Annotated in this window: 61 protein-coding genes and 1 pseudogene (1 of these 62 cut by a window edge); 26 read left to right on the forward strand and 36 right to left on the reverse strand. The window is 52.9% G+C overall.

The genetic code is table 11. The features are described 5' to 3' along the window. The 3 genes in view from INF61_RS05115 to INF61_RS05125 are tightly spaced (at most 2 nt apart) and all read right to left on the reverse strand, a layout consistent with a single transcriptional unit that may run on beyond the window. Positions 1-1,278, reverse strand: the 5' portion of a protein-coding gene (locus INF61_RS05115) for an FUSC family protein (RefSeq protein ID WP_193547601.1). Its footprint begins 756 nt before the window's first position; only the first 1,278 of its 2,034 coding nucleotides appear in the window; it begins with the start codon at positions 1,276-1,278; its stop codon lies beyond the left edge, outside the window. After that, positions 1,278-2,138 (reverse strand): HlyD family secretion protein, encoded by an 861-nt coding sequence (locus tag INF61_RS05120; RefSeq protein ID WP_026094311.1) that lies wholly within the window; start codon positions 2,136-2,138, stop codon positions 1,278-1,280. The genes INF61_RS05115 and INF61_RS05120 overlap by 1 nt, the downstream gene beginning before the upstream one ends. 2 nt (positions 2,139-2,140) lie before the next feature. Then, on the reverse strand, positions 2,141-2,377 hold the full coding sequence (locus INF61_RS05125; RefSeq protein ID WP_003857607.1) for a DUF1656 domain-containing protein: 237 nt from the start codon (positions 2,375-2,377) through the stop codon (positions 2,141-2,143). Positions 2,378-2,564: 187 nt separating this feature from the next. On the opposite strand from INF61_RS05125, the gene slyA reads away from it, so the two are divergent. Further along, the gene (gene slyA / locus INF61_RS05130) at positions 2,565-3,005 is read left to right on the forward strand and encodes a transcriptional regulator SlyA (protein ID WP_006808997.1); all 441 of its coding nucleotides are present in this window, start codon (positions 2,565-2,567) and stop codon (positions 3,003-3,005) included. 35 nt (positions 3,006-3,040) lie between these two features. Here slyA and INF61_RS05135 read toward each other — a convergent pair whose 3' ends face one another. Both INF61_RS05135 and slyB read right to left on the reverse strand, forming a co-directional pair. Continuing rightward, positions 3,041-4,405, reverse strand: a complete 1,365-nt coding sequence (locus INF61_RS05135) for a GGDEF domain-containing protein (protein WP_023303565.1) — start codon at positions 4,403-4,405, stop codon at positions 3,041-3,043. A gap of 192 nt (positions 4,406-4,597) precedes the next feature. Next, a complete protein-coding gene (gene slyB, locus INF61_RS05140) occupies positions 4,598-5,065 on the reverse strand; it encodes an outer membrane lipoprotein SlyB (RefSeq protein ID WP_003857604.1) in 468 nt (155 codons plus the stop codon). Positions 5,066-5,320: 255 nt separating this feature from the next. Between slyB and anmK the strand changes: the two genes are divergently transcribed. The 5 genes from anmK (at position 5,321) to pdxY (ending at position 9,903) form a co-directional block, all read left to right on the forward strand. Then, positions 5,321-6,445 carry an anhydro-N-acetylmuramic acid kinase gene (gene anmK / locus INF61_RS05145; RefSeq protein WP_022650944.1) on the forward strand — a complete coding sequence of 375 codons (1,125 nt, stop codon included), beginning with the start codon at positions 5,321-5,323 and terminating at the stop codon, positions 6,443-6,445. 93 nt (positions 6,446-6,538) lie between these two features. Continuing rightward, positions 6,539-6,862: a C-type lysozyme inhibitor gene (mliC, locus tag INF61_RS05150; protein ID WP_015570672.1), complete on the forward strand. Its 324-nt coding sequence runs from the start codon at positions 6,539-6,541 to the stop codon at positions 6,860-6,862. A 57-nt stretch (positions 6,863-6,919) separates the two neighbouring features. Further along, the gene (pdxH, locus tag INF61_RS05155; protein WP_003857601.1) at positions 6,920-7,576 is read left to right on the forward strand and encodes a pyridoxamine 5'-phosphate oxidase; all 657 of its coding nucleotides are present in this window, start codon (positions 6,920-6,922) and stop codon (positions 7,574-7,576) included. Between the two features lie 125 nt (positions 7,577-7,701). Continuing rightward, on the forward strand, positions 7,702-8,976 hold the full coding sequence (gene tyrS, locus INF61_RS05160) for a tyrosine--tRNA ligase (RefSeq protein WP_017384594.1): 1,275 nt from the start codon (positions 7,702-7,704) through the stop codon (positions 8,974-8,976). Positions 8,977-9,042: 66 nt separating this feature from the next. After that, positions 9,043-9,903 carry a pyridoxal kinase PdxY gene (gene pdxY / locus INF61_RS05165; protein ID WP_015570669.1) on the forward strand — a complete coding sequence of 287 codons (861 nt, stop codon included), beginning with the start codon at positions 9,043-9,045 and terminating at the stop codon, positions 9,901-9,903. A gap of 90 nt (positions 9,904-9,993) precedes the next feature. Here the strand turns inward: pdxY and gstA are convergent, their stop codons facing one another. The 12 genes from gstA to blr all read right to left on the reverse strand — a co-directional run bounded on the left by gstA (position 9,994) and on the right by blr (position 20,178). Continuing rightward, positions 9,994-10,599 (reverse strand): glutathione transferase GstA, encoded by a 606-nt coding sequence (gene gstA / locus INF61_RS05170; RefSeq protein ID WP_193547568.1) that lies wholly within the window; start codon positions 10,597-10,599, stop codon positions 9,994-9,996. A 105-nt stretch (positions 10,600-10,704) separates the two neighbouring features. Beyond that, positions 10,705-12,213: a dipeptide/tripeptide permease DtpA gene (dtpA, locus tag INF61_RS05175; protein ID WP_003857596.1), complete on the reverse strand. Its 1,509-nt coding sequence runs from the start codon at positions 12,211-12,213 to the stop codon at positions 10,705-10,707. Between the two features lie 613 nt (positions 12,214-12,826). Next, the gene (gene nth, locus INF61_RS05180) at positions 12,827-13,462 is read right to left on the reverse strand and encodes an endonuclease III (protein ID WP_193547569.1); all 636 of its coding nucleotides are present in this window, start codon (positions 13,460-13,462) and stop codon (positions 12,827-12,829) included. Then, the gene (locus INF61_RS05185) at positions 13,459-14,145 is read right to left on the reverse strand and encodes an electron transport complex subunit E (RefSeq protein ID WP_003857592.1); all 687 of its coding nucleotides are present in this window, start codon (positions 14,143-14,145) and stop codon (positions 13,459-13,461) included. Before INF61_RS05185 ends, nth begins: the two co-directional genes overlap by 4 nt. Before the next feature lie 2 nt (positions 14,146-14,147). Continuing rightward, a complete protein-coding gene (gene rsxG / locus INF61_RS05190) occupies positions 14,148-14,768 on the reverse strand; it encodes an electron transport complex subunit RsxG (RefSeq protein WP_193547570.1) in 621 nt (206 codons plus the stop codon). A 10-nt stretch (positions 14,769-14,778) separates the two neighbouring features. Further along, positions 14,779-15,831, reverse strand: a complete 1,053-nt coding sequence (rsxD, locus tag INF61_RS05195; protein ID WP_015570666.1) for an electron transport complex subunit RsxD — start codon at positions 15,829-15,831, stop codon at positions 14,779-14,781. Beyond that, positions 15,832-17,853 (reverse strand): electron transport complex subunit RsxC, encoded by a 2,022-nt coding sequence (gene rsxC, locus INF61_RS05200; RefSeq protein WP_015570665.1) that lies wholly within the window; start codon positions 17,851-17,853, stop codon positions 15,832-15,834. Beyond that, complete coding sequence (gene rsxB, locus INF61_RS05205; protein WP_015570664.1) at positions 17,846-18,424, reverse strand: electron transport complex subunit RsxB; 579 nt, start codon at positions 18,422-18,424, stop codon at positions 17,846-17,848. The genes rsxC and rsxB overlap by 8 nt, the downstream gene beginning before the upstream one ends. Beyond that, positions 18,424-19,005 carry an electron transport complex subunit RsxA gene (gene rsxA / locus INF61_RS05210; RefSeq protein ID WP_000133206.1) on the reverse strand — a complete coding sequence of 194 codons (582 nt, stop codon included), beginning with the start codon at positions 19,003-19,005 and terminating at the stop codon, positions 18,424-18,426. The genes rsxB and rsxA overlap by 1 nt, the downstream gene beginning before the upstream one ends. A 76-nt stretch (positions 19,006-19,081) precedes the next feature. Beyond that, positions 19,082-19,522, reverse strand: coding sequence for a DUF2569 domain-containing protein (locus tag INF61_RS05215; protein WP_015570663.1), 441 nt, complete (start codon positions 19,520-19,522; stop codon positions 19,082-19,084). A gap of 85 nt (positions 19,523-19,607) precedes the next feature. After that, positions 19,608-19,823, reverse strand: a complete 216-nt coding sequence (gene ydgT, locus INF61_RS05220; RefSeq protein WP_000217941.1) for a transcription modulator YdgT — start codon at positions 19,821-19,823, stop codon at positions 19,608-19,610. Positions 19,824-20,052: 229 nt separating this feature from the next. Further along, positions 20,053-20,178 (reverse strand): division septum protein Blr, encoded by a 126-nt coding sequence (gene blr / locus INF61_RS05225; protein WP_151884424.1) that lies wholly within the window; start codon positions 20,176-20,178, stop codon positions 20,053-20,055. A gap of 239 nt (positions 20,179-20,417) precedes the next feature. On the opposite strand from blr, the gene INF61_RS05230 reads away from it, so the two are divergent. Further along, positions 20,418-21,458, forward strand: coding sequence for an oxidoreductase (locus INF61_RS05230; RefSeq protein WP_193547571.1), 1,041 nt, complete (start codon positions 20,418-20,420; stop codon positions 21,456-21,458). 56 nt (positions 21,459-21,514) lie between these two features. On the opposite strand, the gene add is transcribed toward INF61_RS05230, so the two are convergent. The 3 genes from add to malX form a co-directional block, all read right to left on the reverse strand. Then, positions 21,515-22,513 (reverse strand): adenosine deaminase, encoded by a 999-nt coding sequence (gene add / locus INF61_RS05235; protein WP_193547572.1) that lies wholly within the window; start codon positions 22,511-22,513, stop codon positions 21,515-21,517. Positions 22,514-22,609: 96 nt separating this feature from the next. Next, a complete protein-coding gene (locus INF61_RS05240; RefSeq protein WP_193547573.1) occupies positions 22,610-23,782 on the reverse strand; it encodes a MalY/PatB family protein in 1,173 nt (390 codons plus the stop codon). A gap of 49 nt (positions 23,783-23,831) precedes the next feature. Continuing rightward, entirely contained in the window at positions 23,832-25,424 is a 1,593-nt protein-coding gene (malX, locus tag INF61_RS05245) for a maltose/glucose-specific PTS transporter subunit IIBC (RefSeq protein ID WP_023324552.1), read from the reverse strand. Positions 25,425-25,603: 179 nt separating this feature from the next. Here malX and INF61_RS05250 point away from each other — a divergent pair, with 179 nt between their 5' ends. Continuing rightward, positions 25,604-26,632, forward strand: a complete 1,029-nt coding sequence (locus tag INF61_RS05250; RefSeq protein ID WP_193041999.1) for a Mal regulon transcriptional regulator MalI — start codon at positions 25,604-25,606, stop codon at positions 26,630-26,632. A 101-nt stretch (positions 26,633-26,733) separates the two neighbouring features. Here INF61_RS05250 and INF61_RS05255 read toward each other — a convergent pair whose 3' ends face one another. Beyond that, a complete protein-coding gene (locus INF61_RS05255; RefSeq protein ID WP_193547574.1) occupies positions 26,734-28,260 on the reverse strand; it encodes a YdgA family protein in 1,527 nt (508 codons plus the stop codon). 99 nt (positions 28,261-28,359) lie between these two features. After that, a complete protein-coding gene (gene manA / locus INF61_RS05260) occupies positions 28,360-29,535 on the reverse strand; it encodes a mannose-6-phosphate isomerase (RefSeq protein ID WP_032670035.1) in 1,176 nt (391 codons plus the stop codon). A 199-nt stretch (positions 29,536-29,734) separates the two neighbouring features. Here manA and fumA point away from each other — a divergent pair, with 199 nt between their 5' ends. Further along, positions 29,735-31,381, forward strand: coding sequence for a class I fumarate hydratase FumA (gene fumA, locus INF61_RS05265; RefSeq protein ID WP_193547575.1), 1,647 nt, complete (start codon positions 29,735-29,737; stop codon positions 31,379-31,381). A 182-nt stretch (positions 31,382-31,563) separates the two neighbouring features. Continuing rightward, entirely contained in the window at positions 31,564-32,958 is a 1,395-nt protein-coding gene (fumC, locus tag INF61_RS05270) for a class II fumarate hydratase (RefSeq protein WP_017693543.1), read from the forward strand. On the opposite strand, the gene tus is transcribed toward fumC, so the two are convergent. From tus to INF61_RS05325, 12 genes and pseudogenes are all read right to left on the reverse strand, one after another. Beyond that, positions 32,959-33,888, reverse strand: coding sequence for a DNA replication terminus site-binding protein (gene tus, locus INF61_RS05275; protein ID WP_023296464.1), 930 nt, complete (start codon positions 33,886-33,888; stop codon positions 32,959-32,961). A 74-nt stretch (positions 33,889-33,962) separates the two neighbouring features. Next, positions 33,963-35,261 carry a two-component system sensor histidine kinase RstB gene (gene rstB, locus INF61_RS05280; protein WP_047365630.1) on the reverse strand — a complete coding sequence of 433 codons (1,299 nt, stop codon included), beginning with the start codon at positions 35,259-35,261 and terminating at the stop codon, positions 33,963-33,965. A gap of 29 nt (positions 35,262-35,290) precedes the next feature. Next, complete coding sequence (locus tag INF61_RS05285) at positions 35,291-36,571, reverse strand: site-specific integrase (protein ID WP_193547576.1); 1,281 nt, start codon at positions 36,569-36,571, stop codon at positions 35,291-35,293. After that, positions 36,571-36,786 (reverse strand): excisionase family protein, encoded by a 216-nt coding sequence (xisR, locus tag INF61_RS05290; protein WP_047647992.1) that lies wholly within the window; start codon positions 36,784-36,786, stop codon positions 36,571-36,573. Before xisR ends, INF61_RS05285 begins: the two co-directional genes overlap by 1 nt. Positions 36,787-36,850: 64 nt before the next feature. After that, positions 36,851-37,093, reverse strand: a complete 243-nt coding sequence (locus tag INF61_RS05295; RefSeq protein ID WP_020882485.1) for a DUF4060 family protein — start codon at positions 37,091-37,093, stop codon at positions 36,851-36,853. A 38-nt stretch (positions 37,094-37,131) separates the two neighbouring features. Further along, positions 37,132-38,217, reverse strand: a complete 1,086-nt coding sequence (locus tag INF61_RS05300) for a RecT family recombinase (protein WP_193547577.1) — start codon at positions 38,215-38,217, stop codon at positions 37,132-37,134. Positions 38,218-38,226: 9 nt separating this feature from the next. Then, complete coding sequence (locus INF61_RS05305) at positions 38,227-41,364, reverse strand: RecE family exodeoxyribonuclease (RefSeq protein ID WP_193547578.1); 3,138 nt, start codon at positions 41,362-41,364, stop codon at positions 38,227-38,229. A gap of 140 nt (positions 41,365-41,504) precedes the next feature. After that, positions 41,505-41,669, reverse strand: a complete 165-nt coding sequence (locus tag INF61_RS05310; RefSeq protein WP_023296471.1) for a YdaE family protein — start codon at positions 41,667-41,669, stop codon at positions 41,505-41,507. Then, a pseudogene (locus tag INF61_RS22815) lies at positions 41,662-41,814 on the reverse strand (hypothetical protein); the annotation flags it as partial. The pseudogene INF61_RS22815 and the gene INF61_RS05310, both read right to left, overlap by 8 nt. A 416-nt stretch (positions 41,815-42,230) precedes the next feature. Next, positions 42,231-42,404 (reverse strand): hypothetical protein, encoded by a 174-nt coding sequence (locus tag INF61_RS05315; protein ID WP_023296472.1) that lies wholly within the window; start codon positions 42,402-42,404, stop codon positions 42,231-42,233. Between the two features lie 35 nt (positions 42,405-42,439). Then, the gene (locus INF61_RS05320; protein ID WP_023296473.1) at positions 42,440-43,324 is read right to left on the reverse strand and encodes a hypothetical protein; all 885 of its coding nucleotides are present in this window, start codon (positions 43,322-43,324) and stop codon (positions 42,440-42,442) included. Positions 43,325-43,496: 172 nt separating this feature from the next. Then, positions 43,497-43,877 carry a helix-turn-helix domain-containing protein gene (locus tag INF61_RS05325; protein WP_032682300.1) on the reverse strand — a complete coding sequence of 127 codons (381 nt, stop codon included), beginning with the start codon at positions 43,875-43,877 and terminating at the stop codon, positions 43,497-43,499. 98 nt (positions 43,878-43,975) lie between these two features. Here INF61_RS05325 and INF61_RS05330 point away from each other — a divergent pair, with 98 nt between their 5' ends. The 4 genes from INF61_RS05330 (at position 43,976) to INF61_RS05345 (ending at position 46,439) form a co-directional block, all read left to right on the forward strand. After that, the gene (locus tag INF61_RS05330; RefSeq protein WP_071788679.1) at positions 43,976-44,194 is read left to right on the forward strand and encodes a Cro/CI family transcriptional regulator; all 219 of its coding nucleotides are present in this window, start codon (positions 43,976-43,978) and stop codon (positions 44,192-44,194) included. Between the two features lie 2 nt (positions 44,195-44,196). Next, positions 44,197-44,748, forward strand: a complete 552-nt coding sequence (locus INF61_RS05335; protein WP_193547579.1) for a toxin YdaT family protein — start codon at positions 44,197-44,199, stop codon at positions 44,746-44,748. A gap of 84 nt (positions 44,749-44,832) precedes the next feature. After that, entirely contained in the window at positions 44,833-45,750 is a 918-nt protein-coding gene (locus INF61_RS05340) for a replication protein (protein ID WP_193547580.1), read from the forward strand. Then, complete coding sequence (locus INF61_RS05345) at positions 45,747-46,439, forward strand: replication protein P (protein WP_193547581.1); 693 nt, start codon at positions 45,747-45,749, stop codon at positions 46,437-46,439. Before INF61_RS05340 ends, INF61_RS05345 begins: the two co-directional genes overlap by 4 nt. Before the next feature lie 88 nt (positions 46,440-46,527). On the opposite strand, the gene INF61_RS05350 is transcribed toward INF61_RS05345, so the two are convergent. Both INF61_RS05350 and INF61_RS05355 read right to left on the reverse strand, forming a co-directional pair. Then, positions 46,528-46,932, reverse strand: a complete 405-nt coding sequence (locus INF61_RS05350; RefSeq protein WP_227413438.1) for an ASCH domain-containing protein — start codon at positions 46,930-46,932, stop codon at positions 46,528-46,530. 302 nt (positions 46,933-47,234) lie between these two features. Next, positions 47,235-48,416, reverse strand: a complete 1,182-nt coding sequence (locus tag INF61_RS05355) for a diguanylate phosphodiesterase (protein WP_193547582.1) — start codon at positions 48,414-48,416, stop codon at positions 47,235-47,237. 488 nt (positions 48,417-48,904) lie between these two features. Here INF61_RS05355 and INF61_RS05360 point away from each other — a divergent pair, with 488 nt between their 5' ends. The 12 genes from INF61_RS05360 (at position 48,905) to INF61_RS23025 (ending at position 55,187) form a co-directional block, all read left to right on the forward strand. Next, complete coding sequence (locus INF61_RS05360; protein WP_023324738.1) at positions 48,905-49,354, forward strand: VOC family protein; 450 nt, start codon at positions 48,905-48,907, stop codon at positions 49,352-49,354. Between the two features lie 365 nt (positions 49,355-49,719). Further along, positions 49,720-49,944: a DinI family protein gene (locus INF61_RS05365; RefSeq protein ID WP_193547583.1), complete on the forward strand. Its 225-nt coding sequence runs from the start codon at positions 49,720-49,722 to the stop codon at positions 49,942-49,944. Between the two features lie 389 nt (positions 49,945-50,333). Beyond that, positions 50,334-50,936 (forward strand): DUF1367 family protein, encoded by a 603-nt coding sequence (locus tag INF61_RS05370; protein WP_069595775.1) that lies wholly within the window; start codon positions 50,334-50,336, stop codon positions 50,934-50,936. Continuing rightward, entirely contained in the window at positions 50,936-51,142 is a 207-nt protein-coding gene (locus tag INF61_RS22825; protein WP_227413439.1) for a hypothetical protein, read from the forward strand. The genes INF61_RS05370 and INF61_RS22825 overlap by 1 nt, the downstream gene beginning before the upstream one ends. Positions 51,143-51,144: 2 nt before the next feature. After that, complete coding sequence (rusA, locus tag INF61_RS05375) at positions 51,145-51,507, forward strand: crossover junction endodeoxyribonuclease RusA (protein ID WP_193547602.1); 363 nt, start codon at positions 51,145-51,147, stop codon at positions 51,505-51,507. Then, complete coding sequence (locus INF61_RS05380) at positions 51,504-52,319, forward strand: antitermination protein (protein WP_193547584.1); 816 nt, start codon at positions 51,504-51,506, stop codon at positions 52,317-52,319. The genes rusA and INF61_RS05380 overlap by 4 nt, the downstream gene beginning before the upstream one ends. A 191-nt stretch (positions 52,320-52,510) precedes the next feature. Continuing rightward, on the forward strand, positions 52,511-52,702 hold the full coding sequence (locus tag INF61_RS05385; protein ID WP_023296485.1) for a hypothetical protein: 192 nt from the start codon (positions 52,511-52,513) through the stop codon (positions 52,700-52,702). Between the two features lie 788 nt (positions 52,703-53,490). After that, entirely contained in the window at positions 53,491-53,877 is a 387-nt protein-coding gene (locus tag INF61_RS05390) for a phage holin family protein (protein WP_193547585.1), read from the forward strand. Beyond that, complete coding sequence (locus INF61_RS05395; RefSeq protein ID WP_047057764.1) at positions 53,864-54,145, forward strand: phage holin family protein; 282 nt, start codon at positions 53,864-53,866, stop codon at positions 54,143-54,145. The genes INF61_RS05390 and INF61_RS05395 overlap by 14 nt, the downstream gene beginning before the upstream one ends. Continuing rightward, on the forward strand, positions 54,145-54,774 hold the full coding sequence (locus INF61_RS05400) for a glycoside hydrolase family 19 protein (RefSeq protein ID WP_047057754.1): 630 nt from the start codon (positions 54,145-54,147) through the stop codon (positions 54,772-54,774). Before INF61_RS05395 ends, INF61_RS05400 begins: the two co-directional genes overlap by 1 nt. A 7-nt stretch (positions 54,775-54,781) precedes the next feature. Beyond that, complete coding sequence (locus INF61_RS05405; protein WP_033488018.1) at positions 54,782-55,051, forward strand: hypothetical protein; 270 nt, start codon at positions 54,782-54,784, stop codon at positions 55,049-55,051. Positions 55,052-55,055: 4 nt separating this feature from the next. Next, the gene (locus INF61_RS23025) at positions 55,056-55,187 is read left to right on the forward strand and encodes a hypothetical protein (RefSeq protein ID WP_255248643.1); all 132 of its coding nucleotides are present in this window, start codon (positions 55,056-55,058) and stop codon (positions 55,185-55,187) included. The last annotated feature ends 994 nt before the right edge of the window (positions 55,188-56,181 follow it).

Raw genomic sequence — 56,181 nt, forward strand, 5'->3', positions numbered from 1 at the left:
CACGAAGCTGAATAGCGACAGCAGTACCAGCGTACGCAGCAGAAGCGTAAGGGAATAAAAGGGGGAAGCGGCGACGGAATAGAGCACGCAGCTGATTGCCGCAAGCGTCAGGGCCGCACTGCCCGCATCCCATTGCGTGGTGATGGCCCATGCGCCCACGGCCGTCAACGCACAAAACGTACGAAAACCGCTCCACAGCGCCTCCATTGCGTCGGTATGGCGCGCCAGAGCAGGACTACCGGGAACGGAAAATTCGGTGACGGGCGTGGCATTCTCGACGGCTTTTAACCAGCGGCTGCTGCGCAGATACAGGCGGCAGAAATAGTTCAGACGCTGCCAGAAGGCACGGTGCCTGTAGTCATATTCATCCGTTGGGGCGAGCGGCGCGATAATGCGGGCCACGGTATAGATATCGGCATCCGGACGCGCAAGAGCGGCGAGCAGCGCCTCGATAATCTCCCGGGTATGGGCTGGCGGTGCAGGCCAGTTCAGCAACATCCGGCGAAGGCTCGAGATCGCGCTCGTCATCCGCAATTGCTGGTGCAGTAAATAGTTCAGAAGCGTGTTCTGGCGACGAAAACGGTAGTGGCTCCAGAAAGCCTGGATGCGCAACAAGTTCATGGTCAGGATCTGGCCGATGACCTTTTCGTGCGCGAGGCGGATGTCATCGCTGCTGTCAGGCTGCCAGAGCAGGCTGGCATGTTCCAGCAAACGTGCGTGCATCGTTTTAAGGGCGGTGATAAGCGTAGTGCCATCTGAGGTACTGGGCAGGATCATCATCATGACGCCCCCGCACAGAATGCCGACCATCACTTCACACACGCGTGCCTGGGCGATATCCCACAGCTCGGTGGTGTCCAGCACGTTGACGACCGGAAAGGCGATAATGGCCGCGGTGTAACCCGCCAGCTGAAACGCATAGGCAACGTTATTGGTAAAATGGGCGCAGGCCCAGGTACACAGCCCCAGCCATGCCGACATGCTTAACAGAAAGAGCCAGGGATCGTTCAGGGTATGGCCGGCAAGAAGCAGTGCGGCGGTTGCCCCCAGCAGGCTACCCGCCACGCGCCCGAGGCTTTTACTGATAACGCCCCCGACGGTAGGGAAGCTGACGACCGCCGCAGAGGTCATCGCCCAGTAAGGCTCATCCAGATTCAGATAATAGGCAACCGTAAGCGCAAGGCACATGGCGATGCCGTTGCGCAGCGCGTAACGCCACTGCGGCCGTGTCGCTTTTATCCACGGCGTATTGCGCCAGGAGAAAGCCCCCAGGTTCATCATCGCGATCCGATGGCGACGGTGCAGGTTGTGCCAGAGACCAGGGTAATGTCTTTCGGCAGTTGATCAAACTCGACGCGAACAGGCACCCGCTGAGCCAGGCGCACCCACGGGACGTTGGGTTTGATGTCAGGCACCAGGCCAGAATCGGTTTCCACGCTCTGATCGTATATTGCCCGACCTATGCTGCTAACGTGACCCTGTAACGTTTCTGCGCCGCTGTAAAGCGTGATCCGGGCAGGCGCTCCCTCGCGGATATGGCGCAGCTTGGTCTCTTCAAAATAACCTACAACATAGAAAGAGTGGCTATCGACTAGGGCGAAGACCGGCTGGCCTGTGGTGGCGTAATCACCCACACGGGTAGACAGGCTCGTGATCCATCCATCCACCGGGGCTTTGACCATGGTCTGGGTCAGTTGCCACTCGGCCTGTTTCAGCGTTGCCTCTGCAACCTTCAGGCTGGCCTGCATGGCTTTTACATTGATATTGGCGGTATCAAGATCTTCCGCAGAGATGTAATTTCTCGACAGATGGCGGCGGCGTTCGGCTTCGTTATTGGCTTTTGCCAGATCTGATTGAGCTTTTGCGAGCTGCGCCTGGGCATTAAGCACCGCAATGTGGAAAGGGGTCTCATCGATACGGAATAGCACATCGCCCGCATGAACGTACTGGTTGTCCTTCACCAGCAGCGCGCTGATACTGCCGGACACCTGTGGCGTGATGCTGACCTGTTCCGCGCGGATCTTGCCGTCACGCGTCCAGGGCGACTGCATGTAATAATTCCAGAGCCACCAGCCGGCCATCACCGCCAGCGCTAAAACGAAAAGAGTGGAAAAATATTTTAACGTTTTCAATGCTATTCTCACCACACGGTTAACACGGCAAGGCCAAGACAGACGGAGAGGGTAAACAGGGAGAGATCCATTAACATCGGGTGCCAGATTTCACCGGAATACATCCAGTCGCGCAGCAGACGATGCGCAATGAGCCAGATTACAAAACCGACCATCACGGCTTTAAACAGTGGCGGAAAGTAGACCGATGCGCCAACAATCAAATCCTGGAGGGGCAACCCTGCGGAGAAGGAAAACAACGTCACAAGCAGCGATCCTTTGCGGTGGAATGAGGGCCACATTGGCAGATTTCAATGCGATGGCGAATTACCATTCAGTGTAAATCATCCTTTAAGGAATGATGAATACCGTGATTGCATTTGTTTTGGCAATACAAATACTGCAAACTATTCTAAAATCACTATAATCACTTAGCAAGCTAATTATAAGGAGATGAAATTGGAATCGCCATTAGGTTCTGATCTGGCAAGGTTGGTACGCATCTGGCGTGCTCTGATTGACCATCGCCTGAAACCTCTGGAACTTACGCAGACGCACTGGGTTACGCTGCATAACATTCATCAGCTCCCGCCCGATCAGTCACAGATCCAACTGGCAAAAGCGATTGGTATTGAGCAGCCTTCTCTGGTGCGTACCCTTGACCAGCTGGAAGAGAAGGGACTCATCTCCCGACAAACCTGCGCCAGCGATCGTCGCGCCAAGCGGATTAAATTGACGGAAAAAGCGGCCCCGATTATTACTGAGATGGAGACCGTCATCAGTAAAACGCGAGGGGAGATCCTGGCCGGTATTTCCCCCGCTGAGCTGGAGATGCTGATCGGACTCATCGCCCGTCTTGAACAAAACATCCACGATTTACAGTCGCGCGACTGACGTTATTCACAGGCCTTGCTGGTGCAAGGCCTTTGTCATGTTCTGAACACCACCACCCGGTTGCGGCCCGTCTCTTTTGCCTCGTACATGGCTTTATCCGCGCTTTCCACACAGGTTTCAGCGCTGGTCTCCGGCGAGGTGGCGGTGAATACCCCCATACTGATAGTTATCGGTTCCGGGAGATAACCGCCGCTGCTGACGTTGTCGAAACCGCTCAATTTGAGACGTATGCGTTCGGCAACCTGTTGCGCAAGATCGGAAGGGGTATTTGTCAGCATGAGCACAAATTCTTCGCCGCCGATCCGCGCTGCGATATCCTGCGGTCGCACTGAATCGGTCAACAGGTTTGAGACAAACTGTAAAACCTTATCCCCCTGCAAATGGCCGTAGCAGTCGTTAATGCGTTTGAAACGGTCAAGATCGCTCACGATCACCGATACCGGGTGCGCCAGGGTTGCTGTACTCAGCGCGTGGTTTAATGAATCATAGAAATAGCTACGATTATACAGACGGGTGAGGGGATCGCGGATCGAGTTTTGATAAGACTCCTGATATTTTACATGCGAGTCACGATACAAATTAAATACATCGGAAAGTAAGATGAAGATAATGATTAATGTAGCGACAGTTTCGAATAACCGTGCCCGGTACCATGAAATATCTTCAGCGTGTCCGCCTAACAATAGCATGAGCAGGGTGACGATATAACAGACGCATAAAAAATTGCCGCCGACCCAAAACAAATTCCTCACGCGGGTAATGGCCATCAGGGTGATTAACGTTACTACCCACAGGACGATCAAAATGATATTAATCGCCTGGCTCCAGAGAACCATAAACTGTCGGGTTTCATTGTCTACCAGGTCCAGTGTGAGCAGGGTTGAATGGCTGGAATAGAATAATGCCAGCCCAAGCATACTGCCCGTAAAGAGCGAGGCGCCGACAACGATACCGATGTGGGTGCTTCGTGAGAGAGCGGACGTACGCAGGGTATACAGCAATGCCGAGATGATTATCAGCACCGCCATTAAAAAGTGGCGGAACATATAGAAAATCATGGCGTCATTATAGTTCGCCACGTTGAACTGATAGAGATCAAGCCAGGCCGGGAAGCTGGACAGAGTCCCCACCATCAATAACGCTGAGCCGGCAAAGGCCAGGGCAATGGGAACAAGATATAATCGCCTTCTGTCGCACCAGTATTTCATTGCCATAAAACAGGCAATAAACAGATGAAACACCAGAAGAAATATCGTCAGCGTAGGGAAAAACAAAGGTGAAAACGAAGGAACCCATTCAACAAGTTTTATAAAAAAAGCTTGTAATACGGCAATGATAACAATGCATCCAAGCGCGAAGGCCACAAAGCGGTTCTTTACAAATCGACAGATCGCAAGCATAGAGAATTTAAAAATTAAAAAAGAAAAAGAGATTGCGAAGAGTCTAAACGAGGGAAATAAAAAATACTTTGCGCACGGACAAGAACAGGTGAAATGAATAATTCACCATGTGAATATATTGTGCCAATATATTATTAGGAATGATGATTTTGGTAAATGGATGCGGTCTGAAAGACCACATCCATCAGGATATTAACGCGGGGAGACGGTGACCTGGCTGCCGTTGCTTGCCAGAACAACACGCTGACCAGCAGAGAAGCGGGTGTTACCCTGTTTCTGCACAACCATAATAGTGCTGCCATCGTCTTTACGGATTTCCAGCTCAACGCCCTGAGTTTTGTTCATCGCACCCTGAACGCCCTGACCCGCTACGCCGCCTGCAACTGCGCCCGCTGCGGTCGCCAGAGAACGTCCGGTGCCGCCGCCAATGGTATTACCCAGGAAACCGCCCAGCACAGCACCGCCGATTGCGCCCACCACGTTCGTGTCATCGCCACCCTGAATCTGAACAGGACGGGCATTAACGATAGTACCGTATGTCACGTTCTGTACCTGTTTAGCTTCAGAAGCACTATATACGTCGCCGGAGAGTGAACTGTCATTCACACAACCCGCCAGTGTTAAACCAATCAGCGAAACGCCCAGTACACGTAAAATCATTTGACTCTCCTGTTCACCAAAAAACGCCCGGTTGGGGCATCCGTTATGGTTAAATTATATGGCATTCCTGACCACAGTTCATATCTTTGCATGCCGAATAGATAAATTTTACCTGAACAGGGCTTAACGGGACATAAACAAACATCGCCTGTGCTACAGGTCTGAGATTGTTAAAAATTATTATCACCGCATAGCAAAGCCGCGTTATTTATGATGGAGTGTTTGCACTTAGCCCATGTAACGTAAGGAAAGCGCATGAAATCGGGTCGCTATATCGGTGTGATGTCTGGTACCAGTCTTGACGGTGTGGATGTCGTTCTGGCCGCCATTGATGAAAACATGGTGGCGCAGCAGGCAAGCCTGACCTGGCCAATTCCGGTCTCGTTAAAAGAAGAGATCCTGAACATCTGCCAGGGGCAACAGCTGACGCTTTCCCAACTGGGCCAACTGGATGTGCGTCTGGGGGCGCTGTTTGCTGATGCGGTACTGGCCCTGATGCAGCAGGAAAGACTCCACCCGCAGGATATCGTGGCAATAGGTTGCCATGGGCAGACCGTCTGGCATGAACCTGTCGGCGAGGCGCCGCACACGATGCAAATTGGCGATAACAACCAGATTGTGGCAAAAACCGGCGTGACGGTGGTGGGTGATTTCCGTCGTCGCGATATGGCCCTCGGCGGGCAGGGGGCGCCGCTGGTTCCGGCATTTCATCAGGCACTGCTGGCGCACCCGGTAGAGCGCAGGATGGTCCTGAACATCGGCGGGATCGCCAACCTGTCGATGCTTATTCCCGGGCAGCCCGTGCGGGGGTACGATACCGGACCCGGTAATATGCTGATGGATGCCTGGATCTGGCGTCAGAGCGGCAAAGCCTACGACAAAGACGCGCAGTGGGCCAGCCAGGGGAAAGTGATCCTTCCCTTGCTGCAAACCCTGTTAAGCGATCCTTTCTTTGCTCTGCCCGCGCCGAAAAGCACGGGGCGGGAATATTTCAACTACGGCTGGCTTGAACGTCAGCTGGCGCGCTTCCCCGGCCTTGCGCCTCAGGATGTGCAGGCTACGCTGACGGAGCTCACCGCGGTATCGATTTCTGAACAGGTGTTGCTGAGCGGCGGATGTGAGCGCTTGCTGGTATGCGGAGGCGGAAGCCGCAACCCGCTGGTGATGGCACGCCTCGCCGCCTTGCTGCCAGGCACCGAAGTCACGACCACTGATGAAGCCGGGATCAGCGGAGACGATATGGAAGCGCTGGCCTTCGCCTGGCTTGCCTGGCGTACGGTTGCCGGTCTGCCGGGGAATTTACCCTCCGTAACCGGTGCGCGGGAGGCGAGCGTCCTTGGGGCCATTTTCCCCGCAAACCCGCGCCATAATCAGAGTTAACTGAAATTCAGCGGGAGGCGTAACCCGTAAAATAGGGAAAAACAGGAGGGCGGTTAGGCCCTCCAGGACCAGGATAGTCTTCGGAATCTGCCCATGAAAAAACTTCTTCTCATTGCTGTACCTTTTCTTATGACCGGATGCAGCGTCTATAACCAGTTCGTTGAGCGTATGCAAACCGATACGCTGGAATATCGTTGTGATGAAAAACCGCTGACGGTGAAGCTGAACAACCCGCATCAGGAAGCCAGCTTTGTTTATGACAATAAGTTGTTAACGCTGAAGCAGGGAATGTCGGCCTCCGGTGCGCGCTACTCAGACGGGATCTACGTCTTCTGGTCGAAAGGCGACAGCGCCACCGTCTACAAGCGTGACCGCATTGTGCTGAACAATTGTCAGCTTGAAAATCCGAAGCGTTGAGATTTTTGAAGGGGGCGCGCACAATAGCGCCACCCAATCTCACTTTCAGCTAACGCCATGTCAGATAACGACGAACTACAGCAAATTGCGCATCTGCGCCGTGAATACACCAAAGGCGGTCTGCGCCGCCAGGATCTTCCCGCCGAACCGCTGGTGCTTTTTGAACGCTGGCTGAAGCAGGCCTGCGAAGCGAAACTGGCTGACCCGACGGCAATGGTCGTTGCCACGGTTGATGAAAATGGTCAGCCGTATCAACGCATCGTTCTTCTCAAGCATTATGACGAGAAAGGGCTGGTGTTCTACACCAATCTTGGCAGTCGTAAAGCGCATCACCTTGAAAATAATCCGCGTATTAGCCTGCTCTTCCCGTGGCATATGCTGGAGCGCCAGGTGATGGTCACCGGCAAGGCGGAGCGCCTCTCTACGCTCGAAGTGGTAAAATATTTCCACAGTCGCCCGCGCGACAGTCAGATCGGCGCCTGGGTCTCTAAACAGTCCAGCCGAATCTCAGCCCGCGGTGTGCTGGAAAGTAAATTCCTCGAACTCAAACAGAAGTTTCAGCAGGGTGAAGTACCGCTGCCGAGTTTCTGGGGCGGGTTCCGCATCCCCATTGAGCAGATGGAATTCTGGCAGGGCGGTGAACACCGCCTGCACGACCGCTTTTTATACCAACGCGACAACGGTGGCTGGAAAATCGACAGACTGGCCCCGTAATCCCCAAAATTTGTTGATTTAAGCGCTAGCGCACACCGCGCTGGCGCTTTATTCTATGGTCCTTTCGCATCAGGCGAAAAGTCGTGTACCGGCAAAGGTGCAGTCGTTTATACATGGAGAATTTGATGGCAAGCAGTAACTTGATTAAACAATTGCAAGAGCGGGGCCTCGTGGCCCAGGTGACGGACGAGGAAGCGTTAGCAGAGCGACTGGCGCAAGGCCCGATCGCGCTCTATTGCGGCTTCGATCCCACCGCTGACAGCTTGCATTTGGGGCATCTTGTTCCATTGTTATGCCTGAAACGCTTCCAGATGGCCGGCCATAAGCCTGTCGCACTGGTTGGCGGCGCGACCGGTCTGATTGGCGACCCAAGTTTCAAAGCCGCTGAGCGTAAGCTGAATACCGAAGACACCGTGCAGGAGTGGGTGGATAAGATCCGTAAACAGGTTGCACCGTTCCTGGATTTCGACTGCGGTGACAACTCTGCGATTGCGGCGAACAACTACGACTGGTTTGGTGGCATGAACGTGCTGACGTTCCTGCGTGACATCGGCAAACACTTCTCTGTTAACCAGATGATTAACAAAGAAGCAGTAAAGCAGCGTCTTAACCGTGACGATCAGGGTATCTCTTTCACGGAGTTCTCCTACAACCTGTTGCAGGGGTATGACTTCGCCTGCCTGAACAAGCTGCACGGCGTCTCTCTGCAAATTGGCGGTTCCGACCAGTGGGGTAACATCACCTCCGGTATCGATCTGACCCGTCGCCTCCACCAGAATCAGGTGTTTGGTCTGACCGTGCCGTTGATCACCAAAGCCGACGGTACCAAGTTCGGTAAGACCGAAGGCGGCGCGGTATGGCTGGATCCGAAGAAAACCAGCCCGTACAAGTTCTACCAGTTCTGGATCAACACGGCGGATGCCGACGTTTATCGCTTCCTGAAGTTCTTCACCTTTATGGATATCGAAGAAATCAATGCGCTGGAAGAAGAAGACAAGAACAGCGGTAAAGCACCACGCGCCCAGTACGTGCTGGCGGACGAAGTGACTAAACTGGTTCACGGCGAAGAAGGTCTGGCGGCGGCGAAGCGCATTACGGCTAGCCTGTTCAACGGAACCCTGAGCGATTTAAGCGAAGCGGATTTCGAACAGCTGGCGCAGGATGGCGTGCCGATGGTTGAGATGGAAAAAGGCGCCGATCTGATGCAGGCGCTGGTGGACTCCGAGCTCCAGCCGTCTCGCGGTCAGGCGCGTAAAACCATCGCCTCTAACGCGATCACCATTAATGGCGAAAAACAGGCCGATCCGGAATACACCTTTACCGAGAACGACCGTCTCTATGGTCGCTACACGCTGCTGCGTCGCGGTAAGAAAAATTACTGCCTGGTCTGCTGGAAGTAATTAAAAGTATGCAGGGGCGTGGGAAACCACGCCCCTTTTGTTTTGACAGGGTTTGGTAAGTACAACATGAAGAACATCCTCGCCATTCAGTCCCACGTTGTGTTTGGACATGCTGGCAACAGCGCTGCGGAATTTCCGATGCGCCGCCTCGGCGTTAACGTCTGGCCCCTCAATACCGTCCAGTTCTCGAATCACACCCAGTACGGTAAATGGACCGGCTGCGTAATGCCGCCGTCGCATCTGACGGAAATCGTTCAGGGGATTGCGGATATCGACCAGCTTAAACGCTGCGATGCCGTACTGAGCGGATATCTGGGTTCGGCGGAGCAGGGGGAACATATCCTCGGCATTGTGCGCCAGGTGAAAGCGGCAAACCCCGCGGCGAAATATTTCTGCGATCCGGTGATGGGACATCCGGAAAAAGGCTGCATCGTAGCGCCGGGCGTTGCGGAGTTTCATGTCCGTCATGCATTGCCCGCCAGCGATATTATTGCCCCCAACCTGATTGAACTTGAGATCCTGTGCGAGCATCCGGTCAACAGCGTAGAAGAGGCTGTAAGCGCCTCTCGCGAGCTGATCGCCCAGGGGCCAGAGATTGTGCTGGTTAAGCACCTGGCACGCGCAGGGTTGAGCCAGGACCGTTTTGAAATGCTGCTGGTGACGAAGGATGAAGCCTGGCATATCAGTCGACCGCTGGTGGATTTCGGTGCACGTCAGCCTGTCGGGGTCGGGGATGTGACCAGCGGTTTGCTGCTGGTGAAGCTATTGCAGGGCGCGAGCCTGCGCGATGCGCTGGAGCACGTCACCGCAGCCGTTTATGAAATCATGATTGCGACGAAGACGATGCAGGAATATGAGCTCCAGGTCGTCGCGGCGCAGGATCGCATCGCGAAGCCGGAGCACTATTTTAGCGCAACGCAGCTTTAGAAAACGCCCGGCGGCGTTGCGCTTGCACGGGCCTACGGAATTTATAGGCCGGGTAAGCGTCAGCGCGACCCGGCAATCCAGGTCGCTCGGTTAATTCAATCCTTCCGCTTTCAGCGCCGCTGCCACCGCAGGACGCTCCGCCACGCGCGTCATATACGATGCGACATGGTCTAATCCTTCCATGTTCAGCTTAACCGCGCGCGCCCAGCGCAGAACGGTAAACAGATAGGCATCGGCGATGGTGAAACGCGAGCCACAGATCCACTGGTCGTCTTTCAGCGCGTCGTTAACGTACTGCAACTTTTTCTCCAGCAGCGAGCGCACGGTAGGTTTGTACTCTTCCGGCGTGTCCGGGCGGAACAGGGGCGTAAAGCCTTTGTGCAGTTCGGTGGCAATATAGTTCAGCCACTCCAGCGTTTTATAACGCGCAATGCTGCCGGTGGGGGCAAGGAGCTGACGATCCGGTACGTTGTCCGCCAGGAATTGCATAATCGCCACCCCTTCGGTCAGCAGGGTGCCATCATCCAGCAGCAGGGCCGGAACCTGGCCTTTTGGGTTAATCGCAAAAAAGTCATCCCCGTTTTCCAGACGCTTTTTCATCAGGTCAACGCCGTCCAGCGTGAAATCTTTACCGCTCTCGCGAAGCGTAATATGGGAAGCAAGAGAGCAGGCGCCCGGTTTATAGAACAGTTTCATCGGTAACTCCTTTTTGCTGAGGTTCCAGCTATGTTAGTGCGCGTTCGGATAAAAAAAAAGCCGCTAATCAATTAGCGGCTTCTGTTCAGTCGTTTCCCGATGACATTACGCGTTCGCGGTTTTGATCGCTTTAGCGGATTTGTCGTCGTCCTGGGTCATACGATTCAGTTTAGGTGCGGTCAGCAGCATCAGCACGGCAATCACGGCGGTCGCGATACCAATTTGCATGAACACGGTGCCGTAGACATTCAGGGAAACCAGCGGGTCGGTAACGTTGTCTGGTACCGCCATCAAATTCGCAATCTTACCTGCGATGATAGCCGCGCCAGCGGTGGTCAGGAACCAGCTACCCATGATGAAGCCCATCAGACGCTGAGGGACCAGCTGCGCAACCATCGCCAGGCCCAGACCGGAGATCATCAGTTCACCGATAGATTGCAGCGCATAGCTCAGGATCAGCCAGTTAACAGACACGATACCCGCGTCGGTGGCGAATTTCGTCCCGAGCGGCAGCACCAGGAATGCGCCAGAGCACAGCACCATACCGATAGCGAACTTGTGCGGCATAGGCAGACGGTCGCCCATTTTGTTATAGATAGCGGCCAGAATCGGGCTACCAATCATGATCCAGAACGGGTTCAGGGCCTGATACTGCTCCGGCTCGAACGCGATACCGAGGATGGAGTGCTCAACGTTGCGGATAGCGAAGAAGTTCAGAGACGTTGGCATCTGGCTGTACAGAACGAAGAAGATGATCGCTTCCAGCATCAGAATGAACGCCACAATCATCTTACGACGTGCCGCACCCTGCATCGCGAAGGCTTCTTTCGCGAAGATAATCACGATACCCAGCGCAACCACGCCCAGTACGGCACGTGCTACGCCCTGGTTATGCAGCAGCCATGTGGCGACAGCGGCCAGGATCACGATGCCGACGATGGTTGCCAGCAGTTTGCCCATGTGCACGGGTTCGAAGTCTGGTTTTGAACCATAATCTTTAACCCAGCTACGGCAGAACAGGAAGTTCACAACGGTGATCAGCATACCCACGAAGCTCAGCGCAAACGCTACGCTCCAGCCGAATTTGGCGGCCAGCCATGGGGTTGCCAGCATAGAGAAGAAGGAGCCGATGTTGATGGACATGTAGTACATGGTAAATGCACCGTCCAGACGCGGGTCATCTTTGCTGTAGCAGGTAGAGAGCAGGGAAGACGGGTTCGCCTTGAAGAGGCCGTTACCTACCGCGATGGTAGCCATGCCCATGTAAACCACACCTGCATCGTGCCCGGACCAGGCAACCAGCCCATAGCCAATCGCCAGAACAACGGCGCCCAGCATAATGACACGTTTAGTACCGAGAACTTTATCGCCTAACCAGCCGCCGATAGCGACCAGGCCATACACCAGGGCGCTGAAGGAAGAGAACAGGGTGATGGAATCGGCTTCAGACATACCCAGTTGTTTAACCAGGTAAACCGCCATGATCCCTTGCAGGCCGTAGTAGCCAAAACGTTCCCATAATTCGATCGAGAAAATGAGATAGAACGCTTTAGGCTGTTTGAAAGCGTTAAGACTTACGCTCTCATCTGTTGGTTTATTGTTTGCAGTAGACACATATACCTCTTTTTTTACATCCCATATTAACGGGGGTGTTCATAGCGTGATGACCGTAGTCCATCCGCTTTATAGTTATATTGGGAGGGGAAACGGCGGGTAATGTTCACTATCCAGCCCCATCTGGCAATACGTTTGTAATAATCTGTTACATATAACTCTGGCGGTATAATCATCGGTTCATGCAAATGTTATATAGCGTTAAATCTCATCCGTTCAAAATTGATGGTTTTTTTCACTGTAAACGACCCTGTTTAATGGCTGTATGGCGATATGTTCTGCTATTTTGGGTGATTAGCAGTGATATAGCCCATATTCTGAAAAATGACTGGTCTTATGTGCGGCGTGGAGTCGATGAATTCTTGCCTGACAAAGGGGTTGGGCGGGTTTTAACAACAAAAATCCAACATCAGGTTATCAGAGTGATCGCGATCACAGATGTATAGAAATTTTTGGTGATGAAAAAACTATTAACCTGTTTGAGTGTTAAATGACCGAAGAAACGACAATGCGTAAAGGCGAAAGAGAGAGCAATTTATGGTCAATCGGGAAGATATCAGAGCCCTTGTTAATTTTAAGGGCTTGAACAGGTAAGAAGTAAAGTGGTTTACGCTCAGGGATAGACTTTTTCTTTGTATTCGCAGAGATCTTCGATAATGCAGGAACCGCAGCGTGGCTTACGGGCAATACAGGTATACCGTCCGTGCAGGATCAGCCAGTGGTGGCAGTCCACCTTAAATTCCGCCGGGACCACTTTTAACAGCTTCTCTTCCACCTCTTCCACGTTTTTACCCGGCGCGAACCGGGTACGGTTAGAGACGCGAAAGATATGGGTATCCACGGCGATAGTCGGCCAGCCAAACGCCGTGTTCAGCACCACATTTGCCGTTTTACGCCCGACGCCCGGCAACGCTTCCAGCGCAGCGCGGTCTTCCGGGACTTCACCGCCGTGCTGCTCCAGCAGGATCCGGCAGGTCTTAATGACGTTTTCGGCCTTGCTGTTAAACAGGCCAATGGTCTTGATATAGGATTTCACACCTTCAATGCCCAGCTCCAGCATGGCCTGCGGCGTATTGGCGACAGGGTAGAGCAGGACCGTGGCTTTGTTGACGCTCACGTCCGTCGCCTGTGCAGAGAGCAGCACCGCGATCAACAGTTCAAACGGCGAGTTAAAGTTCAGCTCTGTCGTAGGATGAGGATTCTCATCGCGCAGGCGCGTCAGGATCGCAATGCGTTTCTCTTTATTCATACTGCTTTCTCGGGGATCCCTTCCTGTACGCTGCGCTCAGCGGCGCGGCGTTTACGTTTTTCATCAATCAGGTATTTTAACGCCAGCATCATCCCAAGGCCAATGAAGGCGCCAGGCGGCAGCATGGCCAGCAGGAACGGAGTGTCCGTATGGAACACCTCAATACGCAGCGACTTCGCCCAGCCGCCAAGCAGCGCGTCCGCACCGTCGAAGAGCGTACCGTTGCCCAAAATTTCACGCAGAGAGCCGAGGACGAACATGGCGGCAGTCGCGCCCATGCCGATGGAAAAACCATCCAGCGCGGATATGGCCGGATTGTTTTTCACCGCAAAGGCTTCAGCGCGGCCTACGACAATACAGTTAGTCACGATAAGCGGAATGAAAATCCCGAGCGACTGGTACAGGCCAAATGCGTAGGCGTTAATCAGCATTTGCACCACGCTGACCACCGACGCAATGATCATGACATAGATCGGAATACGGATTTCCGACGGCGTCCAGCGGCGCAAAACAGAAATGGAAAAGTTAGTCAGGGTGAGCACCAGCGTGGTCGCCAGCCCCAGCCCGAGCGCGTTGGTGGCGGTAGACGTCACCGCCAGCAGCGGACACAGCCCCAGCAGCTGTACCAGCGCGGAGTTGTTCTTCCAGAGACCCTGGACGATAACCTCTTTAACCTGGCTCATGGTCACTCCTCACAGGTGGAAAGATGATTGATCTGCGCGGGCAGCGTTTCGGCATACAGCCCGGCGCGCTTGACGGCGTTGACCACCGCGCGTGGGGTAATCGTGGCACCCGTGAACTGGTCAAACTCGCCGCCATCTTTTTTCACCGCGAAAGCAGGATCGTCTTCACCATGAATCATCTTTCCGGCGAAGTGTAAGATCCAGTCGCTTAAGCGTGTTTCAATTTTGTCGCCAAGGCCCGGCGTTTCGTGATGTTCCGTCACGCGCGTGCCCAGCACGGTGCCGGAAAAATCGCTGCCAACCAGCAGCTGAATCGCACCGGAGTAACCGTCCGGCGCGGTGGCTTCCATGACGGCACCCACGGGATTATCACCCTTGCGGGCAATATAAACGCGATGGGGTCCTTTACCGAGCTGCAGAGCCTGCACGACAAAGCAGCTTTTTTGCAGATCATTATCGTAGAGGTCGGATGGGATCACTTGATCGAACAGCGCCTTTTGCTGCTTCATTGCCTGCTCTGCAATGGTAGTTTTCGTCAGTTCATTTACCAGCGCGGTCAGCCCGGTGAGGGCGGCAGCGAAGATCGCCAGCGTAACGCCGTGTTTTTGCATTGTTTTTAGCATGGCGTGACCCTTAGCGATGACCGTACACGCGTGGCCGCGTGTAGTAGTCGATGAGCGGAACGGTGATGTTAGCCAGCAGCACGGCAAATGCCACGCCGTCCGGATAACCGCCAAAGCTGCGAATAAGCCAGACCAGCAAGCCCGCCAGCGCGCCGAAAATCAGACGACCACGGTTGGTGGTAGACGCGGTGACCGGATCGGTCAGAATAAAAAATGCCCCGAGCATGGTCGCGCCGGAGAGCAGATGGAGCTGCGGGCTGGCCAGTGACTCAGGTGAGATGACCCAGCCGAGCGTCGAGCAGACGGCCAGCGTCACCAGGAAGCTCACCGGAATATGCCAGCGGATTGCCTTCTGTTGCAGCAGGAACGCGCCGCCCAACAAATAGGCCAGATTGACCCACTGCCAGCCAGCACCCGCCAGTACGCCGCTGTAAATAGACGATTTCATCACCTGCTCCACGCTGTGTCCGGCACGCAGGGAGGTTTTGAAGGTATCGAGCGGGGTGGCCTGGCTGATGCCGTCCACGCCCATGCGAAGCGCGTTCATATCTGCGCCCAGCGCGGTGTGGCCGGTAAAGATAACGTGCAGGGCATCCATAAAGCCGGGGACGGTGGCGGCGATCTCATGCGGCGGCAGCCAGCTGGTCATTTGTACCGGGAAGGAGATCAGCAGTACCACGTAGCCAATCATCGCCGGGTTAAACGGGTTATGGCCCAGCCCGCCGTACAGCTGCTTGGCGATGATCACCGCAAACACCGTTCCCAATACCACCATCCACCACGGGGCGAACGGGGGAATGCTGATGGCCAGCAACAGGCCGGTCAACAGGGCGGAGTTATCGCTCAGGATGCGAGTCACTTCCATTTTGCGCAGCTTCAGGATCGCTGCTTCCGCTGCGACGGCACTGGCGCAACCCAGAACTAACTGGAAAAGCGTACCCCAGCCGAAAAACCAACACTGTACGGCAATACCTGGCAGCGCGGCCAGGCACACCAGCATCATAATACGCGATGTCTGGCGCTGGTTATGGGTATAAGGGGAACTTGCAATTCTGAAAACCATTTAATCCTCGTTAACGGCTTGCTGCGCGGCTTTCTTTGCCTGAACGCGCGCAATCGCGGCGGCGACTGCGGCTTTGCGTGGATCGTCGTTGGCGGCCGCAGGCCGTTCGTCCTGCTGTGCCGCTTTTCGTGCTTTGGCACGGGCGATGGCCGCTTCAACGGCGGCTTTACGCGGGTCGACAGGCGCTTCACTCTCTTCGGCTGGCTGAACCTGTGCCGCTTTTCGTGCTTTGGCACGGGCGATAGCGGCTTCAACGGCCGCCTTGCGCGGATCCGTCGCTTCCTGTTCAACCACCACTGTCTGCTGACCGGCCTTACGGGCTTTTGCCCTGGCGATAGCCGCTTCCACCGCCGCTTTACGCGGGTCGATATCGGCTTCCGGTTTGGCGTGTTGCGCTTTCTCCGCCTGACGCGCGCGAGCTTCGGCTTTACGCGCTTCGCGGGCCGCAATCGCTTCGCTGTTGTCCGGTCTTTCTCCCGGAGCGATCACAACCGTCTGGGCGGCGGTGGCTTTCTTCTCGCGCACGCGGGCCAGGGCTGCGTTAATGGCATCCTGATCTTTCGCCGCAGGCTGGACGGCAGCCTGCTTATGGCGTTCCTGACGGGCTTGTTTCTCGCGCTCCAGTCGCGCCTGACGCGCTTCAAAGCGGGCCTTCGCTTCAGCGGCACGTTTTTCTTCCATGGAGATGGCGTAGATTTCGGCTTTCTCCTGACGGAAGTATTGCACCAGCGGAATATTGCTTGGGCAGACCCAGGCGCAGGCACCGCATTCAATACAGTCAGCCAGGTTATGCGCCTGGGCTTTATCGTGCAGCTGGCCTTTGCTGTACCAGTACAACTGCTGCGGCAGTAAATCTGCCGGGCATGCGTCCGCACAGGCGCTACAGCGTATGCAGCCTTTCTCTTCCTGCGTTTCGCCCATCTCCGTTGGGGAAGGGGCGAGCAGGCAGTTGGTAATCTTCACCACCGGCACATCCAGCCACGGCAGGGTAAAGCCCATCAGCGGGCCACCCATAATGACCAGTTGATCGCTACCCGGGCAGAAGCCAGCCTGTTCCAGCAGATGACGCACCGGCGTACCCAGACGCGCCCAGACGTTGCCGGGACGGGAGACGGACTCGCCGGTCAGCGTGACGACGCGCTCGGTCAATGGCTCGCCGTCAATCACCGCACGTTTCACCGCGTAGGCGGTTCCCACGTTTTGCATCAGCACGCCGATGTCGGACGAACGGCCCCCGTGGGGGACCTGTTTGCCGGTCAGGATCTGCGTCAGCTGTTTTGCCCCGCCGGACGGGTATTTGGTCGGGATCACTCGCAGGGCGATATCGTGGCTGTCCGCCAGTACCGCACGCAGCATCGAAATGGCCTGCGGTTTATTGTCCTCAATACCGATCAGCACTTCGCGGGGTTGCAGAATATGCGCAAGAATGCGAATCCCTTCCACCACCTGCGCGGCACAGTCCTGCATCAGACGGTCATCGGCGGTGATGTACGGTTCGCACTCGGCGGCGTTGATGATCAGCGTTTCGATTTTATCGCCGCCGCCGTGAAGCTTAGCGCCGGTCGGGAAGCCTGCGCCCCCCAGACCCGCCACGCCGAACTGATGAATGCGTTCAATCAGCGCTTCACGACTGTGGGAACGGTAGTCGCTCCAGCCGTCACGATCGATCCAGCGGTCTTCACCATCGGCTTCAATGATCACGCTCAGCTCAGACAACGCCGACGGATGGGCAACGGTATGGGGGGCAACAGCCACCACCTTACCGGAAGTCGGGGCATGTATCGGCAACATCCGTCCGCGACCAAAGGTCAGCGGCTGGCCGCGAAGAACGCTATCGCCTTCTTTCACGCACAGTTCACCTTCCGCGCCGATATGCTGTTTTAGGGGCATAACGTAACGGGTCGCCAGCGGGATCTGGCGCAGCGGCGTGCCGTTAGACTGCGATTTCATCTCAGGCGGATGAATGCCGCCGTCGAAATCCCAGATCTTCTCTTTTCTGAAGGCAGAAAATAACTTAAGCATGTTGTTCCACAGGAATATTGCGAACCGGAATGGTCTGAAGGTCCCACTTCCAGCTTTCAGTAGTCGTTTCAACCGGGCGTAGTTCTATACACTGCGTCGGGCAGGGCGCCACGCAGAGATTACAGCCGGTGCACAGATCCGCCACAACGGTGTGCATCGCGCGCGTTGCGCCCACAATGGCGTCAACAGGACACGCCTGAATACATTTGGTGCAGCCAATGCAGTTGGCTTCGTCGATGACAGCAAGGGCACGAACGGGCTCCTGGGCCTGTTCATCGCCGTCGACAGGCTGGGGATCGACGTTCAGCAGGGCAGCTATTTTAAGCATGACCGCTTCGCCACCCGGTGCGCAGCGGTTGATCTTTTCGCCCTGCACGCCCACCGCCTCAGCGTAAGGGCGGCAGCCAGGGTAGCCGCACTGCCCGCACTGGCTCTGCGGTAAAAGTTCATCAATTTTTTCAACCACCGGATCGTCCTCCACCGCAAACCGGCGGGAGGCATAACCCAGAATGATGCCAAAGACGAGTCCCAGTACGCTGATGGACGCGATGGCAATCCAGATAGCACTCATTACAACTTCACCAGACCACTAAAGCCCATAAAGGCCAGAGACATTAAACCTGCGGTCACCAGAGCGATGGCGTTACCGCGAAACGGCGCGGGAATATCCGCCGCGGCCAGACGCTCGCGAATCGAGGCGAACAGGACCATAACAAAAGAGAAACCGACCGCCGCGGAAAAACCGTACAGCGCCGATTGCAGGAAATTATGCCCAAGGTTGATATTGAGCAGCGCCACGCCCAGCACCGCGCAGTTGGTGGTGATGAGAGGCAGGAAAATGCCCAGCAGGCGATACAGGGCAGGGCTGGTTTTCCGCACCACCATCTCGGTAAATTGCACCACAACCGCAATGACCAGAATAAAGGACAAGGTGCGCAGGTAGAGCATGTCGAGCGGGATCAGGATCCAGGTATCAATCAGCCATGCGCAAATGGAGGCCATCGTCATCACGAAGGTGGTCGCCAGCCCCATGCCCATTGCCGTCTCCAGCTTTTTGGAGACGCCCATAAACGGGCACAGGCCAAGGAACTTCACCAGTACGAAGTTATTAACCAGCACAGTTCCGACAAAGAGCAGTAAGTAATCGGTCATTATTTAGCCTGAAATAAAATAGCCGCCTATTATCGGATAAACGACAACAGGCCACAACAGGTTAACTGTAAGGTTATTACGGGTTGACAAAGGTCTTCTTAACGCGCGTCGAACGCTTGAAATAAGGGACCAGAAGCGCCGTCGCCAGTAGCGGAAACAGTAACTGGCGAACCGCCAGCGCGTCAGACACTGGCGAGAAAGCGAATGCTTTGACAGCCAGCAGCACGGAGACCAGCAGCCAGATAATGTAATGTTTCGGCACGCTTTTGCGGCGTTTGAAGAAGGCGATAGTCAGCCACAGCGTGTAGTACCACATCGCGATCGCGAAAACGAACGACACAAACCACGTTGCAATATTGAGCGCACTCTGGGACATCAGTGTCTGGATAGCATGAGGCGTAACCAGTGCGGTGGTGTATAGCAACAGCGCCAGCGAAGCGCTTAATAATGCCACCAGCAGCCATGCCAGCGGGGCGATTAACCAGCCCCCAATTCTCTCTCCAGGCAATGCGGTCATACGCTCTCCCATAGTCTGCGCGAAATGTTATACAGAAATTTGCAGGGCGGAGAGTATATAACATTTCACGCCGAAGGCTACTTTCTTATACAACGTAACGCCATACGGATTTAGGCACTTCCCCCACATTGAACAGACGACCGCCAGAGACCAGTTCGGCGCGACGATGGTCAGCAGCGCGGTACATATTGATGATGTCCTGATTATCCGACAGCGTGTAGTTCAGATGGTCAAACAGTTTTTCCAGGCTTTCAAGGGAATTGATCTTGCGAAATTTTAATAAATAGTCCTGAACTGTCATGTTAATAAGTTTCCATATAAAAGGGTAATACCCATAAAGGTAATGCGTTCGAATAATAAACGGATTAATAAAGACGTAAACTGTCCACTCGGGTAACGCGACGAAATTAGGAGTTTTCTTTGCGAAGAATCAGGCATCAGCAGATGCCTGGAAGAGAAGGGTAACCCCGTTCATTACGGCTGGCAATACGTACCATGACGTAATGTGTCACGCTTTATGACGACACGGCTTACTTTTGTTGTGCGACAGTAACAGGCTCCGGCGGCTGGTAGTTATCGATATGGCTGGCAATGCCGAGCAACACGACTGAAACCCCAAGGACAATCCATCCCGCTAATTCAATGATTCGATTAATTATTGACGACATAATTTGTGTTTGTAATTTATCCATAAATACAGATTACAAATGTTACAGCGCCCTTTTCGCCAGAGCAAGCGCTTTGGGAACGATTCCCCGAACCCATATACACACTTTAATGCGAGGTAACAAAAAACGCTGTCGCAAGATGCTATTTTAACTCACAGGGCACATTATTAATGTGTGCGTTAAGCACAAGGCCAGTGATAAATAAGCGCACAGCGAGGGGGCAAACGATGAGTGAAAACATCCGCGTCGGTCTTATTGGCTACGGGTACGCAAGCAAAACCTTTCATGCACCGCTGGTTGCCGGCACGCCGGGAATGGAACTGGCGGCTATCACAAGCAGCGATGAGACTAAGGTCCGCGCCGACTGGCCAGCCGTGCCGGTGGTAACGGAGCCTAAGCATCTGTTTAACGATCCTAATATTGACCTTATTGTCATTCCTACTCCTAACGACACTCATTTCCCCCTGGCGAAAGCGGCGCTGGAGGCAGGTAAACATGTTGTTGTCGATAAGCCCTTCACCGTGACGTTGTCACAGGCGCGCGAGCTGGATGCGCTGGCGCGAAGTCTGGGTCGGTTATTATCGATCTTTCACAATCGGCGCTGGGACAGCGATTTCCTGACGGTTAAGGCGCTGATAAACGAAGGTACGCTCGGCGAAATTGCCTTTTTTGAGTCGCATTTCGATCGTTATCGTCCGCAGGTGCGAGATCGCTGGCGCGAGCAGGCGGGACCGGGTAGCGGCATCTGGTATGACTTAGCGCCGCATCTTCTCGATCAGGCCGTTCATCTGTTTGGTTTGCCCGTGAGCATGACGGTCGATTTAGCGCAGCTCAGGCCGGGGGCGCAGACCACCGACTATTTCCATGCCATTTTGAGTTATCCGCAGCGGCGCATTTTGCTGCACGGGACAATGCTTGCGGCGGCGGAATCGGCCCGCTATATCATTCACGGGGCGCGCGGCAGCTATGTGAAGTTCGGCCTGGATCCGCAGGAAGAGCGCCTCAAAAATGGCGAACGCTTACCGCAGGAGGACTGGGGCTACGACATGCGCGACGGGGTGGTGACGCGTGCGGAGGGTGAGGTACTGGTTGAAGAGACGGTATTGACCCTGCCGGGGAACTATCCAGCGTATTACGCCGCCATTCGTGACGCGCTGAACGGTTCAGGTGAAAATCCGGTTCCCGCAAGCCAGGCAATCCAGATTATGGAGCTGATCGAGCTCGGGATCGAATCTGCCAAACATCGCGCAACGCTCTGTCTGGCATAAGTGCCAAACGCTTTCGTAGGCCGGGTAAGCGCAGCGCCACCCGGCAGTAAAGAGGACTACTGAACAACTTTATCGCGCAGCGCCTGTTTCTCTTCAGGCGTCAGGAAGGCGATCTCCAGCCCGTTGATTTGCGCCTGACGGATCTGCTCGCGGCTCAGCCCGGCCTGTGGTGCGGCGATGTTGTATTCGTGAATAATATCCACGCCCTGAACCGCCGGATCGTCCGTGTTCAGCGAAGCCAGCACCCCGTGTTCGAGGAAGGTTTTCAGCGGGTGTTGCGCCAGCGACGCTACTGTACTGGTCTGAATATTGGAGGTCAGGCAGGATTCGATTCCAATACGTTGTTCGGCGAGGAAATCCATCAGCGCGCGATCTTCAATGGCTTTCACGCCATGACCTATACGTTCCGCACCCAGTTCACGAATGGCCTGCCAGATGCTTTCCGGCCCCGCAGCTTCCCCCGCATGAACGGTAATATGCCATCCTGCATCACGTGCGCGGTTGAAATGAGACAGGAACAGACTGCCCGGGAAGCCCAGCTCGTCACCGGCCAGGTCGATGGCGGTGATCTGGTCGCGATGCGCCAGTAATGCTTCCAGTTCCTGAAGACAGGCCGCTTCACCGAAGGTACGGCTCATAATGCCAATCAAACGCGCCTGAACGTCAAAGGTTTTGCAGCCTTCACGCACGCCTTCAATGACCGCTTCAACCACGCCCGCTACGGGGAGGTTGTGGGACATCGCCATATAGCCCGGGGAGAAACGCAGTTCAACATAGTGCAGGCCGTTACGCGCGGCATCTTCGATGTTTTCAAAGGCGACACGGCGACAGGCATCGACCGAGGCCAGCATCTTCACGCCCCAGTCGAGCTTGCTCAGAAAACTCACCAGATCCGGTTCGTTCGACGTGACCTGAACATGCGGGATCAGGGTTTCAAGCGTTTCGGCAGGGAGGGTTAAATTGAACTGGCGACCAAGATCGAGAATGGTTTGGGCACGAATGTTTCCGTCGAGGTGGCGGTGAATATCAGTTAAAGGCAGGCGTGTATCAATCATGGTCGCACTCTTTGCTGGTTAAAGTGCGCCATATTATAAAAACAAAACGGGGTAAAAAGCTATTTGCGCAAGGGAATATTCCGTTGCGCAAATGATTTACAGCAGAATGTTGATGCCGGCGATAAGGCGTTGAACGCCCTGTTCAAGCTTACTACGCGGACAGCCAGCGTTCAGACGCACATAGCCTTTACCTTCATCCCCATAGGTATATCCCGGCATGATGGCCACTTTTTGCTGATCAATCAGCACGTTTTGCAGCGTATTGTCATCAATGCCAAGCGGGCTGAGATCGATCCATGCCAGATAGGTGGCCTCGGGCGGTTGCCAGTTGAGTGTCGGAAATGCAGTATTCAGTTCGTCAGCAATGTAGCGCAGGTTTTCTTCGAGATAGGTCCGCAGCGCGTCCAGCCAGGGTTCTCCCTGTCGGTAGGCAGCAATGTGCGCGGTCAGCGCCAGCACGGAAGGGGAAGAGAGTCCGTCCCGACCTTTTAATGCATTCAGATAGGCGTTACGGCTGGCGTCATCGGCGATAAGCCCCCAGGCACCCGTCAGCGCCGGAATGTTGAAGCTTTTGGAACCCGAGGTCAGCAGCGCCCATTTACCGCGCGCAACCTCATTCCACGGGGTATGACGATGCGTGCCCCATACCATGTCCATATGAATTTCGTCGCTGATCACCGCTACGTCATAACGTTCACACAGGGCCGCCATTGTGGTCAGCTCTTCCCGCGTCCAGACTTTGCCGGTCGGGTTTTGCGGGCTACACAGCAGCAGCACCTTGTTTTCCGGTTTTGACAGCGCTGCTTCCAGCGCGGCCATATTGCCCTCCCAGCCATGCGCTGTTTTCTGCATCGGCACGGAAACAACGGTACGCTGGTTGCCTTCGATGGCTTTATAAAAGGCATCGTAAGCCGGGGTATGGACCACCACGCCGTCGCCAGGCGAGGACCAGAGGCGGATCAGCTCCGAGACCATATAAATGACCGACGGCCCATACACCACGGTTTCGGTATCAATCTGACTGTTAAAGCGTTGCCGGAACCAGTGCGCCACGGCGGCCAGAAATTCGTCATTTTTCCAGCGACTGTAGCCAAACACCCCGTGGTTTATTCGCTGGTGCAGCGCATCAGTAATGCAGGGGGCGGTGGCGAAATCCATATCAGAGATGGTGAAGGGCAGCAGGTCGGCAGCGCCAAAACGGTCAGCGACATAATCCCACTGGGTACACCAGGTGCCGTGTCGATCCACGACGGTTGAAAAATCAAACATGACGGTGCTCCGTAAAGTAAAACCCCCTCATGACGAGGGGGGCGAGGCATCAGGCTTCGACGGTTCGCATCAGGGTTGCCAGCTCATCCTTCACTGACTGTACCTGCGGGCCAATGACGACCTGCAAATTGTGTTGATTTAACTGTACCACGCCGATAGCCCGGTTAGCTTTAAGTGCGTTGGTATCCACTTTGGACATGTCCGCCACCGACAAACGCAGGCGGGTGATGCAGTTATCCAGAGAGGTAATGTTATCCGCACCGCCCAGCGCCGCCAGAATAGCCGGCGTGTTATATCCGGATTTCCCAACGGTACCAGCTACCGCCTGTTCAACGCTGGTGGCCGTATCGGTATCGCGGCCAGGCGTTTTCAGGTTAAAGCGGGTGATGGCGAAGCGGAAGATCCCGTAGTAAACCGCGAACCAGATGGCGGCCACAACCGGCACCAGATACCACTTGGTGGACAGACCGTGCAGGATACCGAAGACCACGAAGTCAATCACGTTACCGTCGGTGTTACCGATGGTCACACCGAGCACAGCCATCACGGTAAAGCCCAGGCCCGTCAGTACGGCGTGGATGAGGTACAGTACCGGCGCTACGAACAGGAACAGGAACTCGATAGGTTCTGTCGTACCGCCCACCACGCAGGCAATAACGCCGGAGATCAGCAGACCTTTAATTTTATGACGATTTTCCGGACGGGCACAGTGGTACATCGCCAGCGCTGCGCCCGGCAGGCCGCCGAGGAAGGCAGGCATTTTACCCTGAGAGAGGAAACGCGTCGCACTTTCAGAGAAGCCGTGAGTGGTCGGGCAGCTCAGCTGGGCCTGGAAGATGGTCAGCGCACCGCTAACGGAATGACCGCAAACGTCCATGGTACCGCCAGCTTCGGTAAAGCGGATTAGGGCAACCAGGATATGCTGTAAACCAAATGGCAGCAGCAGACGTTCACCCGTACCGAAAATCATCGGGCCGAAATCACCCGCGCCGTTGATAATGCGGCCGATACCGGTGATCCCCATGGCAAAAATCGGCCAAATCAGAGGGATGATCAGACCAAACAGACCCATCACAACCAGCGTAATGATTGGCACAAAGCGGGTCCCGCCGAAGAAGGCCAGCGCATCGGGCAGGCGGATGTTGTGGAAGCGCTCGTGCAGCATCCAGATAATCACCCCCGCGATCACGGCTCCAAGGATCCCGGTATCGATGGACTGAATACCAATCACGCTCTGAATGTTATTGGCTTTCAGTACCGCCGCGTCGGTCGTGGGCAGGATCCCTTTGGCAGTCAGCCAGAAGTTAACCGCAAGGTTCATGACCGCATAGCCAACGAAGCCCGCAAACGCCGCCACGCCTTTATTTTCGCGCGCCAGACCCAGAGGAATGGCGATACAGAACATTACCGGCAGGAAGCTAAAGGCAAAAGAGCCGACCTTGCTCATCCAGATGAAGATCGCCTGAAGTACCGGATTTCCGAGGAAAGGGATCAGGGTAATGACGTCGTGGCTGCTTAACGAGCTGCCGATCCCCAGCATGATCCCGCAAAAAGAGAGAAGCGCCACGGGCAGCATAAAGGTTTTACCCAGTTGCTGGAAAAACTCCCACAGCGATATTTTTTGTGCTGCTTTCGTCGTCATAAAACGACTCCTTAAATGGTAGAAAGAGATTTAACGACCTCGATGGGGCGAGAAGATAAAACGTTTTATCAAACTTTAGTGCGCGCTAAATCACATTCTCAGGCTTTTACTGGTAGTATAAAGATAACGTATTGATAAAACGTTTTAGCGATCTCATTATCAAGGAGTCACGCCACCACATGGCTGTAGCGAAAAAGATCACCATCAACGATGTCGCGCTGGCGGCGGGGGTTTCCGTCAGCACCGTTTCGCTGGTATTGAGCGGGAAGGGGCGCATCTCTCCTGCAACGGGTCAGCGCGTCAACGAGGCCGTTGAGCAGTTAGGCTTTGTGCGTAATCGCCAGGCGTCGGCGCTGCGCGGTGGGCAAAGCGGGGTGATAGGGCTGATCGTTCGCGACCTCACGTCGCCGTTTTATGCAGAACTGACCGCCGGGCTTACCGAGGCGCTTGAAGCGCAGGGGCGAATGGTTTTCCTGCTCCACGGTGGGCGCGAACCGGAGCAGCTGCTCTCCAGGCTGGATATGCTGCTGATGCAAGGGGTGGATGGGGTGATCGTGGCCGGCGCGTCCGGCGTGGGCAGTGAATTGTGTGAGCGCGCGGCGCAGAAAGGCGTACCGCTGGTGTTTGCCTCGCGCGCAAGCTATCTCGACGAAGCCGATACCCTTCGGCCAGATAACATGCAGGCCGCGCAAATGCTGACCGAGCATCTTATTCATCGCGGCCATCAGCGCATCGCCTGGCTCGGCGGTAAAAGCTCGTCCCTGACGCGTGCCGAGCGGGTGGGCGGTTACTGCTCCACGCTCATCAAATACGGCCTGCCGTTTCACAGCGAATGGGTGGTGGAGTGTGAATCCAGCCAGAAAAAAGCCGCGGAAGCCATCGGCACGCTGCTTCGCAACAGCCCGACGATCAGCGCGGTGATTTGCTATAACGACGTCATTGCGATGGGGGCGTGGTTCGGTTTGATCCGCGCCGGACGCCAGAGCGGTGAGGGCGGGGTAGAAACGTTCTTCGGCCATCAGGTGGCGCTGGGGGCGTTTGCGGATGTCGGTGAAAATGCGTTAGACGATCTCCCCATCGTCTGGGCGACGACGCCGGCTCGTGAGATGGGGTACACCCTGGCAGACAGGATCATGCAGCGCATTGAAAATACGGACGTGCAGGCTGGGCATCAGATTGTGGCTGCGCGGTTAGTGACGGTGAAGTAAACGCTTTGCTTGCACGGGCCTACAACGACTCAGGATCGGAGGCCGGGTAAGCGTCAGCGCCACCCGGCAATAAAAAACCCCTCATGCGAGGGGTTTTTCGTTTACTGCTGCGGTACTGCCGGCGGCGCTGCCGGTTCAGCCGGTGCCGGAATGCCCAGCGTCGGCATACCAAACATACCGACAAACTCTTCCAGCGGCATTTTGTCGCCGTTGAGCGTCACCTGGCCATTAGCATATTGCAGGCTGGTGGAAATGGTGTTGTCTTCCACCTTCGTGATGCGGAACATCTGGCCCATCGCCGCCAGGCCTTTCACCTGCTGGTTTGCCAGTTTGCCTGCATCATCTTCACCATAACCTTCCAGCTTCGCAATCTGCGTCATGAACTCGGTCGCCATATCCATCGGGATAGTCAGCTTGCTGTCGAGCGATTTCACGCTGCGGTCAACTTCCTGCGCCAGGGTCTGCGGTTCGCCGGTCGCAGCGGCCGGATCTTTCAGGAACAGCGACAGGTTGAAGTTGGTTTCGCCTTTGCCGTTTTTCCAGCTCAGTGGCGCAACGGTAATCACCGGCTCGCCCTTCAGCAGGATCGGCAGGTTATTAAACAGCACCGTCATCGCCTGCTGCTGGTACGCCTGCGGGTTCTGTTGCAGGGCGGCATCGGTCAGCAGAGCCTGGCTCTCTTTACTGTATTTCTGACTGAATTCATGCCACGCCTGGCCGTCAATGTTGCCGATTTTCAGAGACAGCTTACCGGTACCCAGATCCTGATTCTGTACTTTCAGGCTTTTCAGGCTGTAATCCAGCTGGGTGTTGATGCTTTTACCGTCTTTGGAGACGTCAGACTTACCGTCCAGATCCATGCCTTCCAGCACCGCCATCTCTTTGCCTTCGATCGCAATGGCGATCTTATCGAGGCTCAGTTTCTGGTCGCCGATACGCTCATCAAAATCGGTCATACGGCTATTGCCGCTGGCTTTAAGGTTGTTGAAGGTAAGCTGAACCTTCTGGTTATATTCATTGACTGAATTCACCAGGCCGCTGGCGGCATCGCCGGTCAGGGAGACATTCTTGCCGTCGCGATCGGCATCAAGCTGGAAATTACCGCCGCTGAAGGCGACTTTGTCGGTGCCTTGTTCGTAATTCAGGGCTTTCAGGTCGATGTCGGAATGCGTATCACCGGCATAGCTGATGCGGGTATTGATCTCAAACGGCGACTCATTTTTCGCCATATCGAAAATCGGCTTCGTCACCTCGTTATTCACCAGTACGGTTCTGGCGGATGCCATGGAGGGGATCAGGTTAAACTTTTTCAACTGCGCCAGCGGGAACGGACCGTGGCTGACCACTTCATCCAGCACCACGCTCTGGCCCGGTTTCAGCCAGGCGTTCTGATTACCCGCAACCGGCTTCACCACCACCTGCATATGGCTGGTAAACACGCCACGCTGGTAGTTCTGGTAGCTCAGCTCCAGACCTGCTTCAGGCGCGCTGCGCTTAATCTCGCTGTTTGCCTGCGTCATCATCTCTGCCAGACGGCTTTCCAGCTGTTTCCCGGTATACCAGGAAGCACCCGTCCAGATCACGCCTAAAGCAACAATCACTCCTACCGCTACGACCGATTTTTTCATTGCGATTATCCCTAAAATGAAACCAGGCGGTTAAAACCGCCTGGTGTTACAACGCCTGTTACTAGCTTAGCAAGAGTTGTTAAAAAATTCAGTAAGTCCCTAAAGCTTATTAAAAACACGCGCCAGGCGACCGGTGCCGCTCACCCGGACAGGCGACTCGTTGGCCGCGACAAAGGCGGATTCACCCGGCTTAAGCACCAGACGCTCGCTATCTTTATGCAACGTCGCTTCGCCTTCTACACAGAACAGGATCGCTGCGCTCTCCTGTGCAATGGCGGTTTCGTCTGCGCTGAGGTCGTGCAGCGAGAAGGCAAAATCGTCAACCGGAATCGGGAAGTCCAGCTCTGCGCCGTTTTTCACCGGCTGCGTAAGCAGCTCCGCAGCAGGTTTCGCCACGAACTTCACGTTGGCAACCAGCTCAGGGATGTCGATGTATTTTGGCGTCAGGCCCGCGCGCAGTACGTTATCGGAGTTAGCCATCACCTCCAGCGCCACGCCGTTCAGGTAGGCGTGCGGGGTTTCAGCGAACAGGAACATCGCTTCGCCCGGGTTGAGCTTCACCACGTTCAGCAGCAGCGGAGAGAAGAGACCGCTGTCGTCCGGATAAAACGTGGAAATTACGCGAATGGTGTCCCATGGCTCACCCTGCTGGCTGTTCAGCGCGGCTTTCAGCACCGCCAGCGCGTGGGATTTTTCCTCGCCCTGCATATTCAGCAGGCTGGCAAACAGCTCGCTCAAGGCTTCTGCGTTCGGGTTTTCCAGGAAATGGGCGATCGCGTTGTGAGCCCCGGCGACCGGTTGCAGCAGGGAGATGATCTCGGAAAACTCGCGGAAGGCATTCATCGCCAGGAAAGGGGTCAGGGCGAAAACCAGTTCCGGCTTGTGGTTAGGATCTTTGTAGTTACGCTCTGCGGCGTCTAACGGAATACCGGCGGCATTTTCTTTGGCAAAGCCCAGCTCAGAGGCTTTTTTGTTCGGGTGAACCTGAATGGAGAGCGGCTGGTCGGCGCACAATACCTTGAACAGAAACGGCAGCTCACCAAAACGATTCGCCACTTTATCGCCGAGCAGTGCGGCTTTGTCGGCGTCGATGACGTCACGCAGGCTGCGAACCTGGCCGCTGGCATCTTCAATTTTTGAGCTGCTCTTCGGATGCGCGCCCATCCACAGCTCTGCCATCGGCAGGTTGTCCGGGTTGGCGATACCGTAGAGATCCGTTAACGCAGTTTTACTTCCCCAGGCGTAGTTTTGCACTGAGTTGATGAGTTTTTGCATTATCAAGCCCTGATTCATATGTGGAATTAACTCCGCGTATTAAAGCAATAAACCGAATGGAAGTAACCTGCGGATGTAAAAAGTCGTACTAGTCTCAGTTTTTGTTAAAAAATTGTGTAGGATAAGCTGACTCGCTTTTAAGCCGGGCAGCGGAACATCTGCCCTGAATAAACAGACCGAAGCAGTAAGTGAGAGAACAATGTCGAATAAACCCTTCCATTATCAGGATCCTTTCCCCCTCAGTCAGGATCAGACCGAGTATTACCTGTTAACCCGCGATTACGTTTCTGTCTCTGAGTTTGAAGGGCAGGAGATCCTCAAAGTTGACCCGCAGGCGCTGACGTTGCTGGCGCAGCAAGCCTTCCATGATGCTTCCTTTATGCTCCGTCCGGCGCATCAGCAGCAGGTTGCTGATATCCTGAGCGACCCGGAAGCCAGTGAGAACGATAAGTACGTTGCCCTGCAATTCCTGCGTAACTCTGATATCGCGGCGAAAGGCATTCTGCCGACCTGCCAGGACACCGGCACGGCGATTATCACCGGTAAAAAAGGCCAGCGCGTCTGGACCGGCGGCGGTGACGAAGCGGCGCTGGCGCGCGGCGTTTACAATACCTACACCGAAGACAACCTGCGCTATTCGCAAAACGCGGCGCTGGATATGTACAAAGAGGTGAACACCGGCACCAACCTGCCTGCGCAGATTGACCTCTACAGCGTCGACGGTGACGAGTACAAATTCCTCTGCATCGCCAAAGGCGGCGGTTCAGCCAACAAAACCTATCTTTACCAGGAAACCAAAGCGCTGCTTACCCCGGGCAAGCTGAAGAATTATCTGGTCGAGAAGATGCGCACCCTCGGCACCGCGGCCTGCCCGCCGTACCATATCGCGTTTGTGATTGGCGGTACGTCTGCCGAAAGCACCCTGAAAACCGTTAAGCTGGCCTCAACCAAATACTACGATGGCCTGCCAACGGAAGGTAACGAACATGGTCAGGCGTTCCGGGACGTGCAGCTTGAGCAGGAACTGCTGGCCGAAGCGCAGAATCTGGGCCTGGGCGCGCAGTTTGGCGGCAAATACTTCGCGCATGACATTCGCGTGATCCGCCTGCCGCGCCACGGTGCTTCCTGTCCGGTGGGCATGGGCGTCTCATGCTCGGCGGATCGCAACATCAAGGCGAAGATCAACCGCGGCGGCATCTGGATCGAGAAGCTGGAGAACAACCCGGGCAAATATATTCCTGAAGAACTGCGTAAAGCGGGCGAGGGGGAAGCGGTTCGCGTGGACCTGAATCGTCCGATGAAAGAGATCCTCGCGCAGCTTTCGCAGTATCCGGTTTCAACGCGCCTTTCCCTGAACGGGACGATTATCGTGGGCCGCGACATCGCCCATGCGAAGCTGAAAGAGCGCCTGGACAACGGCGAAGGGCTGCCGCAGTACATTAAAGATCACCCGATCTACTACGCAGGTCCGGCAAAAACGCCTGATGGATATGCTTCCGGCTCGTTAGGCCCAACCACGGCGGGCCGTATGGACTCCTACGTCGACCAGTTGCAGGCAAACGGCGGCAGCATGATCATGCTGGCGAAAGGCAACCGCAGCCAGCAGGTGACGGACGCGTGCCACAAGCACGGCGGCTTCTACCTCGGTAGCATCGGTGGCCCGGCAGCGGTGCTGGCGCAGGGCAGTATCAAGAGCCTGGAGTGCGTGGAGTACCCGGAACTGGGTATGGAAGCGATCTGGAAAATTGAAGTGGAAGACTTCCCGGCGTTCATCCTCGTGGATGACAAAGGTAACGACTTCTTCAAACAGATCCAGTCTTCCCAGTGTTCGGCGTGTGTGAAGTAATTCTGTAAATTGCCGGGTGGCGCTGACGCTTACCCGGCCTGCATTCTCGTAGGTCGGGTAAGGCGCAGCCGCCACCCGACATCAAAAAGAGCGCACAAAGCGCCATAACGTTTCTCAGAAGTCATCAATACTTATCTCTTAAGCATGTGAGCAATCCCATCTTTGTTAACAAGGAGTAAGTAATGACAATGCATCGCCGCGAGAAAGACTCCATGGGCGCCATCGACGTCCCGGCCGACAAGCTATGGGGCGCACAAACCCAGCGTTCGCTGGAGCATTTCCGCATTTCGACAGAGAAAATGCCCGTCTCGCTAATCCAGGCGCTGGCGTTGACCAAACGCGCTGCCGCCAAAGTCAATCAGGATCTGGGCCTGCTGGATGCCGATAAAGCCACCGCCATCATCAATGCCGCCGACGAAGTGCTGGCGGGCAAACATCCCGACGAATTCCCTCTTGCCATCTGGCAGACCGGCTCAGGCACCCAGAGCAACATGAACATGAACGAGGTGCTGGCGAACCGCGCAAGCGAGCTTCTTGGCGGCGTGCGCGGCATGGAGCGCAAGGTCCACCCGAACGATGACGTGAACAAAAGCCAGAGTTCCAACGACGTGTTCCCGACGGCCATGCACGTGGCGGCCGTCATCGCAATCCGCGAGCAGCTTATCCCGCAGCTCAACGTGCTTAAATCTACGCTTAACGAGAAAGCGCAGGCCTTCCGCGACATCGTTAAAATTGGTCGTACGCACCTTCAGGACGCCACGCCGCTGACGCTTGGTCAGGAGATCTCCGGCTGGGTGGCAATGCTGGAGCACAATCTTAAGCATATCGACAACAGCCTGCCGCATCTGGCGGAGCTGGCGCTCGGCGGGACGGCGGTGGGCACTGGCTTAAACACCCATCCCGAGTACGCGGTGCGCGTGGCCGAAGAGCTGGCGAAGATCACCGGGCAGCCGTTTGTTACCGCTCCGAATAAATTCGAAGCGCTGGCGACCTGTGATGCGCTGGTGCATACCCATGGCGCGCTGAAAGGGCTGGCGGCCTCGCTGATGAAAATTGCCAACGACGTGCGCTGGCTGGCCTCCGGCCCGCGCTGCGGCATCGGCGAAATCAGCATTCCGGAAAACGAGCCGGGTAGCTCCATTATGCCGGGTAAAGTGAACCCGACCCAGTGCGAAGCCATGACCATGCTGTGCTGTCAGGTGATGGGTAATGACGTGGCGGTTAACATGGGCGGCGCGTCGGGTAACTTCGAGCTTAACGTCTATCGTCCGATGGTGATCCACAACGTACTGCAATCGATTCGTCTGCTGGCCGATGGCATGGAGAGCTTTAACGAGCACTGCGCGGTGGGCATTGAGCCTAATCGCGAGCGAATCAGCCAGCTGCTGAATGAGTCTCTGATGCTGGTAACGGCGCTGAACACCCATATTGGTTATGACAAAGCGGCCGAAATCGCTAAAAAAGCGCACAAAGAGGGGCTTACCCTGAAAGCCTCTGCGCTGGCGCTGGGCTACCTGACGGACGCCGAGTTTGATGCCTGGGTCCGCCCGGAAGCGATGGTGGGCAGCCTCAGATAATCACTGCGCCACATACAGGTGCAGCCGCGGAATAATCAGCTGTAGCGGCTGCGCCTGGGGTTTATAGCGATGCTGAACGTTTTCAGCATCGTAATTCAGCAGTTCCCCGATATCCGGCACCACCGCACCCTGATCGGCATCGTAGAGCGCAATCAGCGGCGTCGGGCAGGCGTATTGCACCTGCTTTTGTTGTCCGGCGTACCAGACGCGGGCGATAGGCTGTACCTTCACCGGACGCTTTATTTTAAGACGGGTATCAGCTGGCAGGGAGGCAATGCTGTGGTACTCCTGCTCCAGCCGTTCAATCCACTGTTCCCGCGACCACGGGGCGACCGTTCGCGGCGATTTCAGGCTTTTCTCCAGCTGAGCCAGGATCTCATCGCGCGTGAAATTTTTAATGATGTGCTTGTTGGCCCAGCCGAAGCGCAGCGTGGCGGGGTGGCGCAGTACCGTCAGCGTGCGGTAAGCATTCAGGGTGATCAGCCCCGGAAGCTGGCGATGCACCCATTCAAAACGGGCAGCCGGCGCCAGCCCGGACTCAACGGTTACAATCTTCTCAAAGGCGGCTTTCAGCGTATTGATATGCGTAATCTGCGCCTCAATTCCTTCACGCGTTGCGGCATCCGTTTGCAGGCAGATGACGCCGGGCAGGCGAACGGCGGCCTTACTGCTGCGATTTTCGGACTGCTGCTGGATGAAAAGGCGACGAAAGTGCTGCAACGTCATTTCCAGCGCCGCCTTGCCAATATGCTGCGTCACCTCAATGGTGTTCAGCGGGTCGTGCTCCGCGCCTTTCGCCACCTCGGGCAGGGAAAAGACGCGGGCGGCCAGCAGGCGGCAGTCCTGAAGTTGCCCCGTGAGGGTCAGTAACGCCTGCTCTATTTCCCGAAATGTGGTGTTAAGCCTTTCGATGAGATCGTAAGTTGCCATGGCAGCCCTTAATTAGTTACAACATACTACTGATATAGCATAACACGCCGGGTCAGGCCAGCGTGCGGTTTAGGTCAGGCAGGTACGGGAAGGGGAATATTGTGATAGATCGGCCAGCTAAAGACGAACCGGGCCCCACCCAGCTCGCTCGCTTCGCAGCGAACCGAACCGCCCATCGCCTGGGCAATAGAACGGACAATAGCCAGCCCCAGACCACAGCCGCCGGTAGCCCGGTCGCGGCTGGGATCGAGGCGCACAAACGGCTCAAAAACTTTTTCACGCTCCGCCGGCTCAATGCCGGGGCCATCGTCTTCCACACACAGAATCGCCTGGCTTCCCTGCAAATCTAAACCTATGCGCAGCGTCGTTTCGCTGTAGCGCATGGCGTTGTTCATCAGATTATCCAGCACGCGTTCCATCAGGCGCATGTCCAGTGCGCCGTACGCGCCGGGGGTAATGGCTGTCAGCAGTTTTCGCTGAGGGTTAACGCTCTGCACATCGTTAATATGCGTCTGTAGCCAGGCGGGGAGATCCGGTGTACTGAGGTGCAACTCCGTCTGAGGCCGATCGAGGCGGGCATAGGTCAGCAGCTCTTCAATCAGCGCTTCAAGCTGGCCAATATCCCGATTGAGCGCCTGCGATTCCGCCCCGGTGAGGTTCTCGCTCATCTCCAGGCGATAACGCAGGCGTACCAGCGGAGTGCGCAGTTCATGCGCAATACCATCGATCAGCTGCTTCTTGCTGGCAATCAGGGCGTTGATGTTATCGGCCATCTGGTTGAAGGCAATACCGAGCCGGTCAAAACTGGAACCGCTGTCGAAATGTATGCGTTCAGTTAAATGACCCTCCCCAAAACGCTGTGCGGCGGATTCTAGTTTCAGCATGTCCTGCCAGTGCGGTCGCATCCAGATGAACACAGGTAAAGCGAGCGAAATGGCAATAAAGCCCAGCAGAGCGAGATCCAGCAGGCGCATCTGGTGCAGGTAATAGAGATAGGGCACTGGCCCGACGGCCAGAACATAATGGCTGCGCGGAATACGCTGAATGAAGGTATATTTCTCGTCCAGTGCGACGATGTCTCCGTCGCGCAGACGCTGCATCGCAGGCGGCGCTAAGTCAAAATCCTTCATGGGTTCGATACGCAAATCAAACGACAGATTCAGATCCAGCTCTTTTAACGTGCGCGCCCAGTCATGAGGAGGAATTTCTCGCAGCTCGCTACGCATCAGGTAGAGCGAGCTTTTCATCAGATCGTCCAGGGATTGCCTGCCCGCGCGCTCTGCGGTGAATTTGTAGACCAGCCCGACCAGCATGGTCATCACCAGAAAGCAGACAAACAGCAGGAGATAAAACTGCACAAACAGCTTTTTCATTAAATATCACCGGAAAATCAAGCAATTAATTATTTTGTTTTTAGCTTCAGGGGCACTATGGGGGCATTAGCATATCCGCCAAAGCGCTGATTCAAAAATGATACCTGATCGCTATCGAGAGCATTTATCCACGCAGAGTATACATGGAAGACCATCTCTGCATTCTCATGACCCATCTGATTCGCTATAAAAGCAGGATTAGCTCCTGCCGACAACATCCAGCACGCGTATGTATGACGCAATTGATAGGGGCGTCTGCGGCGAATGCCCGATCGTCTTACCGTAATATCCCATAGTGACACAATTGAGCTGACTGAATAATAGGCTGCTTGCCTTCCTTTCTGAGGTCGGGGCACAAATACAAAGTGCAGTTTCTGCGTTTCCGTTTTTCCGAACTCCCGGTGGTGAAAAGTGATTGGTACCTTAGGGGCACTCCCGGTAAGTTCTTTTTGAGCTCGCAAAGCTTCCAGAGCCGGCTCCAGTAACTTTATCGTCCGGTATCCAGCTTCGGTTTTGGGTGGTCCAAACAAGCCTTCCTGAGTAAGATTGCGTGCAATCGTAGCTTCGCCGGAATTAAGATCGATATCCTCCCAGGCAAGAGCGCAAAGCTCCCCGGGCCGAACTCCGGTGTAAGCAAAAAATTGCCACATGTTTTTCTGCTGAGCCGGAGCAGTCTCTTTCAACTGCTCAAACTCATGTCTCAAAAGCGGATCTGGTTTTGTTTGCCCTTTGCGAAGCCTTTTTATCCCGACATATGGTTGATATGAAATGACTTTATTTTTAACAGCATAGTCGAGGATTTGTCGCAGGATGGCCAGATAATAATCTACTGTTCTAACGGCGCGGCCAGTTTTATTTCTTCTGTTTTCGGGAGCATAGTTAGTCTCGCCAGTCAGTAATTCCTTTCTCCAGCCCAGAATGTCGCTGTTGGTGATGGATGCAACCAGCGTTTCAGGGCCGATTAGTTTCGTTAACGTTCTTACAGCTATCCCATAGCTTCTCGTGGCATTGGGTGAGAGATCGATTTTATGGTTTTCATACCAGATTGATGCAAGTTCGGCGAACGTCGTAATGTTTTTAGATGTATAAAACTTTGCTGCTACTTTTGACTCCGGAAACACGCCCCGGTAGTCAAAAGTACCCAGTTGAATCTCGCTTACAATTTTGGCCCTTAAATTCCCGGCTTTTTTGAGATTCGACGCATTTACGATCCATCCTTTTAATGTTTCTCGGCATCTAACGCCCTGAAATTTAAAACTTATTCGTATCTTATTGTTGTGGATCTCAACACCCGTTGGCATTGCAGCCATTATGCCTCCTTCACAAACCTATTAATGTTTGGGATGTTGTACCAGACAAGTCCTCGCTCTTCGGAGCTGCTTCCATCCAATGGGATTCTCTTAAAATGAACACCTTCTACCCAGGAGGTTTGGCGATAGCTTTTAATCTGACGATCTGTAAGGCCTGTCTTCTCTTTTAGTTTTGAAGCAACGCCCCATTCTGAATCGTAAATTACCTGCGACATGGTTCACCTCAGGTAACCGGCACGAGTATAGATATGCCGGTCTTTAGTCGTTGATATTTTAGTTTCAGTTTGCCTGGCCGGGCAGGGAACGCAGTCGGCGCATGCCTGTCATTGCTGTGGCCACGTAGCTTGCCTTGCAGTTGACCACCTCAACCCAGACCTTCACGCCTTCCACTCTCACCGTATAGGTCTCTTTCATCTTGCTGCGCCCATAGTCACCATATCTTTGCTGGTGGGCTGCGAGTGCGATTTCACATGCCTGGCGAGCCAAAGGGGATTGCTTACTGCCTCGATTAATCAGTCGCATTTCTTCTCCTTGAGGGAGGGTTTCCCCTCCCGATCTCGTTAGTCCACGTATTCCGGTTTCATATCCGCCAGGGTGATGCTGAACTGACCATGCAGCTCGTCGCCCAGATGGCGTTTCGACGATGCAAGAACGCGCTCTACTTCTGCGAACCGCGCAGCTGCATCAGGATCATCTGATGGTGGCAAGGAATTGATTGCGGCCTCAACCTTGTTGCGTGCGTCTACCAGGTAATAACGCTTCACGGCCTTGTTTTTCAGCTCAGTGAACAGGGCAGAACCCAGCGTTGCTTTCACGGTTTCAATATCTGCGCGCAGAGCTTTAGCGCTATCAACATCCTGAGCCGCCTCGATGCGGTCACGGAAATCATCAGCAAGTGCATCGATGTTTTGAGCTGATTCCTGAGCCGTTTGCGTTGTAGTGACGTTGTCACCTGAAATGTCTGCAAGGCTTACGTGCTGCGCTGAGGCAGGGTTTACCTCTCGTTCTTCACGGCGATCATCCAATTCATCGGGGGTATAAACGCCCAGAATCACATCCGGACAGAACAGTCTCGCCCAACGTTTGACAGCCAGGTACGCCAGCTGCTGGCGAGGGTCGTCAGCCCACAGGGTAGAGTTTCGGGTACGGGCCTGAGCCAGCAGTAAATCCAGTTCTCTCGGCTGGTCTTCACCTTTCAGGGTTGCGCGGATAATGATGCCGATCCCGGCTTCGTCAGCCAGGGTCCAGCCCGGGACGCGGTACTCGCCTTTATCGCCTTTACGGATGTGGAATTTTCCTACAACCTTTTCCCATGGACCGTACCACTCATAATCAAAACGACTGGCAAGCACGCCGCTGCGTGAAATGACGGCATTAACCAGTTGAGCTTCATACCCGAGCACACCGTTAATCAGGTGCGTCTTCTGCGCCACGGCAAAGGGATTCATCTGCCACTGTGCCGCTTGCATTGCTACCGCCATGCAGTCGGCCTGATTACCCTGTAAGTGTTTAGGAACAGTCGCGGTGCCTTGCGCCATGATCTGCGCGAACGTGCTGATGGCGTTTAGATACTGGGAATCGAACAAAGCCACGTTTGAGTTAACAACGGTGTTTTGGTCAGTAACCGTAACATTAGTATTTTGCATAAATCCCCCTTAAGCCTGAGCGCGCAGCGCTTCAAGGCGGCGCAGGTCGAAGTCGTTCAGTTCGTCGGTGTAATCGTCGATGATTGGCGCTGGCCATTCCCCTGTGTCGAAGCCGGTTGCTATAGCGCGCATTGCTTTTCGGTACTCGAGCATGCCCAGTTCCAGAAGGTCTGCGGATGCCTCGATGATGGCGATCCAGTGATAGTTCTCGTCTTTGTTGACGAAAATCCAGAAGAACTGGTCCAGCGCCGCGGTTTCGCAGTACATAGCCGCGCTCAGGTGATAATCACGTTCAATGATTTCCCGGTGTAGCCTGGCGCGCAGGCTTTCCTGCTTAACGTTCCACATGCTGATGGTTTTCAGGTCAGCACCAATACGCACGCCGTCCAGGTCGATCTCAAGGTCAGGGCGCACACGAACTTCCAGGCCCGTCTCCTCATCAAAGCCGAAGTAACTCACCTCGACGGCGCGGCTCGGGTGGGTCAGCAGCATGCCAGCGGTCGGGTGTGCCAGGAGTGCAGATTGAATTGCCCGCGCTGTGGCCAGTTGCTGGCGGGTAACCAGAATCTTTTCGCCAGGGTTGTCGCGCCAGGCATCCAGCAGTTCGTCGGCGAATATGGCATCGGCCTTAACTGACTTAACTGCCTGGATCATGTCTGCTTTAGTGCCGGACACTTTCAGCGGCGTCGGTTTCTGCGCTTCCTGTGCGACCAAATCAGGATTGATGATCGCTAATTGCTCGAGTAGCGCATCACGGCTGCCGCTGGTTTTAACCGGCACGGGCAGGGTGGCGTTGTACTCTTTAATGCATGCCTTCATTGCCGTTGCTGTCTGTTTATGGCCTTCTTCAATACGCTGGTAGTCAGCTGGGAGAGCCATATAGCTTTGAGCCGTTTCTTCCAGGCTCGCGCCAAGCGGCACTGGAGCGGGAAGGGATGCGTTATGTTGTTCAAGCAACGCTTTAATCTCGTCAGCACTCAGCAGCGCCGGCAGGCTGGCGTTGTACGCGTCGATGAACTCGCGCAGGGTTGCGGTGGTGGTGAAAGCATCCTCCGGGATCTCCGGTTCTAAGCTGAACTCTGCTTCGAGGTTTTCCGGCTGCAATGCAAGGGCATGCACCAGGTTTCCCATGTCCAGCACTTTTGATGCTATGCGAGGGATAGTTTTAGCTACATGGCGCGCATTGAAGTACATCAGGCTGACGCGGGCATCTTTTACCTGAGTTGAGCTGATGCCGTTTGCTGCGTGATAAACATCATTCGGCAGACCTTCGTAGCGGCCAGGTTCGAAGTAGGCCGGGTATTCGATTACTGGCTCTGACTGTTGCTCTTCCGGCGCTATGGAATCTGACTGCGTATTAGCTGCATAAGCGCCTTCGCCTTGTTGTACCGAATCAACATCTTCGTCTTTCTCTGGCTTAGCTGTTTCCATCTGCACATCGCTGGTGGTCTCCGATGTGTATTTCGTGTTTTCGACTTCATTTGAGGAGGTATTGACGACCGGTTCGGTATTTCCATCCATCAGGCCATCGATGGAGAACACGCCGCTGCCTAGATTTTCAACCTGCGGTTGTTCAGCTGGGGCTTCAGTCTCAACTACAGGAGTAGGCAACGGCAGTAATTTCACAGCAGAGTTAAATTCAGCCGTCATGGTTTTATTCACAAACTCAAGATGAGCCGCTGGCGTGTGGTGGATGTTTTCTGGCGCGATGCGGATCAAGTTAAAGATTGCCGCACGGTTAACCGCCAGTATGCCGGGCTGATTACGCAGGATGGCGCTCCATGACTTCCATGGTTCTTCTTTCTTCGCCACGATTTCTTTGGCACGTTGTAACACGCTCGAAGGAATTTCGAAGTGGTGGAAGTCCATAGGCAGTAGGGCGCATGCGATCTCAAGATCGAGAGTGTCCAGAGTGTGATGCGCGCCTGCGCCGCGATCCGTTACATAGCCGCCGTCGGCATTGGTACCAGCATCGGTGCGCTGAACATTACTAATGCGGTTACCGGCTGCCCATTCGCGAACGAGAATGCCGCGGTTAATGTAATCAGTCGCAGCCCAGATTCTGGTGAATCGGAGAACCAAAGCGAGTTCGTGACGCTTCTCCTGGCTGAACACTTTGCGAATGGCGTCGGTGTAGCGCCACAGGTCTTTGGTATCGTAACCCTTCACCTCTTCGCAGTTTTCTGCCGCCAGCAGCAGGTTCTGGACATAGCTGTTGTCTGTGTCCATTTCAAGCGCGCTGATACCTTCGTATTCTTCGCGGGTTAAGTGGTGGCGCAGTTCATCGGCGGTGAACTGAGCGAGTAGCTGCTTGCGAAATGGCATACGAACGACCGGATAACGTGTGGTTTCGTCATCATTCTCGTCAATCTGAATACCGTTTTCAGGTTCTGGAACCTGATCGGTTGTAAAATCGGCGTCGCTGGTTCTTTCTGATTTGAGCAGAGTAAGCTTTCCGTTCCTCCACTCTCTCACTACCTCATTACGGTCGCCGGCATCTACTCTCAACCAGTCGGCCATGAAAGCAGTAAGTAGCTTTACTTCGTGCTCTTCATCTGGCGCGAAGACCTGCTTAATCGCCTGAACCAGTTTCCACTCAGCGTTAAGGCTGAGTTCGGCAACTTCAGGGATGTCGTTCTTCGCCAGCAGCATGTTCTGAAGATAGGTGTTGCCTTCATCCAGTGACATTTCGCTGGCAGCCAGCTGCTGCTCTTTAGTGATATGTGACTGGTATTTGTCGCTGGTCATGTGGACGGCAAAACGGACCGCTGGAGTGCGGTTTTCAAGCGGAACACTCTCGATGGAAGTTTCGACTTTAACGGTCGGTTCCGGTGCCGCAGTATTGTCCACGGCTCCAGTAGACTCAGCACCAGCCTTTGGCAGCCAGGAGCGTCCATCGTCCTGGAGGGCGTAGCGTTTGCACCAGGTGTAATCCACTGTGCTTTCTTCCGGCAGGTCGTTGTAAACAGGGAAATCGGTGCGAACCGGTTTGGCATAATCCTTACCGCGGCCGGTTTCAATACCGGCATCTTCCAGCTCAACATCGAGCTGTAGGTTTGCACGGGCTTCTGATTTAGCAGTGAACCAAATCACTGCGTCTTCTTTGCCAGATTTCTGCGTAGCCTTAACTACATAGAAAAATTCCATGTGAGATCCTCTTTTTTGGATGTAAGATCCCCGGGCCAGAGATAGCGCCCATTGGGTGAACTTTGGTTGTTTAAGTAGTTTTCCGGTGTAACTTTGGTCGGGAGCACCGGACGTACGGGCCGCCTTGCGCGGCTTTTACGTTATGCCTCGTGGGCCATCTGGTCGTACGAAGCACAACGTTCAGAGCAGTATTCTTTTTCTTTGCGCGCCAGCTGTGAGCCGTTGCGATAGAGAAGGGTGCTTTTAACTACTTCCTCCGGTTCAACCGGCTTGCCGCAGTACCCGCATTTCGTCGAGTTACACATCTGGATCCCCCTTTTGCGCCAGCAGGTAGCATAAGCGGCGAAGAATCACTTCGAAGAAGTTCAGCTTTACAGCCTGTTGCCGTCCTGGTTTGCGTGCGAAATCAATCATTCTCACCCTCGTTTGCCTTATCGCCGGCCAGCGGAACATTTACACCTGATGCGCGTTAATCTCTCCACCTCATCCGACTGTTCGTATGCCGTCGGCGGCTACTTCGTGGGCGTCCTGCCTTGGTGGTTCGTGTTTGTGAAATAAGTAAAACATTGCTTTACACAATAGTCAAGTTTTGCTTTATATGATGGGTGAGCTAATGCTTTACCATATTGAGAATCTGTAGGTGATGGTTAAGAAATGAGCTTGCAGGTTTGTGATTAAAACTCCGCTTCGGGGGAAAGGAGGGCCTGATCTTGGAAAGGGGCTTTTCGAGCGGAGGATAGAGTTAGTGCTGGATATTCTGAGGAAAGATCATCTCTTAAGTCCTGATGTAAAGGACCGGGTTCGGAGTTGGTATGGTGAAAGGTAAATGATAAAAACCCGGCTCGGTGGCCGGGTTTTTATGGAGATTAACGCGGTTGGTAAACTTGAGCTGTTGGACCATACGCTAAAGTAAACTTAGGCGTGTTTAAGAGGCCTAAATCTTTAAGATTTTCAATCATTTCTTTCTGATTACGGCTAATAGAAACTTGCTTCAATTCCGCAACTTTTTCATGTACGGGTTTCGCCTGAACACGGGTCATTTGGCTTCCTCTGTTACGATTCTTCGCTAACATAATTAAAATGGTATCGAACTTATAGCTACGATTTCTCTGTTTGTCTTATACCTGAATTCATTCAACAACTTATGCAATTCGTTAATCGCTAAACGCATGTCTTGCTGGTTTGTGTAATCTTCTATCTTCAATCTTAGATCATAAACTATAGTATTGATTCCGATTGTTCTACTATGAGAATGCCATTTTTTGTTGTCTGAGAGCACCGTGGCGATTTCTCTAGCTCGTTCAATCTTCTCATCCTGGGTCACAGGCTGACCAAGTTTAGCAGCATTTGTTTCATGCACTTGCCAGTCACGAAATTTGAATTCTACCAACCATTTTTTTAGAAGGTCTTTGGACAATTCGCGAGCTTCTTCGTAACGTCTTAACTCAGCAAGATCTAAATTGTTGACCATCATTAACTCAGCTTGCGTGATTGAGCCTGAAGCTGATTTGGCGATTATTTCTTCAACTTTGTCAAGATATCCTAAAGCTGGGACCCATTTACCATCAGAGGATTGAACTTGCGGATCAATGGGGCCGAGTGATGATGCATAGTCCATATAGATTTTATCACCAGACATACACCAAATGGTTCCAGCTGACATAGCACTATCCGGCACGATAAAATAGACTTCATGATAGAAATGTCTAGTAATTTCTACCATTTTCTCTACAGCCTCAACACTACCACCATTTGTTTGAAGCAATATCACAAGAAACCTATGTTCACGGTTAAGGGCAAAAGTACCTAGTTCTTCTATAACTGGTTGATAAACAAACTTTGCCCAATCAGTAATCCCACCGTAGTATGTAATAATGTCACATTCTTGGAAAAACTGTAGCCTGAATTCGTTGAGCTTGTATTTGATATACCCTTCAAGTGTAGTCTCTAAGTTATCCATAAGTTTTCCTGAACAGCCCTGGCAAACACATAACCTTCTGTTCTAATGACAGATAGGTGGTTCTTTAAAGTTAGCCTCATGATTTTATGGAATTAATAAACCGCTCAGAATGAATAAAATCACAAAGGATTATGACTAAGGGGATATTTTATTGTAAATTCATCATGTTACGCTAATCACCTTTGATCCTTCGGCTCATGTACTTCTCATAAAGCTCATCCAATTCCTTCAGCCGTAATGACATGATACGCAATATGTTTTGCTGTTCATTTTCATCGGGAAGTTGCCTGTAGAGTTCCAACAGACGCTGCTCGTCAGGTTTAAGGCCATCTTTCTCTCCGACATCTTCACCCAACAACCATGGGACAGAAACTCCAGTAGCATCAGCCAAAGCTAGCGCAGATTCTTTACTGATTCTTCCTGTTTTGAACCAACCTGAAACAGCTTGCTTGCTGACGCCAGCAATCTTGGCCATTTCGGTTTTTGAAATGCCCTTAGCGTTCAATTCTAGAAGTCTGTCTACCAGACCATTAATCGGTTTTTTTTCGCTCATACCCGCATTGTAAATGTTTGCTTTACTTCTTGATAGGCATGCATCAATTGACTGTATGGTAAATTGATGCTTTACTTTGTGCCTTCAAAGGAGGTCACATGAATGGTATTGAACATGCTATCCGCTCGTTTGGCTCAGCAAGTGCACTTAGTTCCGCTATCGGTGTTTCAAAAATGGCAGTCTCCCTATGGCGAAAAAATGGCGTGCCGGCAGAACGGGTTTTAACAATTTTCAGGGCAACCGGAATTTCCCCGCACGAATTGCGCCCAGATCTCTACCCAAACCCCACAGATGGTTTACCTAAACAGGAGCCTTAACAATGCAAACTTTTTCATTTCAACAGAGTAGCAGAGCTTCCTCTAATCCAATGATATTCCCGTGTCATCAAAGCGAATCGGCAGAGCGGGATATTGATCATCGCGATATCTGCTCAGCGGTTCGAGCTTGGGCTGCGGCAGAAGGGCGCGTAGCTGTTGCGCTTCAAATCCAAGAAGCAGCGGAAGAACTTCAAGTTGTTGGCGTGGATTTTTCAGGCCAGGCCGATGTCTGGAACGTGAAGCTGTTCCGTTGGCTGGATAACAAAGAAGACTCCGCATCGTACCGAAAGAACGTCGAACAGCTGGTGCCCGCGATCATGTCTGTATTACCACTTCGATACCGCGACCGTGTCGTAAAGAACGACTCGTTTGCCTACCGGATGGCTAGGTTGGAAAAAGAGGTGAGTGAGGCGAAGCAAGCTCTGATGCTCGATGCACCGAAGAAGGAAAAGCTGAAGGAGTTAGGCGAGGGGATTTTCGAGATGTTCCGTGTCGATCCGGATCTAACAGCGCCGTTGCTGGCGATGGTCACAACCCTGCTGGGGGCAATGTGAATACTTCAGAAAAGGCGAAAGCCGGTCTGCGCGAACAGAACCGACTTTCAGGTGCAAAAACGGAGTGTAATTGCGGAGCTAAGTATGTCAAACACAGCTGAAATTATCAATTTCCCCAACAGAACTGAACAACCGGGAGGTCGTATGGCCGACCTGTCGAACGGGTATACCAAGGTCGCTAACGAAATCCAACAGCTCAAGCCTCGTCTGAGAATGTCAGGCCGGGAGTGGCAGTGTTTTGAGGCGGTGATCTGGCTTACCTACGGCTGGAACAAGAAACAGGACCGCGTTACAAACACGGTTATCGCTGAGCTTACAGGGCTGAGTGATTCGCATGTTTCTGATGCGCTCAAATCGCTCGCAGAACGCAAAATTATCTTCAGTCAAAAGCAGGGCGTTATGAAAACTGTTGGTATAAATACTGACCTTTCTGCCTGGATTTTAGACAAACCGAAAACGGGAAAAGTCTTCCCGAAATCGGGAAAAGTGTTACCGAAAACGGGAAAAACCTTCCCGGAAACGGTAGACACCCAAGACTATAACAAGAACAATATTAAAAGATCCTCGTCTCGGAATTCTGACGAATCCCGAAACCAGAAAACTCAAAAGTTTCTCTCGCGCCATCCAGAAGCTGCCGCCGGGATATACACCCCGGCAGGTAAATCATGGGGATCCGCTGACGACCTCAAGGCCGCTCGCTGGATTTACGACAGGCTTCTCACCGTCAACGCATCGCTATCTGAACCAAACTGGGCTGAATGGGCAAACACCATCAGGCTGATGCGCGTCCAGGATAAGCGTACTCACTACGAAATCTGTGACCTGTTCCAGTGGGCCAACCGGGACGAGTTCTGGAAAGACAACATCCTGAGCCCTTCAAGTCTGCGAAAGCAGTGGGATCAGCTCACTACAAAACGGCTACGCGCTACCGGAACGGCAAAGCCATCCCGGAGCGGCATCGACCTGCATAACACCGACTGGATTGACGGGGTGATGGAATGAAAAATCTTGCCGAGAGTATTCGCAATTTTGACAGGGAACAGGCTCGCCGCGTAGCGCACAACCTGCCTGAGCAGTACACCGAGCGCGAACAAACGCAGCAGGTGGCGCAAATTATCAACGGGCTTTTCGTACAACTGGCCGCCGCGTTCCCGGCAAGCCTGGTCAATCGTAGTCAGGAGGACATGAACGAGATCCGCCGACAGTGGGTGCTGGCCTTCAAAGAAAACGGGATTACCACATTGGAGCAGGTTGAAGCCGGTATGCGCATGGTACGGCGCCAAGAGCGTCCATTCCTGCCTTCGCCTGGCCAGTTCATCAAGTGGTGCAGGGAAGGGCGATGCGTGCTGGGGATCACCACCGCTGATGTGATGGCTGAATACTGGAAGTGGCGTAAGCTGGTGTTCCGGTATCCGAGTAGTGAGCAGTATCCGTGGCCGAAGCCGGTTTTTTACCACATCTGTCTAGAGTTGCGGCGCCGCGGAACTGATGGCCAACTGAGTCAGAAAGAACTTGAGCGTGAAGCTGGCGAAATTCTGGATATGTGGGAAAAGCGGGTGCTGGCAGGGAAGCCGATCCCGCCTGTTCGACGGGCGTTGGCAGCACCAGTAGCTCCGCCGGGGCCAACACCAGTGGAGCTCTTGAAAGCCAAATACGAGCGGTTGAAAGCCGATGGGAGGGCACAGGGATGAAATGGTCCGCTTTGAGCGAAAAGCGGATGTCAAAATCATGGCGATAGTGATGTTATTCTACATTAGACATAACAACCCGGCCACGAACTCACGTATCAGGCGGTAAATGGTGGATGACTACAACCTCGGAATCCATCTTTATGGACGGATAGTGCTCACGCATCCCTTCCAGCATTTCGGCATCCGGCCATTCCGCACTTTTATTAAGCCTGGCCGCAACGACAGAAAGTGGCATTTTTTCAACGTGCGTGACACATACCATGACCGTGTCAGAGGCATCCTGAGCATTTTCGTAAAGCATAGGGCCCGGCACAATTTCCCGTTCCCGCCAGCGGATGGTATGAAGCTTCCTGCCTGCGCGGACGTCCGGCAGCAGGCGAGGCACGATCTTAAGTTTCTGCAATGACATTATCTCCGGTGAAAAGGCTCCTCCCGGGGGCGGGTGAGTGATGACGAAATATCCTGCGGCTACCACGCATCCCATTTTTAACATAACAATGCTTTCCTGCACCACTTGATAGGACCTCATCTCGTTTCGCGGCCTCAAGCCTGTTTACAGTATCTTTTCCTGTCTGTATATCGAAACGCGCCTGATTATCCCGGCTTGTTTGCATAACTATGCTGCGAATGTAGTTCTAGATGGATTAGTGAATGTAAATGTTAGAAACATCCGCTTCTGGTACAAAGCTGAAATTCCAGCCTGTGTATGACCGTAAAAACTACCTTCACGTGATAAGCCGCTTCGGGTAGTGACGAGGCGCTTTTGTGACATGCTGGAAAACCAACTAGTTCTTTTTAACATTCGCTGAATTCATTAGATTCTGGCCAGAAGATCTTCAAATATCCATTTTTATCATATTTTGAAAAAAGATTGCCCTGGAAGCAAAATATCCCAGCGGATTCGAGCCACATCCATTCTTCTGTCTGCTCGACTCCTGTAGCACAGATTCTTATTTCCAAAAGTTCACAGCAGCGGATTAAGCTTACGAGTATAGCCTGCTTGGAACCTTCTTTATGTATATTGTGTATCAGTTGCGGGTGTATTTTGAGCTTCTCAGGCTGGAATTTCGAAAGAAACAATAAACCTGCATTACCCATACCAAAGTCATTAATAGCAACGCTTAATCCGCAACTTTTGAGTATCTGCACTGAATGCGCGAACTCATCAATTTCAGGGATTATTTCGCTCTCTGAAAACTCAACTATAACTTGTTCTGGGTATAAGTTACTTTCTCTGATATAATCGAGCAATATTTCAATCGCATCAGGCACCCTCAGTAAGGTTAAAGGCAGGAGTGTTATTGATATTCGTTGTGAGGAGTTAATGAACTTCCCTGCGATTTTTAACAAATCTTTCTTCGATTCCAAATCAAAAAATAAATTATTAGCTTTTATATCGTCTTTGTCTGATTTTGCACTCAAGACAAAAGAATGAATCTGGCTAGCGAGTGGATCTATAACTGCATGCATGTCTTGGATTATAGCGGGATCGACCGATGATACATCTATTTGCTCGGATGAAAAAAACCAACTGAATCTATCAGGAAGTACATAATAGCTATCTGTCTCAGCCGAATCTATAAATGTACGGAAAAACCTTAAAGCTCTGTCGTTGTAAAGCAATTTATGTTGGGTTGTTCCACGTTGAAGAACCCTGTCCAGACACTCGTCTTTACTGAATAGTCTTATATCAATTAATTCCATGCCGGAGCGACCAAATCGTCGATAGGGGGCATAATCGGATAAGAGTTCTACAATGTTAAAGTGAAGTGTATCCAGACAAATCTTTTTATAGATTTGCATAACAGCTACTTCATCACCTTCAAGAAGCTGTAAGAAATGAATCCCATTGAAAAGTAAAACACCAGTTACTCCCGCACGTTCATTTCGGGAATTGGCTTCACTGACCATGTCAATAATGGATTGAATTGGTGCATCAGCTCGCAGGTGGCTTCGGTAGATGAGAGTAGTAAGCATAGTTGCACACTTTTAAGGATTTTCTTCTAAAGTAGCATGAGAAAGGACAGTTAGTGCTATTTTACTGAAAAAATTTACAAAAAAGAGTTCTGTGACCTTAAAATTGTCTATGAAGAGTAGAATGCTTAACAAAAAAAACCATTCAATAAACGTGGTTAAAGCCCGCGAGATATGTTTGGCTCTGCAACATCAAATCGCCTGGTGTGCACACGTGACAAAGTAAAAATTAATTCTAAGATTGTGGTAGTAAAAATGATTACATGGAGTTTCTAATGGTTTTTATTGCGGCTTTAACTTTATCTTTTCTTCTGTGCGTAGCGGGCCTTATCTTCATTTTGCTGGAGTTAGTTAGCATAGGCTGCAACCCTGAACGACATTGAACAATACGTGCAAGAAATCCAGCAAATTATTGATTGAAAGGCTCTTGACCTCAATTTAACTTGAGCTTTTAAGATGGCGATTCTGGAGATAGTCAAAGGATTAGCCTAATGAAAGAGATTGATGTCGGTTTTACGCACGTTGCGTTTGTTGTTAGAGATTTGGATAAAAGTATTGATTTTTACGGCCGTTATGCTGGCATGGAAGTCGTACACAGGCGAGAGCCTGACCTTCCGGAGGCACGTAAAGTCGCGTGGTTAAGTGACCTAACTCGCCCTTTTGCGCTTGTCCTTGTCCAGGTTGATGCTGTGACTGACACCCCTTTAGGTAATTTTGGTCACTTGGGAGTAGCTTGTTCAAGCATTGAAGAAATCGACAATAAAGTAGCGATGGCCAGGATGGAGGGCATCTTGCGAAAAGAACCTGTTCAGGCAGGGGAACCGGTAGGTTATTATGTCTTCTTCGCTGATCCTGATGGTAACACACTTGAACTTTCTTATGGTCAGAAAGTCGGGATCGAGGCTTTTCGTCATTATGATACAGTGCCTGCATCTCAGTAAATTTCGATAACCGGTTGGATTACATTACGCTCTGGTAATGTTTCATATCGTTTTAGAGCTTGCTGATTAATTTGTTGCTAGTAACAGCAAGCTCCATATTAGCCTTTACAGATTTTCATTTTATTAATCTCATTTCTAAGCCACAATTTAGTAGCGAAACTGCACCAAACTCCGCTGAAATCTATTCAACATAACTATTGTGTAGACCTCCAAATCTGAGATCTGCCCCATATCGTACTTAAAACATATACCTGTAAGCCTGAAAGCGCTCCATAGTGCGAACACTCTTTAATCGTTGCAAAATCCGTGAGATACGTTTATAAATATACTGTATATGTATACAGTTGTTCATTGCGGAGGGAAAAATGAAAATCGAGTTAACCATTGATCGCATGAAGAAACTTCCTGTTGGAGCTATACCTGCGCTCGAGTCAGAACTGCTCAAAAGACTTAGCAAGCAGTTTGATGGTTGCCAGATTACGATTAAGCGTGCCAGTAATAATGGTTTGACTGTTTTCGGGGGCGACAAGAAAGAGGTCGAACATATCGTGCAGGAGACTTGGGAAAGCGCGGACGAGTGGTTTTATTAATCGCGTGAATTTGACTGGAGCAGTTTCAAAGAGTATCGCTGTTTGCGTTCCCCTGGCTGTTCCCGATTACTGTTTGCCGCGTTAATAAGTCGCTCTGGGGGGAAATAGTGTGTAGTGCAGATGCCTTTAATGCAGATGATCAATGGTACGACGTGGTCAGAAGGGCCGATAATGCAGTTATCTATAGCTTCCCGGCGGAAGGGAGATATCTGGTTTATCGAGTAAATGGAATAGTTTCATTACGACCCTTACTCGAAGAGGAAGAAATCTTCACTCTTAACGGGTTTATGCAATTTGCAAAACGGCTTGGGTACCGAATTACACCACCGTCTGATATCATTCTTTCATAGGCCTGAACACCCTATACCTGATGCGCCACGGAGAGAACCATGGCGCTGGAATTACAACTTATCAAACACCATTCAGGAATACTGATCCCGGCCACACCCGAGACCAGTGATATCCTGCAATCCAAAACCCGGCTCGGCGATGTTCTTGTTGCCGAGTTCAGGCGACTACGAAACCCGGCATTCCACCGGCGATTTTTCGCGCTTCTCAATCTCGGTTTTGAATACTGGGAACCAATCGGCGGGGCTATCTCGAGTAACGAGCGGAAGCTAATCACCGGCTACGCAAAGTTCCTGGCTTCTTATGGCGGGAATGAGAACGCGCTGATCGATGCTGCTGAGCAGTATCTGGAGCAAGTCGCATACCGCCGGGTCACGAATGGAATTAGCCTGTGCAAGTCCTTCGATGCTTACCGCTCATGGGTAATCGTCGAGGCAGGGCACTTTGATGCTATTCAGCTACCTGACGGCACACTCAAAAAGCATCCACGTAGCATCTCATTCGCCAACATGGACGAACTCGAGTTCCAGCAACTTTATAAAGCTGCGCTCGATGTTCTTTGGCGCTGGGTCCTGTCTCGTTCATTCCGCAGTCGCGATGAGGCCGAAAATGTCGCCGCGCAGCTGCTTGGCTTTGCGGGGTGATGGGCATGCAACATTCATGGTTCCATCATACCGAATGCAGCACCGAACAGGCCGACGAACTGGTTAAGCGTTACAGAGCGCGCAGTGTGAGAGTGGAGCGCAGCCTTAACCAGGATTACGTGACCTGGACTGTCAGTGCATTACTTCCGACCTCACATACACCAGCGCGCCCGGATAGCCGCTGGCGAAACCGGATGTGGGGATGAACGTGAATACATATCAAATCACTTTGCCCTGGCCGCCGAGCAACAACCGGTATTACCGGCACAACCGCGGGCGTACGCATATTAGTGCTGATGGCGTCGCGTACCGCTATGCGGTCGCCAGTGTCATTCGAAGCGCCCGGCTTAATATCCGGACGGCCGCACCACTCAAAATCCGAATTGAATGTCACATGCCCGACCGCCGGCGCCGCGATCTGGATAACCTCCAAAAAGCTGCATTCGACGCTTTAACTAAGGCGGGATTCTGGCTGGATGACTGCCAGGTAGTCGACTATCGAGTTGTGAAGATGCCTGCTGTTAAGGGCGGGAAATTAGAACTCACCATTACTGAGCTGGAGACCGCATGAATCTTGAAAATACCCTCAAATACCACTTCGCCAAGTCGACGCTTATTAGCGACTCTCCGCGCGCCACTGCTTCAGATTCACTGACCGGGACTGATGTTATGGCTGCCATGGGCATGATCCAGGAACGCGCCGCCATGGGATACAGTGCCTTCCTCGGAAAGATGGGCATCAGTTACAACGACCGGGCGAGGGCGATTGAGTTGCTGGCTGAGTACGCGTTAACCAAATGCGATAAGGTTGCCGCGCTGCGCAAGCTGGACGATGCCGTTAAGCCACTGGTAATGCGGCAGCTGGCCACCTTCGCTTTTGAGGATTATTCCCGCAGCGCCGCAAGCGTGAAACAGTGTGATTGCTGCTCGGGGCAGGGATTCATTGAGGCTGATGTTTTCACGATGAAATCGCACTACACCATGAGGCTTCCACAGTGGGCAAAAGACCTTAAGCAATCTCCGAGTGATTTCGAGGTTAAACGCCAGGTGAAAGAGGTGGTGCGGGTTCTATGTTCGGCCTGTAAAGGTAAAAAAGTTGTCAGCTGCGCCTGCAAAGACTGCCACGGGCGCGGTAAAGCAGTGAATCAGGACCTCACTGAAAAGCAGGGCGTGCCGGTTCTTGCAAACTGTAAGCGTTGCGGCGGACGTGGATATGAGCGTATCCCCTCAACTGAGGCTTACGCTGCGGTGCGCCAGATAACGGATACAATCAGCCTAGATACCTGGAAGAAGTCTGTTAAGCCCTTTTACGATCAGCTAATCACCAAATTTGACATCGAAGAAGCATGGGCCGATGCGCAATTGAAGCAGATAACAAAATAGGGCGTTATTTTATCGTGAGCTATTTACTTTTCCCGAATCTGTGGTAATTTTGCTCTAACGATGGGTTATTGCCTTCGTTTAAAGCCCTGCGGTTAACCCCGTAGGGCTTTTTGCTTTATAGCAATTTAAGAATTACTAAAACCATACAACCCCGTAGTAACTTCTAATTTCCCAGCCATGCTGGTGGGAAAATGGAAGAGGGTTGCTACTGGCTACAGCACAACGGCAAAATTCAGGTAACCTACTACACCGATGGTGTAACCGATGACCTTGAAACGGGCCAGTTGATAACTGGTGTCTGGCATCTGACGCAGGGAGACGACATTTGCCACAACGGAGAGGTAGAGGTGATTGAAGACCTTCTGCCTGTACCATTTAAATGAATATATTCATCTGATTACGTGGCAGATTCTTCATACTGCACATATGCTTTTTAAGCATCCTGCGGAATGGATGTTTCTGAAAGCGTTTTTGTGGTGGATCCCCCTAAGCGGAGGGGCGGTTCAGCAGGACATTTTTCCAGAGTGTCCAACCAGCGCGCGGAGATGAACGCTGTAATCATTTCCACCGGGAGGCACCCGGCACCACTCCCTCAGTTATTGCCAACTTAGCTATTTATGCCTGCTTTTCCGAGCAGGCTTTTTTTTCATTTATTAATCATCCATTGACCAGATGAATGTTTCTTGTTTTAGTTATGAATGTGGTGAATCCCATCTAAGCGATGGGGCGTCTGGTTAACTGCTATGTGCAGGTATGCACGCGACTTTGACGACCAGAGATAAGTCACCGGGAGGCACCCGGCGCCACATCCTCAAAAAAACGTTTTGTCGACCACCAGGTTCTGAATCGTCATATACACTTCTAAATGAAACAATTTAAGAGGTGAATTATGAAAGAGGGATATTATTGGATTAGACACAATGACTGTGTCCAGATCGCCTACTTTTCGCACGGTAAAACTGAAGATATGGTTACAGGAAAAATAATCAAAGGCGTCTGGCATCTAACTCGTGGCTACGATCTTTGCCATAACGGTGAAGCGGTCGTTCTGGAAGGCCCCATATCCCCACCTTTATGAACATAATTTGAAGAACACAGGCTACCTCAGGGTGGCCTTTTTTATTTCCCCTCAAATTTACTGAGAGGATTCACAGCAATATGAGGGGGGCCGATGTCCGATCCATTTTCCGGCACGGGGCTGGCCGGTTTAGCTTTGACTGGAGCCAGTGTCTACGGTCTATTGACCGGAACTGACTACGGTGTTGTTTTTGGTGCATTTGCGGGCGCCGTATTTTACATAGCGACAGCGGCTGACCTGAGTGTGTTACGTAGCCTGGCATACTTCTTCGTGTCGTATATCGTCGGCATTCTTTGTTCGGGGCTGTTGGGTTCAAAACTCACATCCTGGACGGGGTACACCGAGAAGCCTCTGGATGCTATCGGTGCCGTAATCGCTTCTGCGTTAGCCGTCCAAATCCTGACGTTCCTGAACAAGCAGGACATCGGCTCGCTGGTGGCGCTGATAACGCGCCGGGGAGGTTCAGGTGGTACTAAATGACCCAACAGCAACTATCAACGCGCTGCTCTGCGCCGGAGTTGTAATTACTCTGATGTTTTATCGCCGCGGTGATTCGCGGCATCGGCCATGGATTTCGCGTTTTGCCTGGCTGATTACCGTCACTTATAGCGCTGTACCGCTGGCGTACCTGTGTGGGATTTACCCGCATTCATCATGGGCCACCATTGCGGCAAACATCATATTCCTTTCCGTGCTGGTGGCCGTCAAAGGCAACGTTGCACGTCTGGTTGATCATCTGAGGCACTAATGAATCAAACACAATTTCAGAAGGCGGCTGGTATCAGCGCCGGGTTAGCTGCGCGCTGGTTTCCGCATATCGACGCCGCTATGAAGGAATACGGCATAACCACACCGCTTGATCAGGCGATGTTTATTGCCCAGATGGGGCATGAAAGCTCCAGATTTACCTGTGTGGTGGAAAATCTTAATTATGCGGCAGAAAACTTGGTGCCGACGTTCGGCAGCCACCGCATCACATCTCAGCAAGCCGCTGCACTTGGCAGAACGACAACGCAACCAGCAAACCAGAAAGCGATCGCCAATCTGGTATACGGTGGAGAGTGGGGAAAAGAACACCTTGGCAATCAGGTTGCCGGTGATGGCTGGAAATATCGCGGTCGTGGGCTGAAACAGATTACCGGCCTGAGCAACTATCGCAGTTGTGGCCAGGCGTTGAAACTGGAACTTGTTACCCACCCGGAGCTGCTTGAACAGGATGAATACGCCGCGCGCTCAGCTGCATGGTTTTATGTTTCCCGAGGTTGCCTGCTTCATTCCGGCGACGTGGAGCGCGTGACGCTTCTTATCAATGGCGGCAAAAACGGGTTGGATAAACGCCGCGCGTTGTTTAACCTGGCGAAATCCGTTCTGGTGTGAGGTGAATGTGGGGATCGAAACGATAATCGGGCTGGCCGCGTTGGTTATTTCCGCTATTGCCGGCGCTTTTGGCCTGGGCAATATTCGCGGCACCAGCAAAGCGGAAGCGAAAGCCGACCAGCAGCGCGCAGAAGATAACGCAGCGGCAACGGTCACGGTAGCCGAACGCCGGGTAGAAGCAACGAAAGAGGCCAGCAATGTACATCAGACTGTTAACCATATGCCTGGCGTCGATGTTGATCGCGAGCTGCGGGACAAATGGACCCGTAAGGGTTGAGGTGGTGGACACTGCATGCGACTGGGTTAAACCCATTTACGGTACGCATCACGACTGGGATGTACTGGATAAGCAGACGAAGCGTGACATCCTGGCGCATAACAAAGCATGGAAAGCAAATTGCGGGAAAAATTGAGCCTCATCCCTGAGGTTCGGACACAGTCTCTCCTCTGGACTTTAACCGTAGCAAATATTGAGAATTCTGTTATACAAATGGACAATTCTTGTGGCGCAGATGATTAATTAGCAGGGAAAAGCTTGAACAAATCAGGGTGGCTCATCCTTGAGCACACGGGTAGTCCTGAACGACGACTTCACCTGACATAGCAAAGTCTATGTAAGAGTCTAGAAAACAATGAGTATTTATCAAGGCGGGAAAGGAAAAAAGTCCCTTCCGAAATGAAATCCTGCAATTCGGAAGGGAGACCAAAGGGGTCATCATTACAAGAGAATGTAAATGTAATCCATTTCTCAAAAGTAAAAAGGTGTATTAAATAAATAACTCAAAGGAACGAAAATCTACTTTCTTCTAATGCCTGATGGGTATGCGGAATGAATGATTAGCGAAGAATTTTAACAATGCTCACAACTTTATTTTGTCTGTCAGCTACATTTTAATGGCACGAGTGATTCGATATCTCTGCCATACAGATGAATCCCCCTGAGCGGAGGGGCAACCAGTCACTGCTGGACGTAACGTTGCGGGTTTGCAGAGTGATGCAAGTCCACCGGGAGGCACCCGGCATCTGAATGCTTGACTAAAGGAATAGGGTACACGTCGAAATGAGTGCGAAGTAATACCTACTTACTGCTAGACCCAGCCAGTTCTGTCCGAGCTGGCTTTTTTTTGCAAAAAAAAGCCCTCTCAGAGAGGGCTACAGGAGTCTCAGTTTCGTTGCTCTTTTTATTGATGTTCCCCGGAGTTGGCATTCTCCGCATCAGAGTCATGTATAGCCTGGCAGCCAGGCAGATAACAACAAGCGTAAGCGTGGGATATTAAGAATTTCCTCAGGTTGTTTTCACTTGTGGATGGGCTAAAGATCTTGAAGCAATAAGCGGGTTGACCGCAGCCATAAGGCCATGCAGCAGCCATAATGCTGCCCCGAGTCGCGTAATGGCGAGCAGGTATA

The sequence above is a fragment of the Enterobacter cloacae complex sp. P18RS genome (genome assembly GCF_014982105.1).
Classification (GTDB): Bacteria; Pseudomonadota; Gammaproteobacteria; order Enterobacterales; family Enterobacteriaceae; genus Enterobacter; species Enterobacter hormaechei_C.

What these genes read in the sequence shown, in the direction of transcription:
- slyA (WP_006808997.1), top strand. Translation starts at nt 2,565, where the DNA reads ATGAAATTGGAATCGCCATTAGGTTCTGATCTGGCAAGGTTGGTACGC.
- INF61_RS05135 (WP_023303565.1), bottom strand. Translation starts at nt 4,405, where the DNA reads ATGCTTGCGATCTGTCGATTTGTAAAGAACCGCTTTGTGGCCTTCGCG.
- slyB (WP_003857604.1), bottom strand. Translation starts at nt 5,065, where the DNA reads ATGATTTTACGTGTACTGGGCGTTTCGCTGATTGGTTTAACACTGGCG.
- anmK (WP_022650944.1), top strand. Translation starts at nt 5,321, where the DNA reads ATGAAATCGGGTCGCTATATCGGTGTGATGTCTGGTACCAGTCTTGAC.
- mliC (WP_015570672.1), top strand. Translation starts at nt 6,539, where the DNA reads ATGAAAAAACTTCTTCTCATTGCTGTACCTTTTCTTATGACCGGATGC.
- pdxH (WP_003857601.1), top strand. Translation starts at nt 6,920, where the DNA reads ATGTCAGATAACGACGAACTACAGCAAATTGCGCATCTGCGCCGTGAA.
- tyrS (WP_017384594.1), top strand. Translation starts at nt 7,702, where the DNA reads ATGGCAAGCAGTAACTTGATTAAACAATTGCAAGAGCGGGGCCTCGTG.
- pdxY (WP_015570669.1), top strand. Translation starts at nt 9,043, where the DNA reads ATGAAGAACATCCTCGCCATTCAGTCCCACGTTGTGTTTGGACATGCT.
- gstA (WP_193547568.1), bottom strand. Translation starts at nt 10,599, where the DNA reads ATGAAACTGTTCTATAAACCGGGCGCCTGCTCTCTTGCTTCCCATATT.
- nth (WP_193547569.1), bottom strand. Translation starts at nt 13,462, where the DNA reads ATGAATAAAGAGAAACGCATTGCGATCCTGACGCGCCTGCGCGATGAG.
- INF61_RS05185 (WP_003857592.1), bottom strand. Translation starts at nt 14,145, where the DNA reads ATGAGCCAGGTTAAAGAGGTTATCGTCCAGGGTCTCTGGAAGAACAAC.
- rsxG (WP_193547570.1), bottom strand. Translation starts at nt 14,768, where the DNA reads ATGCTAAAAACAATGCAAAAACACGGCGTTACGCTGGCGATCTTCGCT.
- rsxD (WP_015570666.1), bottom strand. Translation starts at nt 15,831, where the DNA reads ATGGTTTTCAGAATTGCAAGTTCCCCTTATACCCATAACCAGCGCCAG.
- rsxC (WP_015570665.1), bottom strand. Translation starts at nt 17,853, where the DNA reads ATGCTTAAGTTATTTTCTGCCTTCAGAAAAGAGAAGATCTGGGATTTC.
- rsxB (WP_015570664.1), bottom strand. Translation starts at nt 18,424, where the DNA reads ATGAGTGCTATCTGGATTGCCATCGCGTCCATCAGCGTACTGGGACTC.
- rsxA (WP_000133206.1), bottom strand. Translation starts at nt 19,005, where the DNA reads ATGACCGATTACTTACTGCTCTTTGTCGGAACTGTGCTGGTTAATAAC.
- INF61_RS05215 (WP_015570663.1), bottom strand. Translation starts at nt 19,522, where the DNA reads ATGACCGCATTGCCTGGAGAGAGAATTGGGGGCTGGTTAATCGCCCCG.
- ydgT (WP_000217941.1), bottom strand. Translation starts at nt 19,823, where the DNA reads ATGACAGTTCAGGACTATTTATTAAAATTTCGCAAGATCAATTCCCTT.
- INF61_RS05230 (WP_193547571.1), top strand. Translation starts at nt 20,418, where the DNA reads ATGAGTGAAAACATCCGCGTCGGTCTTATTGGCTACGGGTACGCAAGC.
- add (WP_193547572.1), bottom strand. Translation starts at nt 22,513, where the DNA reads ATGATTGATACACGCCTGCCTTTAACTGATATTCACCGCCACCTCGAC.
- INF61_RS05240 (WP_193547573.1), bottom strand. Translation starts at nt 23,782, where the DNA reads ATGTTTGATTTTTCAACCGTCGTGGATCGACACGGCACCTGGTGTACC.
- malX (WP_023324552.1), bottom strand. Translation starts at nt 25,424, where the DNA reads ATGACGACGAAAGCAGCACAAAAAATATCGCTGTGGGAGTTTTTCCAG.
- INF61_RS05250 (WP_193041999.1), top strand. Translation starts at nt 25,604, where the DNA reads ATGGCTGTAGCGAAAAAGATCACCATCAACGATGTCGCGCTGGCGGCG.
- INF61_RS05255 (WP_193547574.1), bottom strand. Translation starts at nt 28,260, where the DNA reads ATGAAAAAATCGGTCGTAGCGGTAGGAGTGATTGTTGCTTTAGGCGTG.
- manA (WP_032670035.1), bottom strand. Translation starts at nt 29,535, where the DNA reads ATGCAAAAACTCATCAACTCAGTGCAAAACTACGCCTGGGGAAGTAAA.
- fumA (WP_193547575.1), top strand. Translation starts at nt 29,735, where the DNA reads ATGTCGAATAAACCCTTCCATTATCAGGATCCTTTCCCCCTCAGTCAG.
- fumC (WP_017693543.1), top strand. Translation starts at nt 31,564, where the DNA reads ATGACAATGCATCGCCGCGAGAAAGACTCCATGGGCGCCATCGACGTC.
- tus (WP_023296464.1), bottom strand. Translation starts at nt 33,888, where the DNA reads ATGGCAACTTACGATCTCATCGAAAGGCTTAACACCACATTTCGGGAA.
- rstB (WP_047365630.1), bottom strand. Translation starts at nt 35,261, where the DNA reads ATGAAAAAGCTGTTTGTGCAGTTTTATCTCCTGCTGTTTGTCTGCTTT.
- INF61_RS05285 (WP_193547576.1), bottom strand. Translation starts at nt 36,571, where the DNA reads ATGGCTGCAATGCCAACGGGTGTTGAGATCCACAACAATAAGATACGA.
- xisR (WP_047647992.1), bottom strand. Translation starts at nt 36,786, where the DNA reads ATGTCGCAGGTAATTTACGATTCAGAATGGGGCGTTGCTTCAAAACTA.
- INF61_RS05295 (WP_020882485.1), bottom strand. Translation starts at nt 37,093, where the DNA reads ATGCGACTGATTAATCGAGGCAGTAAGCAATCCCCTTTGGCTCGCCAG.
- INF61_RS05300 (WP_193547577.1), bottom strand. Translation starts at nt 38,217, where the DNA reads ATGCAAAATACTAATGTTACGGTTACTGACCAAAACACCGTTGTTAAC.
- INF61_RS05305 (WP_193547578.1), bottom strand. Translation starts at nt 41,364, where the DNA reads ATGGAATTTTTCTATGTAGTTAAGGCTACGCAGAAATCTGGCAAAGAA.
- INF61_RS05310 (WP_023296471.1), bottom strand. Translation starts at nt 41,669, where the DNA reads ATGTGTAACTCGACGAAATGCGGGTACTGCGGCAAGCCGGTTGAACCG.
- INF61_RS05315 (WP_023296472.1), bottom strand. Translation starts at nt 42,404, where the DNA reads ATGACCCGTGTTCAGGCGAAACCCGTACATGAAAAAGTTGCGGAATTG.
- INF61_RS05320 (WP_023296473.1), bottom strand. Translation starts at nt 43,324, where the DNA reads ATGGATAACTTAGAGACTACACTTGAAGGGTATATCAAATACAAGCTC.
- INF61_RS05325 (WP_032682300.1), bottom strand. Translation starts at nt 43,877, where the DNA reads ATGAGCGAAAAAAAACCGATTAATGGTCTGGTAGACAGACTTCTAGAA.
- INF61_RS05330 (WP_071788679.1), top strand. Translation starts at nt 43,976, where the DNA reads ATGAATGGTATTGAACATGCTATCCGCTCGTTTGGCTCAGCAAGTGCA.
- INF61_RS05335 (WP_193547579.1), top strand. Translation starts at nt 44,197, where the DNA reads ATGCAAACTTTTTCATTTCAACAGAGTAGCAGAGCTTCCTCTAATCCA.
- INF61_RS05340 (WP_193547580.1), top strand. Translation starts at nt 44,833, where the DNA reads ATGTCAAACACAGCTGAAATTATCAATTTCCCCAACAGAACTGAACAA.
- INF61_RS05345 (WP_193547581.1), top strand. Translation starts at nt 45,747, where the DNA reads ATGAAAAATCTTGCCGAGAGTATTCGCAATTTTGACAGGGAACAGGCT.
- INF61_RS05350 (WP_227413438.1), bottom strand. Translation starts at nt 46,932, where the DNA reads ATGTTAAAAATGGGATGCGTGGTAGCCGCAGGATATTTCGTCATCACT.
- INF61_RS05355 (WP_193547582.1), bottom strand. Translation starts at nt 48,416, where the DNA reads ATGCTTACTACTCTCATCTACCGAAGCCACCTGCGAGCTGATGCACCA.
- INF61_RS05360 (WP_023324738.1), top strand. Translation starts at nt 48,905, where the DNA reads ATGAAAGAGATTGATGTCGGTTTTACGCACGTTGCGTTTGTTGTTAGA.
- INF61_RS05365 (WP_193547583.1), top strand. Translation starts at nt 49,720, where the DNA reads ATGAAAATCGAGTTAACCATTGATCGCATGAAGAAACTTCCTGTTGGA.
- INF61_RS05370 (WP_069595775.1), top strand. Translation starts at nt 50,334, where the DNA reads ATGGCGCTGGAATTACAACTTATCAAACACCATTCAGGAATACTGATC.
- INF61_RS22825 (WP_227413439.1), top strand. Translation starts at nt 50,936, where the DNA reads ATGGGCATGCAACATTCATGGTTCCATCATACCGAATGCAGCACCGAA.
- INF61_RS05380 (WP_193547584.1), top strand. Translation starts at nt 51,504, where the DNA reads ATGAATCTTGAAAATACCCTCAAATACCACTTCGCCAAGTCGACGCTT.
- INF61_RS05385 (WP_023296485.1), top strand. Translation starts at nt 52,511, where the DNA reads ATGGAAGAGGGTTGCTACTGGCTACAGCACAACGGCAAAATTCAGGTA.
- INF61_RS05390 (WP_193547585.1), top strand. Translation starts at nt 53,491, where the DNA reads ATGTCCGATCCATTTTCCGGCACGGGGCTGGCCGGTTTAGCTTTGACT.
- INF61_RS05400 (WP_047057754.1), top strand. Translation starts at nt 54,145, where the DNA reads ATGAATCAAACACAATTTCAGAAGGCGGCTGGTATCAGCGCCGGGTTA.